56 protein-coding genes and 7 tRNA genes (2 of these 63 cut by a window edge) are annotated in these 56277 nt (G+C 55.0%); 17 read left to right on the top strand and 46 right to left on the bottom strand.

Translation table 11 applies throughout. The features are described from left to right. Nucleotides 1–828 carry the 5' portion of an S-methyl-5-thioribose kinase gene (mtnK, locus tag IM294_RS08940; protein ID WP_126818639.1) on the bottom strand. Its footprint begins 372 nt before the window's first position, so only the first 828 of its 1200 coding nucleotides appear in the window; its start codon is at nt 826–828; the stop codon falls past the left edge of the window. A gap of 104 nt (nt 829–932) precedes the next feature. Between mtnK and mtnA the strand changes: the two genes are divergently transcribed. Both mtnA and IM294_RS08950 read left to right on the top strand, forming a co-directional pair. Further along, nucleotides 933–1949, top strand: a complete 1017-nt coding sequence (gene mtnA, locus IM294_RS08945; RefSeq protein ID WP_126818638.1) for an S-methyl-5-thioribose-1-phosphate isomerase — start codon at nt 933–935, stop codon at nt 1947–1949. Between the two features lie 42 nt (nt 1950–1991). Beyond that, entirely contained in the window at nt 1992–2462 is a 471-nt protein-coding gene (locus tag IM294_RS08950; protein ID WP_059357933.1) for an SRPBCC family protein, read from the top strand. A gap of 53 nt (nt 2463–2515) precedes the next feature. On the opposite strand, the gene IM294_RS08955 is transcribed toward IM294_RS08950, so the two are convergent. The 3 genes from IM294_RS08955 to IM294_RS08965 are packed head-to-tail and all read right to left on the bottom strand — an operon-like array spanning nt 2516 to nt 4355. Further along, nucleotides 2516–3058, bottom strand: a complete 543-nt coding sequence (locus IM294_RS08955; protein WP_010428475.1) for an acireductone dioxygenase — start codon at nt 3056–3058, stop codon at nt 2516–2518. Next, entirely contained in the window at nt 3055–3744 is a 690-nt protein-coding gene (gene mtnC / locus IM294_RS08960) for an acireductone synthase (RefSeq protein ID WP_126818637.1), read from the bottom strand. Before mtnC ends, IM294_RS08955 begins: the two co-directional genes overlap by 4 nt. Beyond that, nucleotides 3741–4355: a methylthioribulose 1-phosphate dehydratase gene (locus IM294_RS08965; RefSeq protein WP_048961266.1), complete on the bottom strand. Its 615-nt coding sequence runs from the start codon at nt 4353–4355 to the stop codon at nt 3741–3743. Before IM294_RS08965 ends, mtnC begins: the two co-directional genes overlap by 4 nt. Before the next feature lie 121 nt (nt 4356–4476). Between IM294_RS08965 and IM294_RS08970 the strand changes: the two genes are divergently transcribed. Further along, nucleotides 4477–5637: a pyridoxal phosphate-dependent aminotransferase gene (locus IM294_RS08970; protein ID WP_126818636.1), complete on the top strand. Its 1161-nt coding sequence runs from the start codon at nt 4477–4479 to the stop codon at nt 5635–5637. On the opposite strand, the gene IM294_RS08975 is transcribed toward IM294_RS08970, so the two are convergent. The 3 genes from IM294_RS08975 to IM294_RS08985 form a co-directional block, all read right to left on the bottom strand. After that, nucleotides 5638–6264, bottom strand: a complete 627-nt coding sequence (locus tag IM294_RS08975; RefSeq protein ID WP_028012316.1) for a ParB/RepB/Spo0J family partition protein — start codon at nt 6262–6264, stop codon at nt 5638–5640. Further along, on the bottom strand, nt 6249–7472 hold the full coding sequence (locus IM294_RS08980; RefSeq protein ID WP_069733591.1) for a phosphoadenosine phosphosulfate reductase: 1224 nt from the start codon (nt 7470–7472) through the stop codon (nt 6249–6251). Before IM294_RS08980 ends, IM294_RS08975 begins: the two co-directional genes overlap by 16 nt. A 140-nt stretch (nt 7473–7612) precedes the next feature. After that, complete coding sequence (locus tag IM294_RS08985) at nt 7613–8518, bottom strand: LysR substrate-binding domain-containing protein (RefSeq protein WP_048961264.1); 906 nt, start codon at nt 8516–8518, stop codon at nt 7613–7615. A gap of 619 nt (nt 8519–9137) precedes the next feature. Here IM294_RS08985 and ahpC point away from each other — a divergent pair. The 6 genes from ahpC (at nt 9138) to IM294_RS09015 (ending at nt 15753) form a co-directional block, all read left to right on the top strand. After that, nucleotides 9138–9701 (top strand): alkyl hydroperoxide reductase subunit C, encoded by a 564-nt coding sequence (gene ahpC, locus IM294_RS08990; RefSeq protein WP_008501015.1) that lies wholly within the window; start codon nt 9138–9140, stop codon nt 9699–9701. 127 nt (nt 9702–9828) lie between these two features. Continuing rightward, complete coding sequence (gene ahpF / locus IM294_RS08995; RefSeq protein WP_028012318.1) at nt 9829–11394, top strand: alkyl hydroperoxide reductase subunit F; 1566 nt, start codon at nt 9829–9831, stop codon at nt 11392–11394. Nucleotides 11395–11652: 258 nt separating this feature from the next. After that, on the top strand, nt 11653–12159 hold the full coding sequence (locus IM294_RS09000; protein WP_126818635.1) for a molecular chaperone: 507 nt from the start codon (nt 11653–11655) through the stop codon (nt 12157–12159). Continuing rightward, nucleotides 12156–14432 carry a molybdopterin-dependent oxidoreductase gene (locus tag IM294_RS09005; RefSeq protein WP_126818634.1) on the top strand — a complete coding sequence of 759 codons (2277 nt, stop codon included), beginning with the start codon at nt 12156–12158 and terminating at the stop codon, nt 14430–14432. The genes IM294_RS09000 and IM294_RS09005 overlap by 4 nt, the downstream gene beginning before the upstream one ends. Next, entirely contained in the window at nt 14429–14986 is a 558-nt protein-coding gene (locus IM294_RS09010; protein WP_049138704.1) for a 4Fe-4S dicluster domain-containing protein, read from the top strand. Before IM294_RS09005 ends, IM294_RS09010 begins: the two co-directional genes overlap by 4 nt. Then, nucleotides 14986–15753 (top strand): DmsC/YnfH family molybdoenzyme membrane anchor subunit, encoded by a 768-nt coding sequence (locus IM294_RS09015; RefSeq protein ID WP_126818633.1) that lies wholly within the window; start codon nt 14986–14988, stop codon nt 15751–15753. Before IM294_RS09010 ends, IM294_RS09015 begins: the two co-directional genes overlap by 1 nt. Nucleotides 15754–15792: 39 nt before the next feature. Here IM294_RS09015 and uspG read toward each other — a convergent pair whose 3' ends face one another. Further along, a complete protein-coding gene (gene uspG / locus IM294_RS09020) occupies nt 15793–16221 on the bottom strand; it encodes a universal stress protein UspG (RefSeq protein ID WP_028012323.1) in 429 nt (142 codons plus the stop codon). A 181-nt stretch (nt 16222–16402) separates the two neighbouring features. Between uspG and IM294_RS09025 the strand changes: the two genes are divergently transcribed. After that, the gene (locus IM294_RS09025; RefSeq protein ID WP_028012324.1) at nt 16403–17641 is read left to right on the top strand and encodes a zinc-dependent alcohol dehydrogenase; all 1239 of its coding nucleotides are present in this window, start codon (nt 16403–16405) and stop codon (nt 17639–17641) included. Nucleotides 17642–17763: 122 nt separating this feature from the next. Here the strand turns inward: IM294_RS09025 and rnk are convergent, their stop codons facing one another. Next, nucleotides 17764–18174 (bottom strand): nucleoside diphosphate kinase regulator, encoded by a 411-nt coding sequence (gene rnk, locus IM294_RS09030; RefSeq protein ID WP_028012325.1) that lies wholly within the window; start codon nt 18172–18174, stop codon nt 17764–17766. 270 nt (nt 18175–18444) lie between these two features. On the opposite strand from rnk, the gene IM294_RS09035 reads away from it, so the two are divergent. After that, nucleotides 18445–19065, top strand: coding sequence for a flavin reductase family protein (locus tag IM294_RS09035; protein ID WP_028012326.1), 621 nt, complete (start codon nt 18445–18447; stop codon nt 19063–19065). Here the strand turns inward: IM294_RS09035 and rna are convergent. Together rna and dcuC are read right to left on the bottom strand one after the other, a co-directional pair. Continuing rightward, nucleotides 19059–19868, bottom strand: a complete 810-nt coding sequence (gene rna / locus IM294_RS09040; protein WP_028012327.1) for a ribonuclease I — start codon at nt 19866–19868, stop codon at nt 19059–19061. The genes IM294_RS09035 and rna overlap by 7 nt on opposite strands. A gap of 94 nt (nt 19869–19962) precedes the next feature. Further along, complete coding sequence (gene dcuC / locus IM294_RS09045; RefSeq protein ID WP_028012328.1) at nt 19963–21330, bottom strand: anaerobic C4-dicarboxylate transporter DcuC; 1368 nt, start codon at nt 21328–21330, stop codon at nt 19963–19965. 393 nt (nt 21331–21723) lie between these two features. Between dcuC and pagP the strand changes: the two genes are divergently transcribed. Next, entirely contained in the window at nt 21724–22341 is a 618-nt protein-coding gene (gene pagP, locus IM294_RS09050; RefSeq protein WP_185860370.1) for a lipid IV(A) palmitoyltransferase PagP, read from the top strand. Between the two features lie 190 nt (nt 22342–22531). Continuing rightward, nucleotides 22532–22741 carry a transcription antiterminator/RNA stability regulator CspE gene (gene cspE / locus IM294_RS09055; RefSeq protein ID WP_002439184.1) on the top strand — a complete coding sequence of 70 codons (210 nt, stop codon included), beginning with the start codon at nt 22532–22534 and terminating at the stop codon, nt 22739–22741. A 218-nt stretch (nt 22742–22959) separates the two neighbouring features. Here the strand turns inward: cspE and crcB are convergent, their stop codons facing one another. Beyond that, nucleotides 22960–23343, bottom strand: coding sequence for a fluoride efflux transporter CrcB (gene crcB, locus IM294_RS09060; RefSeq protein ID WP_041910922.1), 384 nt, complete (start codon nt 23341–23343; stop codon nt 22960–22962). 67 nt (nt 23344–23410) lie between these two features. Between crcB and IM294_RS09065 the strand changes: the two genes are divergently transcribed. Then, complete coding sequence (locus IM294_RS09065) at nt 23411–24199, top strand: deaminated glutathione amidase (RefSeq protein WP_100170604.1); 789 nt, start codon at nt 23411–23413, stop codon at nt 24197–24199. Between the two features lie 125 nt (nt 24200–24324). Continuing rightward, nucleotides 24325–24525 (top strand): twin-arginine translocase subunit TatE, encoded by a 201-nt coding sequence (gene tatE / locus IM294_RS09070; protein ID WP_028012332.1) that lies wholly within the window; start codon nt 24325–24327, stop codon nt 24523–24525. 81 nt (nt 24526–24606) lie between these two features. Here tatE and lipA read toward each other — a convergent pair whose 3' ends face one another. From lipA to leuS, 14 genes are all read right to left on the bottom strand, one after another. Next, nucleotides 24607–25572: a lipoyl synthase gene (lipA, locus tag IM294_RS09075; RefSeq protein WP_028012333.1), complete on the bottom strand. Its 966-nt coding sequence runs from the start codon at nt 25570–25572 to the stop codon at nt 24607–24609. A 207-nt stretch (nt 25573–25779) separates the two neighbouring features. Further along, entirely contained in the window at nt 25780–26733 is a 954-nt protein-coding gene (locus IM294_RS09080; RefSeq protein ID WP_047367726.1) for a YbeF family transcriptional regulator, read from the bottom strand. A gap of 291 nt (nt 26734–27024) precedes the next feature. Next, the gene (lipB, locus tag IM294_RS09085; RefSeq protein ID WP_028012335.1) at nt 27025–27666 is read right to left on the bottom strand and encodes a lipoyl(octanoyl) transferase LipB; all 642 of its coding nucleotides are present in this window, start codon (nt 27664–27666) and stop codon (nt 27025–27027) included. Between the two features lie 94 nt (nt 27667–27760). Next, a complete protein-coding gene (ybeD, locus tag IM294_RS09090; RefSeq protein ID WP_003858718.1) occupies nt 27761–28024 on the bottom strand; it encodes a DUF493 family protein YbeD in 264 nt (87 codons plus the stop codon). Between the two features lie 105 nt (nt 28025–28129). Beyond that, nucleotides 28130–29341: a D-alanyl-D-alanine carboxypeptidase DacA gene (gene dacA, locus IM294_RS09095; protein WP_028012336.1), complete on the bottom strand. Its 1212-nt coding sequence runs from the start codon at nt 29339–29341 to the stop codon at nt 28130–28132. Between the two features lie 139 nt (nt 29342–29480). Next, entirely contained in the window at nt 29481–30590 is a 1110-nt protein-coding gene (gene rlpA, locus IM294_RS09100) for an endolytic peptidoglycan transglycosylase RlpA (protein ID WP_028012337.1), read from the bottom strand. 16 nt (nt 30591–30606) lie between these two features. After that, nucleotides 30607–31719 carry a peptidoglycan glycosyltransferase MrdB gene (gene mrdB / locus IM294_RS09105; protein WP_013097590.1) on the bottom strand — a complete coding sequence of 371 codons (1113 nt, stop codon included), beginning with the start codon at nt 31717–31719 and terminating at the stop codon, nt 30607–30609. Nucleotides 31720–31721: 2 nt separating this feature from the next. Beyond that, entirely contained in the window at nt 31722–33623 is a 1902-nt protein-coding gene (gene mrdA / locus IM294_RS09110) for a peptidoglycan DD-transpeptidase MrdA (RefSeq protein ID WP_028012338.1), read from the bottom strand. A gap of 28 nt (nt 33624–33651) precedes the next feature. Continuing rightward, complete coding sequence (rlmH, locus tag IM294_RS09115) at nt 33652–34119, bottom strand: 23S rRNA (pseudouridine(1915)-N(3))-methyltransferase RlmH (RefSeq protein WP_003858701.1); 468 nt, start codon at nt 34117–34119, stop codon at nt 33652–33654. Nucleotides 34120–34122: 3 nt separating this feature from the next. After that, nucleotides 34123–34440, bottom strand: a complete 318-nt coding sequence (rsfS, locus tag IM294_RS09120; protein ID WP_003858696.1) for a ribosome silencing factor — start codon at nt 34438–34440, stop codon at nt 34123–34125. Nucleotides 34441–34708: 268 nt separating this feature from the next. After that, nucleotides 34709–35374: a nicotinate-nucleotide adenylyltransferase gene (gene nadD, locus IM294_RS09125; protein WP_028012339.1), complete on the bottom strand. Its 666-nt coding sequence runs from the start codon at nt 35372–35374 to the stop codon at nt 34709–34711. Further along, nucleotides 35367–36398 carry a DNA polymerase III subunit delta gene (gene holA / locus IM294_RS09130; RefSeq protein WP_028012340.1) on the bottom strand — a complete coding sequence of 344 codons (1032 nt, stop codon included), beginning with the start codon at nt 36396–36398 and terminating at the stop codon, nt 35367–35369. The genes nadD and holA overlap by 8 nt, the downstream gene beginning before the upstream one ends. Next, entirely contained in the window at nt 36398–36967 is a 570-nt protein-coding gene (gene lptE, locus IM294_RS09135; protein WP_045630867.1) for an LPS assembly lipoprotein LptE, read from the bottom strand. Before lptE ends, holA begins: the two co-directional genes overlap by 1 nt. 14 nt (nt 36968–36981) lie before the next feature. Then, complete coding sequence (gene leuS, locus IM294_RS09140) at nt 36982–39564, bottom strand: leucine--tRNA ligase (RefSeq protein ID WP_126818631.1); 2583 nt, start codon at nt 39562–39564, stop codon at nt 36982–36984. 216 nt (nt 39565–39780) lie between these two features. Between leuS and IM294_RS09145 the strand changes: the two genes are divergently transcribed. Continuing rightward, nucleotides 39781–40263, top strand: a complete 483-nt coding sequence (locus IM294_RS09145; RefSeq protein ID WP_028012343.1) for a zinc ribbon-containing protein — start codon at nt 39781–39783, stop codon at nt 40261–40263. A gap of 54 nt (nt 40264–40317) precedes the next feature. Here the strand turns inward: IM294_RS09145 and rihA are convergent, their stop codons facing one another. The 10 genes from rihA to miaB all read right to left on the bottom strand — a co-directional run bounded on the left by rihA (nt 40318) and on the right by miaB (nt 50542). Next, nucleotides 40318–41259 carry a pyrimidine-specific ribonucleoside hydrolase RihA gene (rihA, locus tag IM294_RS09150; RefSeq protein ID WP_048999839.1) on the bottom strand — a complete coding sequence of 314 codons (942 nt, stop codon included), beginning with the start codon at nt 41257–41259 and terminating at the stop codon, nt 40318–40320. A 120-nt stretch (nt 41260–41379) separates the two neighbouring features. Then, entirely contained in the window at nt 41380–42105 is a 726-nt protein-coding gene (locus IM294_RS09155; RefSeq protein ID WP_126818630.1) for an amino acid ABC transporter ATP-binding protein, read from the bottom strand. Then, complete coding sequence (gene gltK, locus IM294_RS09160) at nt 42105–42779, bottom strand: glutamate/aspartate ABC transporter permease GltK (protein WP_028012346.1); 675 nt, start codon at nt 42777–42779, stop codon at nt 42105–42107. Before gltK ends, IM294_RS09155 begins: the two co-directional genes overlap by 1 nt. After that, the gene (locus tag IM294_RS09165) at nt 42779–43519 is read right to left on the bottom strand and encodes an amino acid ABC transporter permease (RefSeq protein WP_028012347.1); all 741 of its coding nucleotides are present in this window, start codon (nt 43517–43519) and stop codon (nt 42779–42781) included. Before IM294_RS09165 ends, gltK begins: the two co-directional genes overlap by 1 nt. 156 nt (nt 43520–43675) lie before the next feature. Next, complete coding sequence (locus tag IM294_RS09170) at nt 43676–44581, bottom strand: amino acid ABC transporter substrate-binding protein (protein WP_014831086.1); 906 nt, start codon at nt 44579–44581, stop codon at nt 43676–43678. A 355-nt stretch (nt 44582–44936) separates the two neighbouring features. Further along, nucleotides 44937–46475: an apolipoprotein N-acyltransferase gene (gene lnt / locus IM294_RS09175; RefSeq protein WP_126818629.1), complete on the bottom strand. Its 1539-nt coding sequence runs from the start codon at nt 46473–46475 to the stop codon at nt 44937–44939. 5 nt (nt 46476–46480) lie between these two features. After that, entirely contained in the window at nt 46481–47359 is an 879-nt protein-coding gene (corC, locus tag IM294_RS09180) for a CNNM family magnesium/cobalt transport protein CorC (RefSeq protein WP_021242574.1), read from the bottom strand. Between the two features lie 84 nt (nt 47360–47443). Then, on the bottom strand, nt 47444–47911 hold the full coding sequence (gene ybeY / locus IM294_RS09185) for an rRNA maturation RNase YbeY (protein ID WP_003858677.1): 468 nt from the start codon (nt 47909–47911) through the stop codon (nt 47444–47446). Next, nucleotides 47908–48954: a PhoH family protein gene (locus IM294_RS09190; RefSeq protein WP_028012349.1), complete on the bottom strand. Its 1047-nt coding sequence runs from the start codon at nt 48952–48954 to the stop codon at nt 47908–47910. The genes ybeY and IM294_RS09190 overlap by 4 nt, the downstream gene beginning before the upstream one ends. A 163-nt stretch (nt 48955–49117) precedes the next feature. Then, nucleotides 49118–50542 (bottom strand): tRNA (N6-isopentenyl adenosine(37)-C2)-methylthiotransferase MiaB, encoded by a 1425-nt coding sequence (gene miaB / locus IM294_RS09195; protein ID WP_028012350.1) that lies wholly within the window; start codon nt 50540–50542, stop codon nt 49118–49120. 135 nt (nt 50543–50677) lie between these two features. Between miaB and ubiF the strand changes: the two genes are divergently transcribed. Further along, nucleotides 50678–51853: a 3-demethoxyubiquinol 3-hydroxylase gene (gene ubiF, locus IM294_RS09200; RefSeq protein ID WP_126818628.1), complete on the top strand. Its 1176-nt coding sequence runs from the start codon at nt 50678–50680 to the stop codon at nt 51851–51853. A 108-nt stretch (nt 51854–51961) separates the two neighbouring features. On the opposite strand, the gene IM294_RS09205 is transcribed toward ubiF, so the two are convergent. The 10 genes from IM294_RS09205 to IM294_RS09250 all read right to left on the bottom strand — a co-directional run. Then, nucleotides 51962–52036, bottom strand: a tRNA-Gln gene (locus tag IM294_RS09205). Nucleotides 52037–52071: 35 nt separating this feature from the next. Beyond that, nucleotides 52072–52146: transfer RNA gene (locus IM294_RS09210), tRNA-Gln, on the bottom strand. A gap of 39 nt (nt 52147–52185) precedes the next feature. Further along, a tRNA-Met gene (locus tag IM294_RS09215) sits at nt 52186–52262 on the bottom strand. Nucleotides 52263–52279: 17 nt separating this feature from the next. Beyond that, nucleotides 52280–52354, bottom strand: a tRNA-Gln gene (locus IM294_RS09220). Nucleotides 52355–52377: 23 nt separating this feature from the next. Next, nucleotides 52378–52462 (bottom strand) — tRNA-Leu (locus tag IM294_RS09225). Nucleotides 52463–52469: 7 nt separating this feature from the next. Further along, nucleotides 52470–52546: transfer RNA gene (locus tag IM294_RS09230), tRNA-Met, on the bottom strand. Between the two features lie 11 nt (nt 52547–52557). Further along, nucleotides 52558–52631, bottom strand: a tRNA-Met gene (locus IM294_RS09235). A gap of 227 nt (nt 52632–52858) precedes the next feature. Next, complete coding sequence (asnB, locus tag IM294_RS09240) at nt 52859–54523, bottom strand: asparagine synthase B (protein WP_028012352.1); 1665 nt, start codon at nt 54521–54523, stop codon at nt 52859–52861. Nucleotides 54524–54773: 250 nt separating this feature from the next. Continuing rightward, a complete protein-coding gene (gene nagD / locus IM294_RS09245; RefSeq protein WP_028012353.1) occupies nt 54774–55526 on the bottom strand; it encodes a ribonucleotide monophosphatase NagD in 753 nt (250 codons plus the stop codon). Between the two features lie 45 nt (nt 55527–55571). Next, nucleotides 55572–56277: the 3' portion of an N-acetylglucosamine repressor gene (locus IM294_RS09250; RefSeq protein WP_028012354.1), read on the bottom strand. 515 nt of this gene lie beyond the right edge of the window; 706 of the gene's 1221 nt are visible here — the last part of the coding sequence; its start codon lies beyond the right edge, outside the window — the gene reads right to left on this strand; its stop codon occupies nt 55572–55574.

Here is a 56277-nt window from a genome sequence, read left to right on the forward strand (position 1 = left end):
ATGCCCCGGCAGGCCGCAGAAGTTGAGCAGCAGGTTGCCGATGGCGGTGCCGACGTCAAATCCAATCGGCCCGAAATAGCCGAACTCGGCGTCGATGGCCTTCAGGCTGCCGTCGGCCACAAAAATCGAGCCGCTGTGGATATCCCCGTGCAGCAGCGCTTCGGCATGCGAGAAGAAGCGGTGCTTCAGGGCGGCCACGGCAATTTTTAGCGGGGCGTCGTCGCGCAGGGCGGCGACGTCATTTTCCAGCTCGGCAGGGTAGTTATTGCGCTCATGAACCTGGTACGGATCGTTGAAGAACAGATCTTCGGTGATCTCACACATCTCCGGGTTGATGAATTTCGCCACCTGCGCTTTTTTCGCGTGCGGGTGCAGATAGAAATCGCTGGTATGGAACAGCGCGTGCGCGAGGTATTCGCCCAGCTGGCGCGCCGCCTGCGGGTAGTAAATGTTGTTGATCAGCTCGCCGCGCCAGATGCGATGGCTGGAGAGATCTTCCATCACCATCACCGCCAGTTCCGGGTCAAAGTGGTGGATTTTCACGGTGTGCTGCGGGCTGTGCTGGTAATGCTCGATCAGGGTTTGCGCCTCGAGGCGGGCGCGATCCAGCGTCAGCGGCCAGGACTCGCCGACGCAGCGCACGTAGGGCAGCGCCTGTTTGACGATAATGCGGCTGACGCCCGCGCTGTCGTAAATTTTAAAAACCAGATTGAGGTTGCCGTCGCCCACTTCCTGCGCCTCTACCAGCGATGACGGATCGTCAAGCCCACCAAACTGCCTGGCATACTCCACGGCGTCCTGAGCGGTAAAGGTACGGTATTGCGACATGGCCTGTTCCTCACGAGTTAACTAATTAAGACATGTAGACGTCTATACATCTGGATTTCATCCTGACACAATGTGCTACAACAACGCAACAGGGAATTAACGACATGCAGACATTACAGACGACCAGCCTGCGGGTGGCGGATAATCAGCTCTTTATTCTCGACCAGCAGGCGCTTCCACAGGAGAAACGCTGGCTGGATGCCTCAACGGTGGAGGCGCTGGTTGGGCATATCCACGCTCTGCGCGTGCGTGGCGCACCGTTGATTGGTCTCTCTGCAAGCCTGCTGCTGGCGCTGCTGGCGGAAAACGGCAAAAGCCGCGATGAGCTGGCGGTGGCGCTGGAAACGCTTCGCGCCGCACGCCCGACGGCGGTAAACCTGATGAACAACCTCGACCGCATGAAGCTTGCGCTGTGGGAAGAGGATTTCGTTCCGGCGCTGGTGGCGGAGGCGCTGCGCCTGATTGACGAAGACAAACGGCTTTGCGACGCGATTGCAAAAGCGGGCAGCGCGCTGGTGAAGCCCGGCAGCCATCTGCTGACCCACTGCAACACCGGCGGGCTGGCAACCGCGGGCGTCGGTACGGCGCTGGGCGTGATTGCCCGCGCGCATCAGGAAGGCAACGTCAGCAACGTCTGGGTGGATGAAACCCGTCCGCTGTTGCAGGGCGGCAGGCTGACCGCGTGGGAACTGGGCGAGCTGGGGGTGCCGTATCAACTGATTACCGACTCCATGGCCGCCAGCCTGATGGCGAAAGGGCAGGTGGACGCCGTGTGGGTGGGGGCCGATCGCATTGCCGCTAACGGTGACGTGGCGAACAAGATCGGCACTTATTCACTGGCAGTGCTGGCGAAATTCCACGGCATTCCGTTCTACGTCGCCGCCCCACAAACGACGCTCGACCCGGCCTGCCCGAACGGGGATGCGATCCCCATTGAGCAGCGCGCCGCCAGCGAGGTGACGGGCGTTGCCGGAAGCTTTGGCGCGGTGCAGTGGGCGCCGGAAAACGCGGTGGTCTATAACCCGGCGTTTGACGTCACGCCTGCCTCGCTGATTAGCGGTTGGGTGCTGGATACGGGCGTGGTCACGCCGGATGAGGTGGCGGCAGGGAAATTTGCCTGAGTCCGGCTATCCTTTAAGGGGGTTCCCTGAGAGGACAACATTGTGACGCTCGATCCTGAAACAGACTTAAAACTGGAGCGCGTGGTGGACGCACCGCGCGACCTGCTCTGGCTCTGCTGGACCACGCCGGACCACATCAAAAACTTCTTCATTCCTGCTCCGCACAAGGTGACCGAATGTGACCTCGACCTGCGCGTGGGCGGGCGGTTCAACACCGTGTTTGAGGTGGACGGGCAGCGGATGGATAACCGGGGGGTCTTCCTGGAAATCGACCCGGGGAAAAAGCTGGTGTTTACCGACGGCTATACCGAAGGCTGGAAACCGGCCGAGAAGCCGTTTATGACGGCAATTTTGTTGCTGGAAGACGTCGGGGAGGGGAAAACCCGCTATACGGCGATTGCGCGCCATCCGACGAAGGAAATCCGCGAGCAGCATGAACAGATGGGCTTCCACGAAGGGTGGGGGATAGTGCTGGATCAGCTGGTGAAGTATGTGAAAGGGCTTAACGCTTAGTGCGCGCTGGTGCCCTCACCCCGACCCTCTCCCACAGGGAGAGGGAGAAAAGATCAGGCCAGGCGTGGATACGCATCCGCGATTGCATCGCCCGTAAACTGGGCAACCCAGCCTTCCGGATTGTCGAAAATACGAATGGCCGTAAAGTTCGGCTCTGAGCCCATATCAAACCAGTGCGGCGTGCCCGCCGGCACGGAAATCAGGTCGTTTTTCTCGCACAGTACCTGGTACACCTCATCGCCAATGTGCAGGCAAAACAGCCCGGCACCTTCCACGAAAAAGCGTACTTCGTCCTCGCCGTGGGTGTGTTCGTTCAGGAACTTCGCGCGCAGCGCCTCTTTCTGCGGATTGTCGGCGCGCAGGCTGATGACATCCCAGCTCTGATAGCCTTTCTCTGCCACCAGCTTGTCGATCGCGTGTTGATACGCTTCGATCACGGCTTCGGGCGCAGGATCCTGCCCTAAATCACGGTCTGCCGCCCAGCGCTCAAAGCGCACGCCCTTAGCGTTCAGCTGTTGAGCGATTTCGGCGGCGTCGGTGCTGTGCCACTGGTGCTGGCTGGCGTCTTTATCGGAATAAATGGTCAATGCGCTCATGAAGGGATCTGCTCCGGATTAATCTCGTCAAACTGGTGGATTTGATGGTGATGGCTCGCGCCGTCATCTTCACCGCGAATCAGTTGCAGGGTGCGAAAACCCGCCTGTTCAGCCGCGTCCAGCTCCTGATGAATATCCGACAGGAACAGGATCTGCGACGGGGCGATGCCCGTTTGCGCCGCTATGTTCTTGTAAGACTGCACCTCGCGCTTGGCGCCGATGTGGGTATCAAAATAGCCGCTGAACAGATGAGTAATATCACCTTCGTCGCTGTAGCCAAATAACAGTTTCTGCGCAGCAACGGAGCCAGAGGAATAAACATAGAGATCAATCCCTTGCGCCTTCCATTTTTCCAGCGCGGGCAGAACGTCAGGGTAGAGATGGCCGGTAAAGTCACCGTTGATGTAGCCCTCCTGCCAGATGATGCCTTGCAGGGCTTTGAGCGCCGTCGATTTGCGGTCTTCATCCATAAAGCTAACCAGCACGTTGATGAGATCGCCGACGCCGGCATGCGGATCGCTGATTTCATCGCGCAGGTTGTCCAGAATCGATTTGACCGGCTCGGCGTACTGCTGGGCGGTCACGAAGGCCGCCAGCCGCTCACGCGCGTAGGGGAACAAAACGTCATGGACAAAACGAATATCGCTGGTGGTTCCTTCAATATCCGTCACAATCGCGCGAATCATACTCTCTCCAGTTGTCGTAAACGCATTTCGCATTCAAATAAGAATTCTAAACCTTCCAGATGACGGCGGGCTTCGGCCACGTCGCGTCCCCAGCAGGTTAAGCCATGGCCGCGCAGAAGAAAACCATAATTAAGCGGACGCTCCTGGGCGTAATGGGCGATGCGCGAGGCGAGGGCGTCGATGTCCTGGTCGTTATCAAACACCGGGATGGCGACGGTATCCAGATGGGTAGTCTGCCCGGTAAGCGATTTCTGCATCTCGAAACCGCTGATATTCAGTTCGGCTTCTTTGACCAGACGCGACAGCACCGTGGCGTTAACGGTATGAACGTGCAGGACAGCGTTAGCCTCCGGGAACAGGCGATAGATAAGGGTGTGTAGCCCGGTCTCCGCCGACGGTTTTCGACCGGACGGCGCCCGGTTGGTGGCGATCTCAACCTGTAGAAAATCGTCGGTGGTCAGGCTGCCTTTGTCCTTGCCGGATTCGCTGAGCCAGCAGAGGTGCTCGTCCTGACGCACCGACATATTACCGCCGGTGGCGGGTGCCCAGCCTTTGGCGCCTATCCAGCGGCAGGCGTCGACCAGGTGTGTGAGCAGCAGGTTGTCTGTCATTTCCTTTTACCCCTCGGCCAGGAATATTGATATGGTTTAGACGTCTAAGCGTCTTGATTGCCAAAGACTAACATCGTGTTATAGTGGCAGCAACATAAGTATTACAAGCAGGCACGACAACATGAGCAATAACGCATTGATCCCGCAGAGTAAACTTCCTAATCTCGGTACCACCATCTTTACGCAGATGAGCGCCCTGGCGCAGCAGCACAATGCCATTAACCTCTCGCAGGGGTTCCCCGATTTCGATGGTCCGAAATATTTGCAGGAACGTCTGGCGCACCACGTGGCGCAGGGGGCGAATCAGTATGCGCCGATGACCGGCGTGCAGGCGCTGCGGGAAGCCATTGCCGACAAAACGGCGGCGCTGTATGGCTATCACCCCGATGCGAACAGCGATATCACGGTGACGGCAGGGGCGACCGAAGCGCTGTATGCGGCCATCACCGCGCTGGTGCGCGCGGGGGATGAAGTCATCTGCTTTGACCCAAGCTACGACAGTTATGCGCCTGCGGTTGAGCTCTCCGGTGGCGTGGTGAAGCGCGTGGCGCTCCAGCCGCCGCATTTCCGCCCGGACTGGCAGGCGTTCGCCGCGCTGCTGAGTGATAAAACGCGCCTGGTGATCCTGAATACCCCGCACAACCCGTCGGCGACGGTATGGCAAAAGGCCGATTTTGCCGCGCTGTGGCAGGCTATCGCCGAGCGGGAAATTTACGTCCTGAGCGATGAAGTCTACGAGCACATCTGCTTTGCGGAGGAAGGGCACGCCAGCGTGCTGGCCTATCCGCAGCTTCGCGAGCGCGCGGTAGCGGTGTCGTCATTTGGCAAGACCTACCATATGACCGGCTGGAAGGTAGGGTACTGCGTGGCCCCGGCGGCCATCAGCGCGGAGCTGCGTAAGGTGCACCAGTACCTGACCTTTGCGGTCAATACGCCCGCCCAGCTGGCGCTGGCGGACATGCTGCGCAGCGAACCGCAGCACTATCGCGAGCTGCCGGATTTTTACCGCGCGCGTCGGGATCTGTTTGTAAATGCGCTGAGCAAAAGCCGTCTGGAAATTCTGCCGTGTGAAGGGACATACTTCCTGCTGGCGGACTACAGCGCGATTTCCGATCTGGACGACGTCAGCTTTTGCCGGTGGCTGACGGAGGAGGTGGGCGTGGCGGCTATTCCGCTGTCGGTGTTCTGCGCCGATCCCTTCCCGCATAAGCTGATCCGCCTGTGCTTTGCGAAACAGGAATCGACGCTGCTGGCGGCGGCGGAGCGTCTGGCGACGCTCTGACTATTTCACCGTCCAGGCTTCGGAATAGCGACGGTCTGCAAACAGTTCCAGCAGGCCGTTGATCTGCTTCAGGCGCAGCACCTCGTCGCTGTCCATCCCCAGTTCCTTACCGATTTTCTCATCATTCCAGCCAAGCTGGGCCAGCTCCCGGACGATGTCGGACATGGCGTTGATCTGGTGGCGTCCCCGCGCACGGTTGTGGCGGATGGTGGCGGCCATCCGGTCAAGCTTTTGCTGGCGATCTTTGCGCAGGCAGGTGACGGGCAAATAGCCCCGAAGCTGGCGCTTCAGCGCGGCCCTGCTTTTACCGATTTCGTGACGATGGAAGCCGTCGACAATTTCGTAATGCGCCGGCTCGCTTTCCGTCACCACGATGGGCTGCGTAAACCCGTCGAGCTCGAGCGATTGACTCAGCAGACGCTTTTCCGGCGGCGCCACGTTATTTGGGTTGTAGTCGTTGGCAACGATAGCGTCCTGCTTTATCCACAGCACGCAGTCGACGGGCTGGTCGCTGAACGGGCTGAGATGATGCATGGCCTGGCGAAAAGCATTGATGGCATCTATACGTTGCTCGTCGGTGAGCGTCTGCAAATAGGTTTCCAGTTCGGTAATCAGTCGTTGCTGCATAAGATCCCCCACTCATTGCGTTTTGATTTCATCCGTTCGCTATAGCGCTGATAGTGCTTTGGTTTGTTCGGGCTAAAGGAGAGGGCCCGACACCAGTAATCGTTGTTGAGCAGAACCTTGCATATTCGCCGCCAGGACGGGATATCCTTTGAGCCGATATCACCCTCCTGCGTATCGGGAAGATCGGACATCCCGCGCTTCTGATACCAGTGCAGGTACACCGCGACTTTATTGCGATAATGTTCAGCCGTCTGTTGCGGCATGCTGTCGAGGAGCAGCATGGCGTACTCTTGCCAGCTGAGGTGGTCGGGCTTGAGGATCTTTCTGTGACCGTAGAAGTGGTTGTCGTGCCCCGCGTAAATTCCGCCGCTGCGCACACCGCTGACGCGTGCGCACATGGCGGCCCAGCGTTCAGGTTCAACGACATGATAGAGCCATAAGCCCTGTCGCTGCTCCGGGCCAAAAGGTTCACAGATGCGCATGTAGCGCGGTGGCACGCCGGCCTGGTACATCAGATTGTAGAGGGGGTTATAGGCGCAGCCCGTTTTGGCAAACCAGGTCCAGATGTCGGCGGTTTTCCAGTCGTAGAGAGGATAGATATACCAGGCATGACCGCCGGGCGCGACGGTCGTCCAGGGTTTGTCGTCGGAAAAGCGCTGCTTGCGTGCGCAGGCGATTGCCAGGAAGCGGTTATAGGATTCGTCGGCGCGGATGCCCACCATCACTGCGGCGGGGCGCCTTCGCGCATACCATTCGGCAAAGTCCCTGACGAAGGCCTCGAAGGTCATCCCCTGCTGATAAAAATCAAAATAAAACGTACTGGTGATGGCATCAGGCGGAGGCTGTCTGACCCAGCTTATGCCGGGTTCCCAGCACTGCCATTCCGGCTGGTACTGAGAGAGGGCATTTTGCGTGGTGATCGGCAGCGCCACCCACCAGAACTGATTGATGACGTCACGATATTGGGTCCTCATGTTCTCAATATGCTCAATGGTGCAGGAGAACTGTGCTTCCCAGTCCAGAAAAAGGACATCTATTTTTCTGTTCAGCTGCCGCGCCCGTTGCGCAGCAAGATGAAGCATCACCGTTGAATCTTTTCCGCCAGAAAATGAGACGCACACGCGGGTAAAATTTTGCAGCGTCCAGTTTATGCGTTCTGAAGCAGCCTCCAGAACGTTTTCCTGAAGAGGGTATTTATAGATAGACATGATGAGTCGCATCCTGCGTATGGAATACCGTTAATGCTATTAAACTGCCATCATGTTATTATATGTTTTCATTCTCAACTAATTATTTTACGCCTTCACTCTATTCTTGCTGGAAATACCTTCGCGATGACGCGTCCATTCTATTGAGCCAACTTATGCAATTTTTCAATAAAGCTGGCGAATACACTGCTGTTTAACGACGCGCGGTTGTAGACCATATAGATTTGCGCTTCGGGCAATTTGAAGGGCGCAGCTACGGACTTTAATTTTAAAGCGTGTTTATAGGTTTCAAAAATGGAAAGAGGAATATAGCCGACTAAATCAGACATGCTGATCATAGAGAGGAGCGAACTGAGAGAGTCCGAACGGAACGCGATGTTTCTCTCCGGGAACGCTTCGTTGGCTCGAACCTGATACTCCTTCACGCCCGTATTCGTGCTTTGATACATCGTGAATTTCTCATTGTATAACTGCTCGACGGAGACTTCTGTACCTATTCTCGGATGGTCTTCGCGGCAGATCATCACGGTGGGAATGGTGGTGAAATGCGAGCAGACAACGGACCGGTTATTCACGGGCGCAACGGTAAAAATGAGATCGGCTTTACGGTAGGCCAGTAAATCCTCTGCTGACTCCGCAGAGACAAGCATATCGCGTTGTTCTACCTCACAATTCTCCTGAGACATTAACAGTTGAATGGGGTCGAGAAGATAGCCTGGCGTCACCATCTGAGAACAATAAATGACAAAATTTTTCTTGATGTCGGTGTGGTGCATCAGGTTGATGGTCTGCTCAATCTGATTGAGGTTTTGCTCAAGATGCAGGTGCAGGTTAGTTCCGACGGTCGTGGGGGTGATCCCCTTGCCGGAACGGATAAACAGCGGATCGTTAAGCTGGCCACGCAGGCGTTGCAAAGACTGACTGACGGCTGAAGGGGTAATGTAAAGCGTTTCAGCGGCCTTGCTGATGCTAAGATGTTGATAGATACACTCAAAAATGACCAGTAAATTAAGGTCGAATTTTTTAAGGTCATAAAGATTTGCCATGTGTCATCCTGTTTGCCGTGAGTCTGTTGTTAACATATTGATGATAACTATAGATTAAAGCTAACCATTTACAATCCTTGTGGTTAACTAACTTAAAGTGTTATTTAAGTTATCTTAATATATCACGCCATCGGATTATTGAAATAGAATTACATGTGAGATTAAGATAATTTTATCTTTGAATGGGCTGGGTTCAATTTAATAAATGTTGACATTTATATATTGCCGTAAATTGATTACGTAAAGTTAATTTACGAGCGTAATGTATTTCTCTCAGTCAAAACCTATCACAGCCATAGGCAGGAACGCGCTTTTGATGGATTGCTCTCGATGGGTGCTGGTGGTGTAATCAACCTGCTGTTACGACCTTGATACAAGGTATGTAGAGCGCAACGCAACGCCAGCCTCGGCTGGCACTGAATGTACCTGCGGGGAATTCAGGTATCAGGGCCGCCCGTTGAGGCGGCCTTTATACTTTCTGGGGTACCGCAGCAGGTTCACCTTGCTGTCTTGTTGAAGTTGTAAGGTTTGGCTGATTGATTTGATAAAGCATACGCATTAGCCCCGATGAGCAAAGTTGGTTACCTTAGCTCTCAACGAAAACACGGAGGAAGTACAGATGTCTTTGATTAACACTAAAATTAAACCTTTCAAAAACCAGGCGTTCAAAAACGGTGAGTTCATTGAAGTAACCGAGAAAGATACCGAAGGTCGCTGGAGCGTCTTCTTCTTCTATCCGGCTGACTTCACCTTCGTTTGCCCGACCGAACTGGGTGACGTAGCTGACCATTACGACGAACTGCAGAAGCTGGGCGTAGACGTTTACTCTGTTTCTACCGATACCCACTTCACCCACAAAGCGTGGCACAGCAGCTCTGAAACTATCGCGAAAATCAAATACGCGATGATCGGCGACCCGACTGGCGCCCTGACCCGTAACTTCGACAACATGCGTGAAGATGAAGGCCTGGCCGACCGTGCAACCTTCGTGGTTGACCCGCAGGGCATTATCCAGGCTATCGAAGTTACCGCTGAAGGTATCGGCCGTGATGCTTCTGACCTGCTGCGTAAAGTGAAAGCGGCTCAGTACGTGGCTTCTCACCCAGGTGAAGTGTGCCCGGCTAAATGGAAAGAAGGCGAAGCGACCCTGGCTCCATCCCTGGACCTGGTCGGTAAAATCTAAGTTTTCACCATCCGGCAATCAATGGGCGCCCCCCGCGCCCATTTCATTCCAGCACCATGATGCAAGTTGCATTCAGGCCGCCCGCAAAGGCAGCTTGCATGATGACGTCTTAAGAGAGGGAAGAACTATGCTCGACACCAATATGAAAACCCAACTCAAGGCCTACCTTGAGAAACTGACAAAACCCGTTGAGCTGATTGCCACGCTGGACGACAGCGCGAAATCGGCAGAAATCAAAGAGCTGCTGGCAGAGATCGCTGAACTGTCTCCGAAAGTGACCTTCAAAGAAGACAATTCGCTTGCGGTTCGTAAACCCTCTTTCCTGATTACTAACCCGGGCTCGGACAAGGGACCGCGTTTTGCCGGCTCTCCGCTGGGGCATGAATTTACCTCACTGGTGCTGGCGCTGCTGTGGACCGGCGGCCATCCGTCAAAAGAAGCGCAGGCGCTGCTGGAGCAGATCCGCGATATCGACGGTGATTTTGAATTTGAAACCTATTATTCGCTCTCCTGCCACAACTGTCCGGACGTGGTGCAGGCGCTGAACCTGATGTCGGTTCTGAACCCGCGCATCAAGCATACGGCGATTGACGGCGGTACTTTCCAGAATGAGATCACCGATCGCAACGTGATGGGTGTTCCGGCGGTGTATCTGAATGGTCAGGAGTTCGGCCAGGGCCGCATGACGCTGACGGAAATCGTCGCCAAAGTGGATACCGGCGCGGAAAAACGCGCGGCGGAAGAACTGAACAAACGTGATGCGTACGATGTGCTGATTGTCGGTTCCGGCCCTGCGGGCGCGGCGGCAGCGGTTTACTCTGCACGTAAAGGTATTCGTACCGGTCTTATGGGCGAACGCTTTGGCGGACAGGTGCTGGATACCGTGGATATTGAAAACTACATTTCCGTACCAAAAACCGAAGGTCAGAAGCTGGCCGGTGCGCTGAAGGCTCATGTCAGCGATTACGAGGTAGATGTAATCGACAGCCAGAGCGCCAGCAAGCTGATTCCGGCGGCGGTGGAAGGGGGCTTACACCAGATTGAAACCGCCTCTGGCGCGGTGCTGAAAGCTCGCAGCGTGATCGTTGCCACCGGGGCAAAATGGCGCAACATGAACGTGCCGGGCGAAGATCAATACCGTACCAAAGGCGTGACCTATTGCCCGCACTGTGACGGCCCGCTGTTTAAAGGCAAACGGGTGGCGGTGATCGGCGGCGGTAACTCCGGCGTGGAAGCGGCTATCGACCTGGCGGGGATTGTTGAACACGTGACGCTGCTGGAGTTCGCGCCTGAGATGAAGGCCGACCAGGTGCTGCAGGATAAAGTTCGCAGCCTGAAAAACGTCGACATCGTGCTGAACGCGCAGACCACGGAAGTGAAGGGCGACGGCAGCAAAGTGACCGGTCTGGAGTACCGTGACCGCGTAAGCGGCGACGTTCACAGCGTGCAGCTTTCGGGGATCTTCGTACAAATTGGCCTGCTACCGAACACCACCTGGCTGGAAGGCGCGATTGAGCGCAACCGCATGGGCGAGATTATCATCGATGCGAAATGTGAAACCAGCGTGAAGGGCGTGTTTGCCGCGGGCGACTGCACCACCGTGCCGTACAAGCAGATCATCATCGCGACTGGCGAAGGTGCAAAAGCGTCCCTGAGCGCGTTTGACTACCTGATCCGCACCAAAACCGCATAATAAAAGAAAGTAAGACATACCTGCAGTAGCCACCTCTTTATGAGGTGGTTTTTTTTTAGATTTTTTTACCCTCAATTATCCTCGTTATTAACCCCTTCATGCGTTAATTACCTGCTTCGATCAAAGAAAATAATAAGCCTGCTGATAATATCTTGTCGTTTTTTATAGCGATAAATATTTATATTTAATATGAATGACAAAGATACATCCACTTCTTCAATATATGAGGCGTTAACCCCATTTGAAATAAAGGGATTGATGTTTCGTGATTTCTTTAACGCGGCGGACATGGCATCGCGATGCGCTTCGTTACATCCTTTATTCCCGGAAAGTGAAACCTGGCAGCAGGATGAGGCGTTAGAGGTTGAGTATGATTTCAACGCCCTGTTTGTCGGCCCTGCAACGCTATTGGCGCCGCCTTATGCCTCGGTGTATCTGGACGAAGAGCCTCTGCTGATGGGCGCTACAACGCTGAGCGTACGCGAATTCCTGCGCAGCATCGGGCTTTTTGTGACCGGGGAAAATAGCGTTCCCGACGATCACGTCAGCTATGAAATGGAGCTGGTGGTGATGCTCTCCGCGCATGCGAGACATTCGCCGCAATATCATGACGCACTCGCCCGCTTTGTGAAGGGGCATCTTGAATTATGGCTCCCCGCATTTATCGCAAAAATAAAGGATTGCGCGAAAACAACCGCAATTAAATGTCTCGCGTTGCAGATGACTAATTGGTTTGATGAATTAAAGACGAGAGTAATATTATGAGTATTGATAAAGGGCAGCTAAACCGGCGCTCCTTTTTAAAAGGACTGATTGCGCTGGGTACCGTTGCCGCATTACCCGGCGGACTATTATCATCCCGATGTGCCATGGCACAGCCCCCCATTCCGTTTAACCCAAAAACCTACAAAATTTTCCGTAACGCTTGCCCGCGTAACTGCTACGACACCTGCAGCTTAAAAACCTGGGTCAAAGATGACGTCATCACTTTCGTTGACGGGGCAAGCGAGTCCACGTTTACACACGGTGCCCCGTGTGTGAAAGGGCTGACTTACCCGCGCCGGGTCTACTCCCCGGACCGTATTAAATACCCGATGATCCAGGATGGGCGCGGCAGCGGTAAATGGCGTCGCATCTCCTGGGATGAGGCCATGCAGCGCATTTCCAGCAAGATGCTGGAGATTAAAAAGAAAGACGGGTCTATGCTCGGCCTGGCGCTGTCGAAATACTCCGGCAACCTGGGCGTGATGAGTTATGCCGTGGAGGGGATGATGTCTTCTCTCGGTTACACCACGCGGTTCGCTGGTACGCCATGCTGGCCAGCAGGGATCGATGCCCAGCACTACGACATGGGCGACATGTGGTGTAACGACCCGGAAGATTTGGTGAAAGCCAAATACATCATTATCTGGGGCGCAAACCCGGCCTGGTGCTCCATGCATACCATGAAGTACATCTATCAGGCGCGTGAGAAAGGGGCGAAAGTGGTGGTCATTGATCCGCTGTTCTCGCAAACCGCCGCGAAAGCCGATTTGTATCTGCGCGTGCGCCCGGGATCGGACGGCGCATTGGCGCTGGGAATGGCGCGGCACCTGCTGGATATTGGCCGCGTCGACCAGGAGTTTGTGAACAACTTCGCGCACGGCTTCCCGGAATTTGAACAGTATCTGCGCAGCAATATCACCGTGGAGTGGGCATCTGAAATCTGTGGCCTGTCGGCAGAGGTGATTCGCCAGCTGGCGGAAGAGTTCACCGCGGTAAAACCTGCCACCGTCTGGATCGGCTACGGGATGCAGCGCCACGTCAACGGTGGGGCGAACGTGCGCGCCATTGACGCTTTTGTTGCCATGACTGGCAACATCGGTGTGGAAGGCGGCGGTGCCCGCTACGGCCATCTGCAGACCTGGGGCTACAACTATCATGCGATGACGCAGAAGCCACCGGTCGGATCTGTTGGTATGGTGGGAGAAAGCGGCCCGGTAGGGGAGTTCGTCAGTGACAGCGGCGAAAAGAGCCACTATTCCGACCGCGCGCTGAACCTGAACCAGACCGCGCAGAGCATTCTTGATGCCAACGATCCGCCCATTCGTATGCTGTGGGTGGCGTGCAAGAACCCGTTCGCGCAGGACTTTGACCGTAACAAAATGGAAAAAGCCTTCAGCAAGCTGGAGATGGTGGTCTGCGTCGATCAGTTCTTCAACGAGACGGTGCAGCATGCCGATATTGTGCTGCCGGTGACGACCACCTTTGAGCACTGGAACCTGTCGTCGTCTTACTGGCATTACTGGCTTTCGGTGAATGAACCGGCCATTAAACCGATGTACGAGTGCAAGAGCGATTTGGATATTGCCGTGCTGCTCTCGCGTACCATCAACAAAATGGAGCCGGGCTCCTGTACCTTCCCGCAGGACATTGACCAGAAAAAATGGCTCGACCTTGAGTTCAATGAGGGCATGGCGAAGCAGTTCGGTATCCGCTCCTGGGACGATCTGCTGGATGGGCCGGTGAAAGCCAAAATGGTCAGCTCGGCGGCCTGGCACAACCGCAAGTTTAAAACGCCATCGGGCAAGTATGAGTTCCTCTCCGAGCTGTGTGAAAAGAACGGCCATAAAGCGCTGCCGGAGTATCTGCCTGCCGCGGAGGGCAAGCTGCCGTTCCATCTGTTTACCCCGCATTTGCAGTACGGCCTCCACTCTCAGTTCGTCAACCTCGACTGGATGCAGGTCTTCTGGCCGGAGCCGTTTGTCTATATCCACCCAGCCGCCGCGCACAAGAAGGGGATTCGCGAGCTGGCGAAAGTCCGCGTGTTTAACGACGTGGGCGAAGTGGAGCTGCGGGCGAAGATCACCACCAACGTGCCGGAAGATTTCCTGGTGATGTATGAGTCCTGGTTTAACAAGCTTAAATACAACGTGCAGAACGTCGTGAAAGATACGCCAGCCGATATGGGCAAGATGGCAACCGGCGCGCCTGGCGCGGCGATCCACAGCCAGTTTGTCGACATTGCCCTTATCGCGAATGAAGGAGCAGACGCATGAGACGCGCATTTTTAGTGAACAGTGATAAATGTATTGGCTGCCGCGGATGCGCCATGGCCTGCAAGAGCTTTAACCAGCTTGAGCCGGATCGCTACTGGCGCTATGTCTATCCGCTGGATAAAGAAATTTATCCGCATGAGGAGCGTGCGTTTTTCTCGCTGGCCTGTAACCACTGTGAAAACCCGGCCTGTCTGGCGGCATGCCCGGTGGAAGCCTACACCAAACGTGATGACGGCGTGGTGGTCCATAACCCTGAACGCTGTATCGGCTGTAAAAACTGCATCCGTAACTGCCCGTACGGCGCGCCGCGCTTCAATGAAGAGACGCAAAAGGCGGAGAAGTGCAGCATGTGCTATGAACGTCTGGATATCGGTATGGCTCCGGCCTGCGTGAACGCGTGTCCGGTCGGTGCCCTGTCGATTATCGATCTGGATGCCGATCCGCTGCCGAACAATGCCGTGCAGTATCCGCCGGGCTTCCCGAAGATGCCTCAGCTTAATCCGGGTACGCGCTTCATTCTGGCCCGTCAGCCAAAACAACCGGGGGATAAATAATGGAAAAGTACGAACTGCCGTTGGTGATTTTTACCGTGCTGAGCCAGATGTCCGTCGGGATGACGCTGCTCCTGACCTGGCGCACGCTGCGTGGTGAAGTGCATGGCACCCGCCTTCACTGGCTGATTACCGGGCTGATTCTGGGCGTTGCCTCCATTGCCGCGGTGCTGCATCTGGCACACCCGGAACACGCATACAACGCGTTGATTAACCTGAAACATGCCTGGCTGAGCCGCGAAATTCTGGGCGCGACCCTGTACGGCGCCATGATTGGGCTGGCCTTCCTGAGTAAGGGAAACAAAGGCGCAGCGCTGCTGGCGTCCCTGTTCGGGATCCTGCTGGTGGTGGTGCAGGGAATGACCTACGCGGCACCGGCGATGCAGGCCATTGCCAACGGCATCACCATGATGCTGTTCTTTGCGACGGTCTGGGTGATGGGCTGTGCCGCAACGCCGCTGCTCGGGCTGAAAGGATCAAACGCCGCGCTGCGCCAGGGGATTATCGCCCTGATGGCGCTGCTGATTGCCGCGCCGGTGATGTGGCTCAGCGGCGGTACCATCATGAAAATGACCGCTCAGGCCTGGTTAAGCTCGCCGCTCTATCTGGGCAGCCTGCTGTGCTGCGTTGTGGGTGGCGCGTTATCGCTGAAGCGCCAGCCGATGCAGAAAGCGGTGTTTGCGCTCCTGCTGGTGGGCGTGGTGCTCAGCCGCCTGACCTTCTTCGGCGATACCGTCAGCACCATCGTCAATATTGGTCACCTGTACTGATAAACAAAACCCCGCGAAAGCGGGGTTTTTTGTTGGTATTTACCGGACCACCATCACCGGAATATGGGTGTGGCGGATCACGCTGGAGGCGTTCGACCCCAGCAGGTGAGTGGTAATGGAAGGATTACGTGAACCGATCACCACCACGTCTGCATTCAGCTCCGCGGCCAGTTCATTGACGGCATCGCGCACGCTACCGAACCGGACGTGGGTTTTGATGCGGGAAGGGTCGATGCTGAAATGCCCGACCATGGTCTGCAGCCGCGTTTCGGCTTCGTGCTGTAAGTGCTCCTCAAAGCGACGCACGTCGGCGGCAAAGCGGTGCAGGCTCAGGCTGGCAGAGCCCGGTAAGACGTGTAAAAGATGAATAATTCCGTCCTGCTGCGCGAGGAATTCCGCGTGGCGAACAGCTTTGTCGCTCAGTTCCATTTCGAAAACATCAACCGGCATAATGATTGTCTTATACATAACCGTTTCTCCTTGTTTATAAACGCTGGATACATTCAACCACAAAATATGAATGGTTTCTGTAAGCGCTTCGGCACTTTTCCTCTCTCGCCAGGATAAATCTCAAAAGGCGCGTATTTCCCGGCAGACTTTCAGGGGTAGCTACCCTTTATAAACTTACCTGAAACCTTTCGGAGGTCGCATGAAAGCACTCACGTACCACGGCCCGCACCATGTTCGCGTTGAGAATGTCCCCGATCCCATCATTGAACAGCCCGACGATATCATCCTGCGCGTCACGGCCACGGCGATTTGCGGCTCCGACCTGCATCTCTATCGTGGAAAGATCCCAAAGGTGCAGCACGGCGACATTTTTGGACATGAATTTATGGGCGAGATCGTCGAGTGCGGACGAGAGGTAAAGGACCTGCAAAAAGGCGATCGCGTGGTGATCCCCTTTGTCATCGCCTGCGGTGACTGCTTCTTTTGCCGTCTGCAGCAGTACGCTGCCTGTGAGAATACCAATGCCGGGCAGGGCGCTGCGCTGAACAAAAAGCAAATTCCCGCGCCGGCAGCGCTGTTTGGCTATAGCCATCTCTACGGCGGCGTGCCGGGAGGACAGGCGGAATATGTGCGCGTGCCGAAAGGCAACGTCGGACCGTTTAAGGTGCCGCAGCTGCTCTCTGATGATAAGGCTCTGTTTCTGTCTGATATTTTACCCACCGCCTGGCAGGCGGCAAAAAATGCGCAGATTGAAAAAGGCTCCAGCGTCGCCGTTTTCGGTGCCGGTCCGGTGGGGTTGTTGACGATTGCCTGCGCACGGCTGTTAGGGGCTGAGCAGATTTTTGTTATCGACCATCACCCCTATCGGCTGCGGTTTGCCGAGGCGCGCTACGGTGCTATCCCCATCAATTTTGATGATGATAACGACGCGGCGGAAAAGATAATCGAGCAAACCGCCGGGCAGCGGGGTGTCGATGCCGTCATTGATGCCGTCGGGTTCGAAGCCAAGGGCAGCACCACGGAGACGATCCTCAGCAACCTTAAAATTGAGGGCAGCAGCGGCAAAGCGCTGCGTCAGTGTATCGCTGCCGTCCGGCGCGGCGGGGTGGTCAGCGTACCCGGCGTGTATGCCGGGTTTATTCATGGCTTCCTGTTTGGGGATGCCTTCGATAAAGGGCTGACGTTTAAGATGGGCCAGACGCACGTCCACGCCTGGCTGGGCGAACTGTTACCGCTGATCGAAAAAGGGCTGCTGACGCCGGAAGAGATTGTGACGCATTATCTCCCGCTGGCGGATGCGGAACGTGCCTATAAGATTTTCGAAAAACGGGAGGAGGAGTGTCGGAAGGTGATTCTGGTGCCCGGCGCGGAAACGCCTGAGGCCGCTGAGCAAAAAGTGAAGGGGCTGGTAAATGCGTTCCCGGGCGGCGTGGTGTGAGGTCACTCGTCGGTGGCGCTCAAGGTAATGTCCTGCGATGTAACGCAATCGGGTAAGATGTTCGGAAAGAGGATGCAGGCGCATCCTCTGTGCAACGCGGGTCGCGTTTATTCAGAATGATATTAACGCAGGTAATCGCCCGCGGCTTCTGGCTGGTAGAGCAGCTCCAGCACTTCCAGATGGGTGGAGGCACCGCCCGGCAAGTCCCAGTGGATGGTATCTCCCGTGCGCAGCCCCAGCAGTGCGGCCCCCACCGGCGCAAGAACCGAAAGTTGCGCGCTGCTGTCCGTCATCTGGGCTGGGTAAACCAGCGTGCGGGTCAGCTCTTCACCGGTGGTCAGGTTGCGGAATTTCACCTGGCTGTTCATGGTGACCACGTTATGCGGCATCGTCTCAGGCGTGCACATCTGCGCCCGGTCGAGTTCCTCATTCAGGGCATCGGCCACCGGAAGTGAGGCGAATTCTGCTTTTTCCAGCAGCCTGTCGATACGTTCTGCGTCGAGCTCGTTGATGATGATTGTAGGTCTGGACATTTTTTACTCCATGTCGTTAATGCTGCGTCTAACGCAGAAACCAATCCAAAAGAAAACCCTCGCCGTCTGGCAGCGAGGGTTTAACTCTCCCGATGATACTGGCTGAACGCGCAAGTTTGAAGTGATGAAGGTCACATTCATGTGCCATATGAATTTTCACTGAAATTTATTCAGTCTTCATTCCTGGCGGATTGCGTTACGCTGTATGTTCTGAACCCGGGCGCTGCGCGAAACATCATTCGCCGCAGCCCTTACCAACGAGAGAGCGCTATGTACTTCTACCAACCGTCTCAGGGGCATGGCCTGCCGCATGACCCGCTGAACGCCATTGTCGGCCCCCGTCCGATTGGCTGGATCTCCTCTTGCGACCAGGCCGGTCAGCTCAACCTTGCGCCGTATAGCTTCTTCAACTGCTTTAACTATCGCCCGCCGATCATTGGCTTTTCAAGCAACGGCTGGAAGGACAGCGTGCGTAATATTGTTGAAACAAAGGAGTTTGTCTGGAATCTGGCAACGCGCGATCTTGCAGAAGCGATGAATCAGACCTCTGCCATGCTGCCTCACGACCAGGACGAATTTACCTTTTCCGGATTAACGCCTGCGGCAAGCAAGCTGGTGAGCGCCCCCCGCGTGGCGGAAAGCCCGGTCAACTTTGAGTGCCGCCTGTCTCAGTGCATTCAGCTTACCGGCGCCGACGGTACGCCGGTGGATACCTGGCTGGTGCTGGGAGAAGTGGTCGGGATCCATATTGCCGAAACGCTGCTGGAAGAGGGGATATACCAGACGGCGAAAGCGCAGCCCATCCTGCGTGCGGGTGGGCCGACGGCTTACTATGGCATCAGTGATGAACACCGGTTTGACATGGTGCGACCGGTGGTGGGCGATCAGTAACCGGCCTTATCAATGACAAATTGTTTTCCGCAGTTGCCTGGATGCGGCTGCGGAGCAAAGGATGTCGCAGAAAGCGGGGCGTTAATGGTGTCTGCTTTGAGTGAAATTTGCATCTCGGTCAGATACGCCGGATTACCGTTGCAGGTCAGCTTGAAGGCTTTGATATTTTCCTTGCCCCAGGTTTTGGCAACGGCGTTGTCAAAATCACTCCGGCTGACGGTTTTACCGTAATTTTCCGCAAGGAAATGACCGACGGCGCTGTTTTTCATTTCCTGATTCATTCTCACCATGGTGCCGAAATAGGCATCGGGATCAAAACCAAAGCAGACGCCATGTTTGGCATATTCGTAACGTTCCAGACAGGAGTTTCCACCCGCGCCCGGCATGACCTCGTTCAGCTTAGCCGCGCCGGAAAGCGACAGCCCGGTTTCGGCTGCTGCGCATTTGCGGCTGGCCTTCACTTCCGGCATGTTCGGGATAGGGCGCGTGGCGCAGCCAAACCGCATCCATCGACGTTCATCCACGCCGCGTGCGGCAATGGATTTCGGCAGGCCGGGCCATAGCCCGTGAACGGTCAGAAAATCGGTTTTATTGTCGCGCTCTTTTTGCAGACGACATTCATCCGGTTCATTGCGGTTACGCTCGACCATGCTTTGACAAAATCCCGTTTGCCAGGATAAAGCCAGCACATAGCGATCGAAATCGCCGTACTGCGTGGCCTTGAGGGGTTCGGCCTGTGCTGAGAAGAGACTGAGTGCAAGCGCTACTGCGCCAGACGGGATAACGATATCCTTCCTGAACATGTGATTTCCTGATTGGTTGTGCGCAATTCATTTTTGTGGGTTATTAAAGCACAAAAAGCGCCCGCAGGCGCTTTTAGGTAATCAGGAATTTCACTTAGGCGGCGCCGGGAACCAGCACTTCGGTAGCAATAATGACGATGATTAGCCCAACCAGCACCGGCACTGACGTGCGTTTCACCACTTCAAACGGCGAGATTTTGGCCATCCCGGCAACCGCCACCACCACGCCTGAGACAGGCGAGATGGTACGACCCAGGTTTGAGGCCTGGAGCATGGGAATGGAAAGATAAGCCGGGTTGATACCGGACGAGTGAGCCAGCTTAGGGATCATCTCAACGAAGGCGTAAAATGGCGCATTCCCGGAACCGGTGGTCATTGCCGCCAGCATGGTCAGTACCACCAGGACCAGCATCAGGATAATACTGGCCGAGCCAAACGAGGTGGCGATGGAGATCAGGCTCTGGATAAAGCCGATCGTGCTCAGACCCTGGGCAAAGACACCTGCTGCAACCAACAGCATCACCACGCCAGCAAACGCATCTGCCATACCGCGATACGCGACCTCAAGGCCGGAGAAGACTTTTTGGGTGTTGAAACCGCGCACGAACTCCAGCACAGCGGCTAACAGCATACAGATAACCAGAATAGTAATAATGTGCAGCTGCGGGCCCCATTTCCCGTCAAAAATGAGCACGCCGATAATCGGCGTGAACGGCAAAATGGCATAGAACGCCGGCGCGGTGGTGGTGATTTCGCTTACATCCATCATTTCATGGCTGATGTTCTCTTTCTTATCGAGATAGCGCTGCCAGAAGAAATGCGCGATACCCATTCCCACAATGGCGACAATCGAGATCGGCAGCGTGGTTTTAAAGGCGAAGTCGATAAGCGACATTTCGGCTGCTTTCGCCGCCAGCACAACGTCTCCTGACGTCGGGGAGAGAATAATGGCCGCCGGGGAGGCGCAAATTGCCGCCGCTGCCCCACGGCTGATCCCCACGTTTACCATCACCGGGAACAGCGTGGCCATTAACAGTACGCCAAGCCCGGTTGCCGATGAAACGGCCAGCGACATCAGGCAGGCGAGGAAATAGGCGGCAACCATCAACAGATACGGCGAGTTAATGTACTGCAGGGGTTTCGAGGCAAGCTTCACAACCATGTCGTTCGCGCCGATATGGGTCATATAGGCTGCAAAACCGCACAGCATCATGATCATCATACCCAGATCGCCACCGCGGCTCATGAGCAGGATTTTAATATATTCAACAATATCCGTGGCGGTGTAGCCCGTGCTGGCTGCGCTGGCAGGTAAAACCTGATGACCCATTACTGCGCTGATTATCAGCAGCGTTAAACCACCGACAAATAAAACGCCCGTGGCTGAGTATCCTTTAATGATGTAGCGAGCTACACCCACTATGACGACGACCCCAATTAGGAGTTCGATAAACGTAAGCATGATTTCCCCTGTGTCTTTCTGCCCTGAGATATAAAAAATTAATATAAAAAAGAAGGATGAAAATGTGCCGAATTAATGGCCCGCCCTTGCTGATTAAAATCAATAAACAGACGACTAACGAACAGCATAACAGCGTTTTTGCCATGGCTAAGGCATTTATGTCATAAGGATCTTGACCGGCAATGACAGCGTAACATGTCTATGTAATGATAACAAAATGTTAAGCTTTTGTGTGGTCTGGCCTGTTAGTACTGGAGACCGTTAACAGACATTAGGCGTACATGATGTGGGTTTATTCGGGATAAGCAGAACGCCGCTTTAAGAATATTCCCGAAAAGCGTCCTGATATTTAAGAGTAGGGGTGATGCCGTTAAGGCTTGGTTCAATTATTCTATGTTAAACTTTGCCTCGAATATCAAGAATGGTAATTGCATTGTGATTGTACGTAATACTTTTTTCTCTATTTTATTGTTTATTATTGGCCAGTTAACGTTTTGTTCTGTTGCACAGGCAGAGAACAACGCGACGGATAAAGGTTGGTTCTCCACTTTTACGGATAATGTTTCGCAGACCTGGTCAGCGCCTGAACATTATGATCTCTATGTCCCGGCAATAACGTGGCATGCGCGCTTTGCTTACGACAAAGAGAAAACGGATAAATACAACGAGCGTCCCTGGGGAGCGGGTTTTGGTCAGTCGCGCTGGGATGAAAAAGGAAACTGGCATGGCATCTATCTGATGGCCTTCAAAGACTCCTTTAACAAGTGGGAACCGATTGGCGGCTACGGCTGGGAAAAAACCTGGCGCCCGCTGGCGGATGAGAACTTCCACGTTGGTCTGGGCTATACCGCCGGGTTGACCGCGCGCGACAACTGGAAGTACATTCCGATCCCCGTATTGCTGCCTCTGGCCTCTGTTGGTTACGGCCCTGCAACGTTCCAGATGACCTACATTCCGGGAACGTATAACAACGGTAACGTTTACTTCGCCTGGATGCGTTTTCAGTTTTAACTGACAAAACATTACCTGGTGGTGAAAAAACGTGCAGCCGTTGATTCGTAAGCGATAAAAATCTGTCAGTGAAAATTAACGCGACTTTAGTCACTTTTTGTCAAAGATCCGCTGGACAAAAGGTCCCACAATTGATGTACTGGTAACCGACACAGCATTTGTGTCGTTTTTTAATGTAAAGGTAATTTTGATGTCTAAGATTAAAGGTAACGTTAAGTGGTTTAATGAGTCCAAAGGATTCGGTTTCATTACTCCTGAAGATGGCAGCAAAGACGTGTTCGTACACTTCTCTGCAATCCAGTCTAATGGTTTCAAAACTCTGGCTGAAGGTCAGCGTGTAGAGTTCGAAATCACTAACGGTGCCAAAGGCCCTTCTGCTGCTAACGTAATCGCTCTGTAATTCAGACGCGTCAGCAAGAATTTCAAAACCCGCTCATTGAGCGGGTTTTTTTCGTTATGAATCAGCCAAGCAGGTAAATTTTCAGGAAGCTGGCCACGATCAGTACGCTCAACAACACCATGCCTGCGCTCATCAGACTCTGTTTCATTTGTCACCCTCGTTCAGTATTGCCTTCAGAGTGACAGAGAAAAATTAAGCCAACATTAACGCTCCGGCAGTTAATGCGTGCTTACAGAGGAAAAAAGCCAAAATGCGATCCCCGTCATCGCGAAAGATCCGATCATGTTGATCGCGATATTCACCAGCGCCCAGCCGATACGTCCTTCCTGAAAGAGAAAAACTGTTTCCGCGGAAAAGGTTGAAAAGGTGGTCAAACCGCCGCAGAAGCCGGTGGTAATCAAGACTTTCCACATGGGATCGATGTGCGTCATCCGGTTAAACCAGGCCAGCCCCATACCAATAATAAAAGCACCAATCAGGTTGGCGGCCAGCGTTCCTAATGGAATCGCCTGGTGCAGGGGATTAAACCGCATACTCAGTAACCACCTCGCAACGCTCCCCGTGCCTCCACCAATAAAAACAGCTAAAAGGAGTTGTAACACGCTAAATACCTGCTATTTGATGTGTAAGAGTAGCGAGTTTAACGCTGTTTATAATGAGGGGACAAATATGTATGTTGCGGTAGGGCAGTTTGCGGTCACGCCTGACTGGCGGGTTAACGCAGTGCAGTGCGTTAACCTGATGATACAGGCCCGACAGAAAGGCGCGTCGCTGCTGGTGCTTCCTGAGGCGTTGCTGGCAAGGGATGATAACGACCCGGATTTGTCCGTGAAGTCCGCACAGGCCCTTGACGGCGAATTTTTACAACAGCTGCTCGCTCAGAGCGTAGGCAGTACGATGACCACCGTCTTAACCGTGCATGTTCCCTCAACGCCGGGTCGCGCAGTGAATACGCTGGTGGCTATCCGTGACGGTGCCATTGTTGCGCGCTACGCCAAGCTTCATCTCTATGATGCGTTCAGCATCCAGGAGTCGAGACGCGTTGATCCGGGAGATGTCGTCCCACCGCTCATTGATATCGACGGGTTTAAGGTGGGGTTGATGACCTGCTATGACCTGCGATTCCCTGAACTGGCGGTGCATCTGGCGCTGCAGGGGGCGGAGGTGCTGGTATTGCCTGCCGCATGGGTTAAGGGACCGCTAAAAGAGCAACACTGGGCTACGCTGCTTGCGGCACGCGCGCTGGACACGACCTGTTATGTTGTTGCCGCCGGGGAGTGCGGCAATAAAAACATCGGGCAGAGCAGGGTGGTTGATCCCCTGGGAGTGACGATTGCCGCCGCAGCGGAAGCGCCGGTTATGCTGATGGCGGAGATAATTTTAGAAAGAGTTGCGCTTGCGCGTCAGCAATTACCTGTTCTTCGCAACCGTCGCTTTGCGCCACCGCAATTATTGTGATGTTTTTTTCAACAATGCTTGATTCACCTTGTTACAGATTGCTATTGTGTGCACGCGCCAAATGACCGTTAATACGATCGGGTTTTGGCGCTGAATGCAGCCTGTTTTAAGTAAAGAAGGTATCTATGGGTGAGATTAGTATTACCAAACTGCTGGTGGTTGCCGCACTGGTCGTCCTGCTGTTTGGTACCAAGAAGTTACGCACGCTGGGTGGTGACCTGGGGGCTGCCATCAAAGGCTTTAAGAAAGCGATGAACGACGATGACGCAGCTGCGAAGAAAAGCGCTGACGACATCCCGGCAGAGAAGCTTTCCCACAAAGAGTAACGGCAATGCCTGAGGGCTTGCGAAAAAAAACCGGCTCATGAGGCCGGTTTTTTTGCATTACTGTAAATGAATATTACGGCGTTATTTGACTTCTTCGCCTTTCGCCTGCATATCCGCATGGTAAGAAGAACGAACAAATGGACCACAAGCCGCGTGGGTAAAGCCCATCGCCAGCGCTTCGGCTTTCATCTCGTCAAATTCATCCGGGCTCACGTAGCGCTGTACCGGCAGGTGGTGACGGCTTGGCTGCAGATACTGGCCGAGCGTCAACATGGTCACACCGTGGCGGCGCAGATCGCGCATGACGTCGATGATTTCGTCATTAGTTTCACCCAGACCAACCATCAGACCTGACTTGGTCGGGATATGCGGATGTGCTTCTTTAAAGCGCTCCAGCAGCTTCAGAGACCAGTTATAGTCGGCTCCCGGACGCACCTGACGGTAAAGACGCGGAACGTTCTCCAGGTTGTGGTTAAACACATCCGGCGGCGTCGCGGTCAGGATATCCAGCGCGCGGTCCATACGGCCGCGGAAGTCAGGAACCAGCGTCTCGATTTTGATGTTCGGGCTTTTTTCGCGAATGGCAGTAATGCAGTCAGCGAAGTGCTGAGCACCGCCATCACGCAGATCGTCGCGGTCAACGGAGGTGATAACCACATAACGCAGCGCCATGTCGGCGATGGTTTGCGCCAGTTTTTGCGGCTCGTTGGCATCGGGGGCCACCGGGCGGCCATGCGCCACGTCGCAGAATGGGCAGCGGCGGGTACAGATGGCACCCAGAATCATAAACGTCGCGGTGCCGTGATTGAAACATTCAGCAAGGTTCGGGCAAGAGGCTTCTTCACAAACAGAGTGAAGGCCATTCTTACGCATCGCCGCTTTGATCCCCTGGATACGCGAAGAGTCTGCCGGAAGTTTGATTTTCATCCATTCCGGTTTTCTTAACAGCGCCTCGCGCTCTGTAGCCACGTTTTTAACCGGGATAAGGGCCATTTTATCGGCATCGCGGTATTTAACACCGCGTTCCATCACAATGGGTTTACTCATAGCGTGCGTGTTCCAGTTGCGAATATCGAAGGAAAGCGTTTCATTTCAAGGGAATGTTGTATTTATCAACTATTTTTGAACGAACGACAGGCAGTATATCATTTATAGGGGCGTTAAAGCAGCCTGCCAGGTCGCCAATTTGTAAAATAGTTGTTGTTTTGTGCCTTTTGCCCTGCGAGCGGCAGGGACGTGTACGGGTACGCTCTGTCAGAAGGCCTGACGGATAATGCGGATGACGTTTTCCAGTACCGGATCGCGCAAGCTGAGCTTGTTGTAATGCAGTGAAATCTCGATAGATTCTGCATTGAGCTGGCTAAGCGGAATACTCTCCAGCGGCCAGCATTTCCGCAGCAGGTTATACAGGCGTGAAGGCATGATGCACAGCATATCGCTGCTGCCAATCAGGGATGCGGTGGTGAACATATTGTAACTGCTGAAACTGATCTGACGTTCCGGGAAAATTTCGTCAATACGCTGACGCAGAGCGTGGTTAGACTGTCCTTCGGTCATGAAAGACGAGTGGTCGTAGTTGCGCAGGTTTTCAATGGATAACGGCTCGCTGAGGACGGGGTGCTGCCTGCGGCAAACCAGCACCAGGTTATCGGCGTAAAGCACATTTTGCCCCAGCGCTCGGGCGCTAAAGCTGCCGCTTTCGATGACCAGGTCCGTCTGGAACTGAGCAAGCTGAACGTCAGGTTCGTTAAGAGGCACATTGCGAAGCAGAAGCTGAGGCGCATGCTCTTTCACTGCCTGGAAGATCGCGGGCATCACCAGCACGCCGACAGAAGGGGAGCAGCCGATGGTGATGGTTCTCTGTTTGTCATAGCTTCCGGTTAAATCCAGCGCACCCAGAATCGACTCCAGCCCCTGGCTGATGTATTCGTGGAGATGTGTCGCATAGGCCGTTGGCGTGACGCCCTGGCCCTTACGGATAAATAAGGGGTCGGGAAATATAGCCCGTAGCTTTTGAATTGACTGACTTATTGCCGATGGCGTGAGATTAAGAATTTTCGCAGCATTAACGATACCCTTATGGACATATACTGCCTCAAAAATAGTCAGTAAATTGAGATCAATATTACGTAAAGTCCGAAAAATTTGCGGCTTATCTTCGCCACCAGGGTCATTCAGGCGTTTGGCTGGTAAATTATTATACTCCACGCTTTCACTCCGTATACATTCACAACATGAATGATAGTTCAATTTATTTATTATGCTTGTAGAGATTCGTAAAGTGTTGCTTTTGTTCCACTTGTTTATCAAAAACAAACAGTTGTGTGATTATCACTCAAGTTACTTAGCCTGTGTATGCCGTGCTGTCCGGAGGCTAAATAATATGTAAGGGCAATATTCGGGCGCTTCGAAAATATAGAATCTGCGGATTATTGTAAAGCGTAAAAGCGTTAAATAAACAGTGGCCCGTCAAATTATCGAGCCATTCTGGATGATATATTAAGCAGGGATATATTCGTGCGGGGGATTGTTAAGTAGCGCTAACACATTCTTCAGAAGCACGGGACGTATATTTTCTGGCGTAGCGGTATCGACCCACTGGCGCATTTGCGTCATTTCCATGCCGGCGTAGCCGCAGGGGTTTATGCGCTGGAAAGGCGTAAGATCCATATTAATATTCAATGCCAGACCGTGGAAGGAACAACCTTTACGAATACGTAGCCCCAGAGAGCAGATCTTCATTTCGCCAACGTAGACGCCCGGCGCATCTGCACGCGGATGCGCGTCAATCCCATACTCCGCCAGCGTGTTGACGACGGTCTGTTCCAGTAACGTCACCAGCTCACGTACGCCAAGCTTTCTGCGCTTCAGATTAAGCAGGACGTACATGACCTGCTGACCCGGACCGTGGTAAGTCACCTGTCCGCCACGATCGCTCTGGATCACCGGGATATCGCCCGTCATTAATAAGTGTTCCGCTTTTCCCGCCTGGCCCTGCGTAAATACCGGCAGATGTTCGACCAGCCAAATCTCATCAGGGGTTGTGTCATCGCGTGAATCGGTGAACTCGTGCATAGCCTGAGAGACAGGCTCATAAGGTTGCAGCCCGAGATGACGGACCAGAATTTTATCCTGATACAAAACGCGTCTCCGAAGACGAGAAACAAAAGATGAGGGGGAGTATATCACAGCGGGGAAGAGGGGTTACCCGGTAAACCGGGTAACCGCAAAGGGACTACAGCACCATACGAACGATTTCGATATTGCCGAGCTCTTCGTACAGCGTCTCAACCTGCTCGATATGTGTGGCAGTGATGGTAATAGAAACCGAGTGGTAGTTGCCCTTGCTGCTTGGTTTTACTGACGGAGAGTAGTCACCCGGCGCATGGCGCTGTACCACTTCAACCACCTGATCAACCAGCTCAGGTTTCGCCAGACCCATTACTTTGTAGGTAAACGGGGTAGGGAATTCAAGCAGTTCGTTAAGTTTGGTTTTCATGTCAGCTCCGGCGTAACGTCAAAAAGAATAACTCCCACGTCAGGTGGGAGTTATCAGGATACTTAGTATATGGGGATCAAAATCACACTTTCAAGTGTTCGATTTTTAGCCAAACCAGTGATGGAACATCAGTTTAATGTAATCAATGATTTTGCCGAAGAAATTGCCTTCAGGAATTTCTTCCAATACCACGAGTGGACGCTGGTCGATCGTTTTACCGTCCAGCTGGAAGTTGATGGTACCCACCACCTGGTTTTTATGCAGCGGGGCATGCAGTTCGGTGGTGTTGAGCACATAGCTTGCTTTCAGATCCTTCATACGACCGCGTGGAATGGTCAGGTAGAGGTCTTTATCCACGCCCAGAGAAGCACGATCGTTATCGCCGAACCAGACGGGTTCAGAAGCAAATTCTTTGCCTGCTTTCAGCGGGTTCACGGTTTCGAAGAAACGGAAGCCCCAGGTCAGCAGCTTCTTACTTTCGGTTTCGCGACCTTTAAAGGTGCGACCGCCCATCACGGCAGAGATCAGGCGCATCTGGCCTTCAGTGGCAGAGGCCACCAGGTTGTAACCGGCTTTGTCGGTGTGGCCGGTTTTGATGCCGTCAACGTTCAGGCTGTTATCCCACAGCAGGCCGTTACGGTTGGTCTGACGAATGCCGTTGAAGGTGAACTCTTTCTCTTTGTAGATAGAGTACTCGTTAGGTACGTCGCGGATCAGCGCCTGACCAATCAGCGCCATATCACGCGCGGAGCTGTACTGACCGTCTGCATCGAGACCGTGTACGGTCTGGAAGTGGCTGTTCTTCAGACCCAGGGCATTTACGTAGCTGTTCATCAGGCCCACGAACGCATCCTGACTACCGGCGGCGAAATCGGCCATCGCTACGCAGGCATCGTTACCGGACTGCAGGTTAATGCCACGAATTAACTGAGAAACCGGAACCTGCATTCCTGGCTTCAGGAACATCAGCGAGGAACCTTTGAAAACCGGGTTCCCGGTAGCCCACGCATCGTTGCCGATGGTCACCAGATCCGTCTCTTTGAACTTACCGGCTTTCATTGCCTGGCCGATGACGTAGCTGGTCATCATTTTGGTCAGGCTGGCCGGGTCACGGCGGGCATCGGCATTCTGTTCTGCCAGCACTTTGCCAGAGTTGTAATCGATCAGGATGTAGGATTCCGCGTCGATTTGCGGAACGCCAGGGATCATGGTCTTGATATTCAGGTCATCAGCATGAGCTGCAGAGAGTGCAGCCGCGCAAAGGGCCGTGGTCAGCGCCATGCGCTGCACAAAACGAGCAGAAAAAGTGGTCTTCATGGTCAGAACTACGACATCCGTGATGGAATTAAAAAAAGTGCCTTACTATAGCAAATGCTATTCAGGCAGGCATCCGACTTTAAGCATGAGTTTGTGAATGTGTTTTACACAAACTGACATTTCGGATACCGCCGATTAATTACTTCGTAACAGCGATAAAGGACTGCAGCTGTGCCTCGCTCTGCAAACGCTGCTGCAGGGATGCCGCCTGCGACTTGCTGGCAAACGGCCCCATCTGAATACGCCAGACCGCGCCGTTTTGCTCAACGCGTCCTGGCACGCCAAACTGCTGGCTTAGACGCTGCTGATACTGCTGGGCACGGGCCCGATCGCTCACTGCGCCCACCTGGACGACAAAGCCGCCGCTGGCTGCTGCGGGAGCGGCAACGGCTGCGCTCTGGGTCGTGACCGGAGCCGTTACCGGGGCAGGCTGCTGCACGACGGGGGCGGCAACAGGGGCTGGCGTCGGCTCACTGCTCTCCAGCACGCCCGAGGCTAAGTTCGTTGGTGCGCCAAGGAAGCCGCTGCTTTTTACCGGTGCGCCAGTGGCATCATCGCTTTGCAGGGTGTCATTGCTGATTGGGCGTATTTCTCCCGCCGGCTGAGAAGGCTCTGCCGGCGAGGAGACGCTTCCCATGCCGCCGTCCAGATTTGGGCGGTCGGGGAGAGCATAGGTCTGTTTCGCCACCGTGGTACACGCGGTTCCCGGCCCGGAGAGCGAACCATCCTGCGCCACGATAATTGGGTCAATGCGAACTTTGGTGTTGTTTGAGGTATTCAGGCGATCGGCAGACGCGCGGGACAGGGAAATCACCCGGTCATTACCGTACGGGCCGCGGTCGTTAATACGCACGACGATCATACGGCCGTTCGCCAGGTTGGTGATACGGGCGTAGCTAGGGATAGGTAGCGTCGGGTGCGCCGCAGTCAACTGCATTGGGTCAAATGTTTCACCCGATGCCGTCAGGTTACTGCCCGGCTCAGCATCATAAATGGCGGCAAAGCCAGCCTGGCTAAAGCGGGACGGATCCTGCACAATTTTGTAGCTTTTGCCGTCGCGCTCGTAATCCTGATTCGCGCTGGCATTCAGCGGTTCATAAACGGGATCGGCACCGCTAATTTCAACGATTGGGCCATTACACACCGCAGGCTGCGGCGGCGCGACGGTTGCTTGTTGCTGACCATCATCACTTGTACAGGCCGCAAGTAAACTTGCCGCAATGCAGATACCCAGCCACTGCTTACGCATTCCGATCCCCTTATTTTTATACGCTTTTTGACAACATTTTTCTGTGGGTGTGGATCGACATCACGATACCAAACCCGGCCATCAACACGATCAGTGCCGAGCCTCCGTAACTCACCAGCGGCAGCGGTACGCCTACCACCGGCAGAATACCACTCACCATACCAATATTTACGAAGACATAAACGAATAAAATCAACATCAGTCCGCCTGCCATGACGCGGCCGAAGGTGGTCTGCGCGCGGGCCGCAATCCACAAACCTCGCATGATGAGCAGCACGTAGAGCGCCAGCAGGATCAGGATGCCAACCAGTCCCAGCTCTTCCGCCAGTACCGCAAAGATAAAGTCGGTGTGGCGCTCCGGTAAAAACTCCAGCTGCGACTGGGTACCGTGCAGCCAGCCTTTACCGCGCAGGCCGCCGGAGCCAATCGCAATCTTGGACTGAATAATATGATAGCCCGCACCGAGCGGATCGGTTTCCGGATCGAGAAGCATCATGACGCGCTGGCGCTGGTAGTCATGCATCAGGAAGAACCACAGGATAGGGATAAACGCTGCAACCAGCACCACCGCGATACCAATCAGACGCCAGCTTAAGCCCGACAGGAACAGGACAAACAGGCCGGAGAGGGCGATAAGGATCGAGGTGCCGAGGTCAGGCTGCGCCGCAACCAGCAGTGTCGGCAGGAATATTAGCACCAGGGCGATAGCGGTATTTTTCAGCGACGGCGGACAGACGTCGCGGTTGATAAAGCGCGCCACCATCAGCGGAACTGCGATTTTGGCAATCTCCGAGGGCTGGAAACGAACAACGCCCAGATCCAGCCAGCGCTGTGCCCCTTTTGAGATGGCACCGAACGCATCTACCGCCACCAGCAAAATAATACAGAAGATGTAGAGATAGGGCGCCCAGCCTTCATAGACGCGCGGCGGGATCTGCGCCATTACCACCATAATGACCAGACCCATCGCGATCTGGCCGATCTTGCGTTCCATCATGCCGATGTCCTGGCCGCTGGCGCTCCAGATAACCAGGGCGCTGTAAACCAGCAGGGCCAGCAGGATCAGCAGCATGGCTGGGTCGATGTGAATTTTATCCCACAGCGATTTTTTATTTGGATTATCCGTCATGATTATTGGTCCTCCGCCGCAGCGGCGGCCGGATTTTCAGCCGGCAGTTCGGTGTTGTTATCACCCAGCATAATGTGGTCCAGGATCTGGCGCATGATGGTCCCTACTGCCGGGCCAGCGCCGCCGTTCTCCAGAATCATTGCCACCGCCACCTGCGGGTTATCATAAGGGGCAAACGCCGTCATCAGCTTATGGTCACGCAGACGTTCGGCAATGCGGTGTGCGTTATAGGTTTCATTGGCTTTCAGGCCAAAGACCTGCGCCGTACCGGATTTCGCGGCCACTTTATATGGCGTACCGGCGAAATACTTGTGCGCGGTTCCGTTTGGACGGTTTGCCACACCGTACATACCGTCTTTCGCTATTTCCCAGAAGCCGGAATGGATGTCGCCTACCGGCGCTTCATGGGGCTGCACCCACGGCACTTTTTTGCCATCTTCAACGGTGCTTTGCAGCAGATGCGGAACTTTCACCACGCCGTCGTTAATGAGGATCATCATCGCTTTGTTCATCTGAAGCGGGGTGGCCGTCCAGTAACCCTGGCCGATACCCACCGGTATGGTATCACCCTGATACCACGGCTTCTTAAAGCGCTTCAGCTTCCACTCACGGGTTGGCATGTTGCCGGAGCGCTCTTCAGCCAGATCCACGCCGGTGTAATGTCCGTAGCCGAATTTGCTCATCCACTCAGACAGGCGGTCAATGCCCATGTCATACGCCACCTGATAGAAGAAGGTATCCGCAGATTCTTCCAGAGATTTCGTAACGTTCAGATGGCCGTGGCCCCATTTCTTCCAGTCGCGATAGCGTTTTTCAGAGCCCGGTAGCTGCCACCAGCCCGGGTCAAACAGGCTGGTATTGCGGTTGATGACGCCCGCGCTCAGCGCTGAGACCGCCACGTACGGTTTAACCGTTGATGCCGGCGGGTAAACGCCTTGCGTGGCGCGGTTCACCAGCGGGGTGTTAGGGTCATTCAACAGGCCGGAGTAGTCTTTGCTGGAGATACCGTCAACAAAGAGGTTCGGGTCATAGCTTGGCATAGAAACCATGGCCAGAATGCCGCCGGTGCGCGGGTCGGTGACCACCACGGCGGCGCGGCTGCCCGCCAGCAGGGTTTCAATATACTGCTGCAGTTTGAGATCGAGCGTCAGATAGACGTCGTGCCCCGCCTGAGGCGGCACTTCCTTAAGCTGGCGAATGACGCGACCACGGTTGTTGACCTCAACTTCTTCATAGCCGGTCTGCCCGTGCAGGACATCTTCGTAGTAGCGTTCAATCCCCAGCTTGCCGATATCATGCGTCGCGGCGTAGTTCGCCAGCTTGCCGTCTTTATCGAGGCGCTCGACGTCTTTATCGTTAATCTTGGAAACGTAGCCAATCACATGCGTCAGCGCGGATCCGTAAGGATAGTAGCGACGCTTGTAACCCTTCACTTCCACACCGGGGAAGCGGTACTGGTTCACCGCAAAACGGGCGACCTGGACTTCCGTCAGATTGGTTTTAACCGGAATGGAGGTGAAACGGTGAGAGCGGGCGCGCTCTTTTTTGAAGGCCGCGATATCATCATCGTTAAGATCGACAACGCTCCTTAGCGCTTCCAGCGTATTCTGCACGTTATCGACCTTCTCCGGCATCATCTCGACTTGATAGATGGTGCGGTTTAACGCCAGAGGGGTGCCGTTACGGTCGTAGATAATGCCGCGGCTGGGTGCGATAGGCACCAGCTTAATGCGGTTTTCGTTAGAACGCGTCTGGTAATCGGTAAAGCGGACAATTTGCAGATTATAAAGGTTGGCGATCAGCACGCCGGTAAGCAGCAAAATCCCCGTAAAGGCGACCAGCGCCCGGCGCACAAACAGCGCGGACTCAGCCGTATAGTCGCGAAAAGAATTCTGTAGTTTCATCCGCTGCTTAATCTACCCTGGTCAGTCATTACTCGCGGTGATAGGGGTGGTTGGTAGTAATGCTCCACGCGCGATACAAGCTTTCCGCCACCAGGACCCGCACGAGCGGGTGGGGCAGCGTCAGCGCAGAGAGAGACCAACTTTGTTCTGCTGCCGCTTTGCAGGCGGGGGATAACCCTTCAGGTCCGCCAATCAACAGACTGACGTCGCGGCCATCCTGCTTCCAGCGCTCCAGTTCATGCGCCAGCTGCGGCGTATCCCAGGGTTTACCTGGAATATCAAGGGTGACGATGCGGTTCTTGCCTGCGGCAGCAAGCATCAGTTCACCCTCTTTGTCGAGAATACGTTTGATATCCGCGTTCTTACCGCGCTTCCCGGCGGGGATCTCCACCAGTTCGAACGGCATGTCTTTGGGAAAACGACGCAGATATTCAGTAAAACCGGTTTGTACCCAGTCCGGCATTTTGGTGCCGACGGCGACCAGCTGCAACTTCACGCATTAACCCCAGAGTTTTTCCAGCTCATACAGGCGACGGCTCTCTTCCTGCATGACGTGGACAATCACATCGCCGAGGTCAACAACCACCCAGTCAGCGGTCGCTTCACCTTCAACGCCAAGCGGTAAGAGTCCTGCTGCGCGCGATTCCTGAACCACATGGTCGGCAATCGAAACAACATGACGCGTAGAGGTACCGGTGCAGATAATCATGCAGTCGGTAATACTGGATTTACCCTTAACGTCGATAGCGATGATGTCCTGACCTTTCAGGTCATCAATTTTGTCGATAACAAAATCCTGGAGTGCTTTACCCTGCAAGTTTTCCCCCTGGGTGAATGAGATTGTACAACTATGAATTCGTGGCCAGACAGTATACCTGAACTGACGCCCCTGTCGGGACAAATGTCACCGTCCGGGCTTTTGAAGGCGGGTATCATCCCACCCTCCGCCTGAGATTGCATCGCCATTTTTGTAAAACAATTTCTGTAAAGCAACGATCGGCGGGAAAGTCTGGCAGCGGAGGATAACAGTATGGCTTAACCTGTCAAGGCAGGATAATCAATATGCTGCTTTTTATGCCCTCCGGCTATTTATCTGCGGTTTTCTGATACAACCCGTGCGTATGAATATACGCCAGCACCGGGGCAGGCAGCAGATCGTCACAGGCTAAACCCTGCTGTAAACGTTCGCGAATAACGGTCGCAGAGATGTCGAACCACGGCGTCTCCGCCAGATAAATCTTCCCGGCGGGCTGGTTGTGAAGATCTTCAACGTTATCGGTGAGATGGTCTTCAAGCCACTGCTGATATTGCGCTTCGCGCATGGTCAGCGGGTAGCCCGGACGGCGGCAGACGAGCAGGTGGCTGTTCCCCAGAATGGTTTCATACTTGTGCCACGTGGGGAAATTGAGCAGGGAGTCCTGACCGATGATAAAGGCGAGCGGCTGGTCAGGCCCTTGCTCGGCCCGCCACTCCTGCAGCGTTTGCGACGTCCACGAGGGGGTGTCGCGACGCAATTCCCGTTCATCCAGCCTGAAGAGCGGCTTATCCGCGATAGCCAGAGCGAGCATCTCTTTGCGCTGCTCGCTGGTTGCTTCAGGCTGGGGGCGGTGCGGCGGAACATTATTGGGCATGATGGTAACGCGCTGCAGGCCGATCAGATTTGCCAGAATTTCTACCGGCTTCAGATGCCCGTAGTGTACCGGGTCAAAGGTGCCGCCATACAGGGCCTGTAAAGAGTGCATACTATCCATCAATAAATACGTCAGCCAGCGCCTTGTGGCAAAGCAGCAGGGAAAGGCTTTCCAGCTCCGCCCACACCGACTGGCCGTAATCTTGTTTTAGGGTAAGCTCGGCGCGCATCAGAAGCTGAACCGCCTGGCGCAGCTGTTCATGGCTCAGGCGGTTGATGGCCTCGGTGGTCATTGCCCGCCGGTTTTGCCACACCCGGTGTTTATCAAACAGGGAGCGTAACGGCGTATGGGCCGACTGGCGCTTGAGCGTTATCAGCAGCAACAGCTCGCGCTGCAGCGTGCGCAGCAGAATGACGGGTTCACTGCCCTCCAGGCGCAGCTGCTGGAGAATATGCAGGGCGCGTTTGCTTTTCGCCGAGAGTAGCGCATCCACCCAGTGGAACGGCGTGAAGTGTGCGGCATCGTTAACGGCCTGCTCAACGCGCGGTAAGGTCAGCTTGCCGTCCGGCCAGAGCAGGGAGAGCCTGTCCAGCGCCTGTGCCAGTGCCAGCAGGTTGCCTTCATAGCAGTAGCAGAGCAGTTGGTTCGCCGCATCGTCCAGTTGAAGGTTGTGCTGCTTCGCTCTCGCGGCGACCCATTTAGGCAGGTGCGCCTGCTCAGGCGTCTGGCAGGTGACCAGCACCGCGTGGGTCGCGAGCTGGGTGAACCATGCCGCGTTTTCCTGCGCTTTGGTGAGCTTGCTGCCGCGCACAATCAACAGCAGATCGCTGTGTAACAGGCTGACCAGCGTGGCGAGTTGCTCATTGATGGCAGCGTTAGGGCCGTTCTCCGGCAGCAGGATCTGGATTGTCTGGCGCGACGCAAAAAGGCTCATCGCCTGACAGAGTGAGAAGAGGGCGTTCCAGTCGGTGGCGTTATCCACCTGAACGGTATGGTGTTCATCAAAGCCCTGAGCCGCGGCCGCATGCCGCACGGCATCCAGGCTTTCCTGAAGTAGTAACGGGTCGTTTCCGAGCAGCAGATACGCCGCGCGCAGCCCTTCATTGAGCTGCGCGCGGAGTTGTTCAGGATACAGCCTGATCATCATTTACCCAGAGAGGTAGAAACAGGAGGCGTACTGGCATCCGGTTTTTCAATAATGTCAGAGCCTTCTCGGTTAGACGCTGCAATACCCGGCAGTTTGCGGATCAGCTGTTCCGCCGCCTTGTCGTACATTTCGTTGATGATAATCTGCTGTTCGGCATCTTTTGCCAGCGCGGTTTGCGGGTTATCAAAGAACGAACGATACACTTTTGCGCTGATCGGATAGATGTCTTTACCCGGGATCAGTACAGCCGCGTTGACCGACAGCACCATCTGATATTCAGCCGTGCGGCCGTCCTGGAAGATGGACGCCGTATCCTGGCCCAGCGTCATTCCCAGTACGCGCAGAGACGGTACATCCTGGCGCAGCGTACCTTTCTCAATAAGCTCAACGCCGTTCAGGCGCAGCTGATTACGAATGGCCCGGCTGAGCGGTCCGTTTGGATCCCCGGAATCAAAGATCATTGTTTTCATCTCAGCAGGCACCGCCGTGGTATTGCGCAGGTGCCAGCCACAGCCAGCGGTGACAAGCACCGCCAGAGATAAGAGTATTGTTGCCAGTTGTCGCACGTTTCCTCCCGCGCTTAGCCAACGACCAGATTGAGCAGTTTACCCGGTACGTAGATCGCTTTACGTAAGGTAACGCCCTCAAGATATTTCGCAACCAGAGGTTCCTGGCCCGCGCGCTCGCGAACCTGATCTTCAGTTGCATCGACCGCCACGGTAATTTTACCACGGACTTTGCCGTTGACCTGGACCACCACCAGCGTGGTGTTTTCCACCATCGCTGCTTCGTCAGCCACCGGCCACGGCGCGTTGTCGATATCGCCTTCGCCTTTCAGCTCCTGCCACAGGGTGAAGCTGACGTGTGGCGTGAACGGGTTAAGCATGCGAACCACGGCCAGCAGCGCTTCACGCATGATGGCACGATCCTGCTCGCCGTCCTGCGGGGCTTTCGCCAGCTTGTTCATCAGTTCCATAATAGCCGCAATTGCGGTATTGAAGGTCTGACGACGACCAATATCATCGGTCACTTTCGCGATCGTTTTATGAACATCACGACGCAGTGCCTGCTGATCTTCGCTCAGCGCAGCGGCGTTCAGTGCCGGAGCATCACCCTGTGCGGTATGTTCGTACACCAGCTTCCAGACGCGTTTCAGGAAGCGGTTCGCGCCTTCTACGCCGGATTCCTGCCACTCAAGGGTCATATCAGCCGGAGAAGCAAACATCATGAACAGACGTACGGTGTCCGCGCCGTAACGCTCAACCATCACCTGCGGGTCGATGCCGTTGTTTTTAGACTTGGACATCTTGCTCATGCCGGTATAAACCAGTTCATGGCCTTCAGCGTCTGTCGCCTTCACGATACGGCCTTTCTCGTCGCGCTCAACGATCGCATCAACCGGAGAAACCCAGTTACGCTCTCCGTTCGCGCCAACGTAGTAGAAGGCGTCTGCCAGCACCATACCCTGGCACAGCAGCTGTTTAGCGGGCTCGTCAGAGTTCACCATGCCGGCATCGCGCATCAGCTTATGGAAAAAGCGGAAGTAGAGCAGGTGCATGATGGCGTGTTCGATACCACCAATATAGATATCTACCGGCAGCCAGTAGTTGGCGGCGTCAGAATCCAGCATGCCTTCTTTGTACTGCGGGCAGGTGTAGCGCGCGTAGTACCAGGAGGACTCCATAAAGGTATCGAAGGTGTCGGTTTCACGCAGCGCAGGCTGGCCGTTGACGGTGGTTTTGGCCCACTCAGGATCGGCTTTGATCGGGCTGGTGATGCCGTCCATGACCACGTCTTCCGGCAGGATCACGGGCAGCTGATCTTCAGGCGTTGGCATGACGGTGCCGTCTTCCAGGGTCACCATTGGAATTGGCGCACCCCAGTAACGCTGACGGGACACGCCCCAGTCGCGCAGACGGAAGTTCACTTTACGCTCGCCCACGCCCAGTGAGGCCAGCTTATCGGCGATGGCGTTGAAGCCCTCTTCGAAGCTGAGGCCGCTGAACTCACCGGAGTTGAACAGGGTGCCTTTTTCGGTCAACGCCTGCTCGGACAGGTCAGGTTCAGAACCATCGGCGGCCAGAATAACGGCTTTAATCGGCAGGTTGTATTTGGTGGCAAACTCGTAGTCACGCTGATCGTGACCCGGAACGGCCATGACTGCACCTGTACCGTACTCCATCAGAACGAAGTTTGCTGCCCAGACCGGGATCGCTTCGCCCGTCAGCGGGTGCTTAGCATAGAAGCCCGTCGCAACGCCTTTTTTCTCCATCGTCGCCATGTCGGCTTCGGCCACTTTCGTGTTGCGGCATTCGTCGATGAAGGTCGCCAGTTCCGGGTTGTTCTCTGCCGCTTTCTGCGCCAGCGGGTGACCTGCGGCCACGGCCAGATAGGTCGCACCCATGAAGGTGTCCGGACGGGTGGTGTAGACGGTCAGGGTCTGGTCGTAGTTCTCAACGCTGAAGGTAATTTCCACGCCTTCAGAACGGCCGATCCAGTTGCGCTGCATGGTCTTAACGGTGTCAGGCCAGTGATCCAGCGTATCCAGATCGTTCAGCAGTTCGTCAGCGTAAGCGGTGATTTTGATAAACCACTGTGGGATCTCTTTACGCTCAACTTTGGTGTCGCAGCGCCAGCAGCAGCCGTCGATAACCTGCTCGTTCGCCAGAACGGTCTGGTCATTCGGGCACCAGTTAACGGCAGAGGTCTTCTTGTACACCAGGCCTTTTTTGTACAGCTCGGTGAAGAACTTCTGCTCCCAGCGGTAGTATTCCGGGGTACAGGTCGCCAGCTCGCGGCTCCAGTCATAGCCGAAGCCCAGCATTTTGAGCTGGTTTTTCATGTACGCGATGTTGTCGTACGTCCACGGTGCCGGAGCGGTATTGTTTTTTACCGCTGCGCCTTCTGCAGGCAGGCCGAACGCATCCCAGCCGATTGGCTGCAGAACGTTTTTGCCGAGCATGCGCTGGTAACGGGCGATCACATCACCGATGGTGTAGTTACGCACGTGGCCCATGTGTAGTCGACCAGAAGGATAGGGAAGCATCGACAGGCAGTAATACTTCTCTTTGCTCTCGTCTTCGGTTACTTCAAAGGTGCGCTTCTCGTCCCAGTGTTGCTGGACTTTTGATTCTATCTCTTCCGGGCGGTATTGCTCTTGCATGGCAGCCAGTGGTCCTGTGTTCAATACAGCTACAAAAATGTAGCCAATGGATGTGGTAATTCAGATCCGCATAGCATAGCCCAAACGCCCGCGTCAAAACAGCCTTTCGCGCAATTGCACTTTGCAGGAATTTACCGGGTCTGTGCTTCACCTGACAAAGCGGCGGCGAAATAAGGTCTATTATTAGAAATAGTTACTTACCCGGGAGGCAAAATGATGAACAAGGTTGCTCAATTTTACCGCGAACTGGTGGCGACACTGACGGAACGGCTGCGTAACGGCGAGCGCGATATTGACGCGCTGGTCGAACAGGCGCGTGAACGGGTGACGCAAACGGGTGAGTTAACGCGAACCGAAGTGGAAGAGGTGACGCGCGCCGTACGCCGCGATCTGGAAGAGTTCGCGCGCAGCTACGAAGAGAGCCAGGATGAGATCGCCGACAGCGTCTTTATGCGGGTGATCAAAGAGAGCCTGTGGCAGGAGCTGGCGGATATTACCGATAAAACCCAGCTGGAGTGGCGCGAGGTGTTCCAGGATTTAAATCATCACGGCGTGTACCAGAGCGGTGAAGTGGTGGGGCTGGGGAATCTGGTGTGCGAGAAGTGCCATCACCATATTGCGGTATATACGCCGGATGTGTTGCCGCTGTGCCCGAAGTGCGGGCACGATCAGTTCCAGCGTCGCCCGTTTGAGCCATAAGTAAAAGCGCAGTTTAGTTCCCTCTCCCCGTGGGAGAGGGCCAGGGTGAGGGCGTCAGGCCGCACAATAGTAAGCAAGTCTTTCCGCCAGCAAATCCACAAACGCCTCCCGGTCGATATCCACCATCAGCGTCGTATTCGGTTTATTTCCCGTCAGCGAATAGTAATCCACCACCGTCATCCCCTGGGTATATTTCCCCTGCGTCTCCACGCCAACCCATCTGTCCACCGTGGTAAACATTTCAGGCTTCAGCAGCCAGGCGATGGTGCACGGGTCATGCAGCGGCGCGCCGTGAAAGCCCCATTTCTCGGCTTTGTGGTACTCCATAAAGAAGTCGAGCAGCTCGGCTACGGTTGTCGCAACCGGGTTGCCCACGGCGCGGAAGCGCTCAATATCGTCTGCCATAATCTGTGCCCGATGCGTCACGTCCAGCCCCGCCATCACAATCGGCAGGCCCGACTGGAAAACGATCTCCGCAGCTTCCGGATCAACAAAGATGTTGAATTCTGCCGCAGGCGTCCAGTTCCCTAGCCCCATAGCCCCACCCATAATCACAATACGGGCGATTTTACCGCGCAGTTCCGGATGGCTGTTCAGCAGAAGCGCAACGTTAGTCTGCGGGCCGGTAGCCACCAGCGTCACGGGCTCTGCGCTTTCACGCAGCACCTTCGCCATTAGCTCCACGGCGGTGCAGTTTTGCGGTGCAAAGCCCGGCTCCGGCAGCGCCGGGCCATCCAGCCCGCTTTCACCGTGAACGTTGTCGGCAATGATTAGCTCGCGCATCAGCGGCTTAACGGCGCCGCCTGCGACAGGAATATCGGTGCGTTTCAGCAGCGTCAGCATTCGTAAAACGTTGCGTAGGGTTTTGTCCGGCGTCTGATTTCCGGCGGACGAGGTGACCGCTTTCACGTCCAGTTCCGGGGAGGCAAGCGCGAGGACGAGCGCGATCGCGTCATCATGACCCGGATCGCAATCGAGAATTATAGGGTGTGCCATAGCGTTCTCCATTCTTAGCATTATTTTGTGACAAGGTTAACGCTGCGATGTGACGCCGAATAGAAAAAGAGATCTAAAGCGTGAAGCAGTGCGCAATCCGCAGATTGCGCACCGAGAAGATTAGTGCAGGATTTTCGCGAGGAAATCTTTGGCGCGTTCGGATTTCGGGTTGGCGAAGAACTCTTCTTTCGGTGAGTCTTCGACAATTTTCCCTTCGTCCATGAAGATCACGCGGTTGGCCACTTTACGGGCGAAGCCCATTTCGTGCGTCACCACCATCATGGTCATCCCTTCGTGCGCCAGCTCGACCATCACGTCCAGCACTTCGTTGATCATTTCAGGATCGAGTGCTGACGTGGGCTCATCGAACAGCATCGCCACCGGATCCATGCACAGCGCGCGCGCAATCGCCACACGCTGCTGCTGGCCGCCGGAAAGCTGTGCCGGGAACTTATCGGCATGTGCAGAAAGCCCCACGCGCTCCAGAAGCTTGAGCCCCTTTTCGCGCGACGCTTTTTTATCACGCTTGAGTACTTTGACCTGAGCCAGCGTCAGGTTCTCAATAATGGACAGATGAGGGAATAGCTCAAAATGCTGGAACACCATGCCGACGTGAGAGCGAAGCTGGGCCAGGTTGGTTTTCTTGTCGTTCACTTTCGTGCCGTTAACAACAATTTCGCCGTGCTGCACAGGCTCCAGACCATTAACCGTTTTGATCAGCGTAGACTTACCGGAACCGGACGGCCCGCACACCACCACCACATCGCCTTTTTTGACTTCGGTGGAGCAGTCGGTCAGCACCTGAAAGTGCCCATACCATTTAGAAACATTTTTCAGGGAAATCATTATACCGTCCTTTTCTTCAGCCAGCTGACCAACAGCGACGCGCTTAAACTAATCACAAAATAGACCGCACCCGCGAAGAGCACCATCTCGACCTGCGTACCATCACGTTCACCTATGGTCGACGCGGTACGGAAGAAGTCCGCCAGACTCAGAACGTAAACCAGAGAGGTATCCTGGAACAGCACGATACCCTGGGTCAGCAGGAGCGGAACCATGGCGCGAAACGCCTGAGGCAGAATGATGAGCTGCATGGACTGCCAGTGCGTCATTCCCAGCGCCAGCGCGGCGCTGGACTGCCCACGGGAGATACTCTGGATACCCGCACGGATAATCTCTGAATAGTAAGCGGCCTCAAACATCGAGAACGCCACCATCGCAGAGATCAGGCGGATGTCGGTTTTCGGCGACAGTCCCAGCACATTCTGTAAGAAGCCTGGAACAATCAGGTAAAACCACAGCAGCACCATCACCAGCGGGATGGAGCGGAAGACGTTAACGTAGGCAGTCGCAAACCAGGCGAGCGGCTTAAAGCTCGACAGGCGCATGACGGCCAGCAGGGTGCCCCAGACGATACCCACGACGATAGCGATCGCGGTAATCTTTAGGGTAATCACCAGGCCATCGAGCAGGTAAGGCATGGATGGAACAATAGAACTCCAGTCAAATTCGTACATTATTTGCCCCCCAGATTGCCCGGCAGGCGTACTTTGCGTTCAACCAGGTTCATCACCAGCATGATGAAAGCGTTAATCAGAACATACGCGAGCGTGATCGCGGTGAAGGATTCCCACGCGTGAGCGGAGTAATCCAGCAGCTTGCCCGCCTGTGCAGCCATATCCACCAGGCCGATGGTTGAGGCGATGGCCGAGTTTTTCACCAGGTTCATCATCTCAGAGGTCATCGGTGGAACGATAACGCGGTAGGCGTTAGGCAGCAGCACGTAGCGGTAGGTTTGTGGCAGGGTCAGGCCCATCGCCAGGCCCGCATTTTTTTGTCCGCGTGGCAATGACTGAATGGCGGCACGCACCTGCTCGCAAACGCGCGCAGCGGTAAACAGCCCCAGACACATCATGGAGGAGACAAAGAACTGCACGTTCGGATCCAGCTCCGACTTGAACCACATGCCAATATTTTCCGGCAGCAGTTCCGGGATGACCAGATACCAGGTAAAGAACTGCACGATGAGCGGAACGTTACGGAACAATTCCACATACAGTGTGCCAATTGTTGAAAGAAAACGGTTAGGGACGGTGCGCAGAATACCGAACAGCGAACCGACAAGAAACGCGATGATCCACGCCGTTATCGATAATGCCACGGTAACCTGAAAGCCGCTCCACAGCCAGCCAAGATAGGTGGTGTTGCCGAACGGGGCTTGTTGCAGGAAGATGCCCCAGTTCCAGTCTATTGACATAATAAACTCCAGAAAAAAGAGGGTAGCAGCGCTACCCTCGAAGATTGGTGAGAAGCTCTTTTTTCGCGCTGAGTGGGGAACGACCACTCAGCGTATATGTCTGTCCATGCTTCCCGACAATCGAGAGGGCAGGAGATCCCGCCCCTGTTGTTCTAATTAGTTAAGAGCCTTGTCATTTGGAGATTTGAACAGCGCTTTCATGTCGTCAGACAGTTCAAAGTTCATATTGAGATTTTTTGGTGGAATCGGGTTCTTAAACCACTTGTCGAACCATTTTTCCGCTTCGCCGGAGGTCTGCACCTGGGCGATAGTGTCATCGATCAGCTTTTTGAACTGCGGATCGTCTTTACGCAGCATGCAGCCGTAGGCTTCTTTGGACTGCGCGGTACCGACGATATCCCAGTTGTCTGGTTTCTTCGCCTTCGCACGTTCGCCCGCCAGCAGGGCGTCATCCATCATAAACGCGACGGCACGACCGCTTTCCAGCGTACGGAAGGAGTCGCCATGGTCTTTCGCGCTGATGATGCGCATATCCATTTTCTTCTCGTCGTTCAGCTTGTGCAGCAGGACTTCAGAAGTGGTACCGGAGGTCACAACGACCGCTTTGCCTTTCAGGTCCGCAAAATCTTTGATCGCGCCGCCCTTCTTGGTCAGCAGACGGGTGCCCACGACAAAGATGGTGTCAGAGAAGGCCGCCTGTTTTTGACGCTCGAGGTTGTTGGTGGTGGAACCACACTCGAAGTCAAAGGTGCCGTTTTGCAGCAGTGGAATACGGTTCTGTGAAGTGATTGGGATCAGCTTCACCTGCAGGTCAGGTTTGTTCAGCTTTTTCTTCACAGCTTCAACGATAGCGTTGGAGTAATCCTGTGAATAGCCCACGACTTTTTGCGTGTTGTCGTAGTAAGAGAACGGGACGGAAGATTCACGGTGGCCGACCACGATGACGCCGTTTTTGGCAATCTTGTCGAGAGTGCTGCCTGCTGCCGGAGCGTCTTCAGCGTGAACCACGCCTGCGGACATTCCCATAACCAGCATTGCTGTGGCCAGTTTACGTAATTGCATACCCAACTCCTTTCTTATCAGCGCCAGTGACGCATAGATACCTATTGTGATGTTGTTATATCTCGCGCAATGCGAGTGCAGTGTTATGCAAGCTTGTTAACATTTAGTCTGGCTTAATGTAAAGATTTTGCTGCGTTATTGTTTATTTTTGCGAAGCGCGCCGCACCATTCAGAGGCAATAATCTCCCGTTGCACCGTTTCGGTGCTAGCGACGATCTACACTGGTGCGACAAGGTTGCACGTTAAGCCAGACAGCGTTTACGTGAATAAATAAAGCAACAGGCGTGCCAGAATTGAAGATTGGGAGGAAATTGCCGGGTAAGGCGCAGCCGCCACCCGGCATCAGAAGGCAAGATTATTTATGACGCTGACGCAGGCTCATCAGCACGGCGCCAAAGCCGAACAGCGCGGTCAGGATCCACAGCGGCCAGTTGCCGGTGCGGGCGTAAGGCGTCAGGCCCGTGGTAGGCGTGACTTTGGTTGTCAGCACTTTACGGGTGAACTGCGGGATCATGGCCTGGATTTCGCCCTGCGGGCCAATCACGGCGGTGATGCCGTTATTGGTGCTACGCAGCAGCGGACGCGCCAGCTCCAGAGAACGCATGCGCGCCATCTGGAAGTGCTGCCACGGGCCAATCGATTTACCGAACCACGCATCATTGGAGATGGTCAGCAGATAGTCGGTGTCCGGGCGGAAGTTATCGCGCACCTGCTCGCCGAGGATGATTTCGTAGCAGATGGCGGCCGTCAGGGCCAGACCGTGCGCGTGAAGCTGGGGCTGAACGTACGGACCGCGGCTGAAGGAGGACATCGGCAGGTCAAAGAACGGTGCCAGCGGACGCAAAATAGACTCCAGCGGCACAAATTCACCGAACGGCACGAGGTGGTTCTTGTTGTACCGGTCGGTGGAGTGGTAGCTGTATTCGCTGTCTTTGCCGAGCGTAATAATGGTGTTGTAGGTGTCGTAGCGGTTCTGCTGATTCAGGCGCGCATCAACAATGCCGGTAATCAGGGTGCTGCCGCGCGCCACCAGCAGATCGTTCATCATGTTGAGGAACGGCTGCTGGTTAATTTCCAGATCGGGAATAGCGGATTCTGGCCAGATAATCAGCTGTGATTTGCCCATCACCTCTTCGGTGGCGTTGGCGTAGATCTTCAGCGTGTTCAGCAGCTCTTTTTCGTCCCACTTCATGGACTGCGGGATATTCCCTTGCACCATGGAAACCTGCATGGCGCGCTCGGGCTCGGGCGTGAACCACTGGATATAGCGCAGCGGGAAGGGCAGAGCGAACAGCACCAGCGCCACAGCCAGCGGCTTCCAGCCGCGCGTGACCAGCGCCAGTACCAGCAGGCCGCTTACCACCATCAGCAGAAAGTTAATGGCTTCAACGCCCATTACCGGTGCCAGACCTTTCAGCGGGCCGTCAATCTGGCTGTAGCCGAACTGCAGCCACGGGAAGCCGGTCAGCACCCAGCCGCGGAGGAACTCGGTAATCTGCCAGACCACCGGCGCGGCAATGGCGACACGCAGCCAGGTGGTTTTAGGCCACAGGCGAGAGAGAATCCCGGCGAACAGACCGGTATAGAGCGAGAGATAGGCGGCGAGCAGAACGACCAGGAAGACGTTAACCGGCCCCGGCATCCCGCCAAATTGTGCGATGCTGACGTAGACCCAGTTAATGCCGGAGCCAAATAGCCCCAGCCCCCAGAAGTAGCCGATCGCAGCGGCCTGTACCGGACGACGATTCAGGGTTAACCCCTGAAGCCCCATCAGGGAGAGAATGGCCGCGGGCCAGATATCGTAAGGAGAAAAAGCCAGCGTACCGCTGGCTCCGAGTATCAGCGCCAGCAGCAAACGGACGCGCTGGCGTTCAAGCAATGGGGCAAATGCCATTTACATTAATCTTCCAGTTTTGGCACCGGTGAATCGTCCGGCGTTCTGACGTGAACCTGTATAATACGTCGGCTGTCGGCCATTGCCACTTTGAACTGGTAACCGTCGATGTCAACGGTCTCACCGCGCGCCGGAAGATGGCCAAAGGCCTGCATCACCAGCCCGCCAATGGTATCGACCTCTTCATCGCTGAAGTGGGTACCGAAGGCGTCGTTGAAATCTTCAATCGAGGCCAGCGCGCGCACGGTCCAGGTGTGTCGGCTAAGCTGACGGAAGTCGATATCTTCTTCTTCGTCGTACTCGTCTTCGATTTCGCCCACGATCAGCTCAAGAATATCTTCGATCGTGACAAGACCTGAGACACCGCCGAATTCATCAATAACAATCGCCATGTGGTAACGCTGAGAGCGAAACTCTTTCAGCATTCGATCCACACGTTTACTTTCCGGCACGACCACGGCCTGGCGTAACACTTTTTCCATGCTGAAGGCTTCGGCATCGCTGCGCATAAACGGCAGCAGATCTTTGGCCATCAAAATCCCTTCGATGTGATCTTTATCTTCGCTGATGACCGGGAAACGCGAGTGGGCGGATTCGATGATCACATCGAGGCACTCGTCCAGCGTCTGGTTACGTTTCAGGGTGATCATCTGCGAGCGAGGGATCATGATGTCGCGGACGCGCTGGTCGGCAATGTCCATGACCCCTTCGAGCATTTCGCGCGTATCTTCGTCGATAAGGTCGTTCTGCCCGGAATCACGAATCAGCTCCAGCAGTTCATCACGGTTTTTCGGCTCGCCGTGGAAAAGCTGGTTCAGAATGAGGGAGAAAAATCCCTTTTTACTGGTTGTCGTGTCGCTACTGTGTGAATTGTCGTCGCTCATGGCGTTTGTTAAGGGTTCTCTTGTTAGTTCAACGTTAACCGCCGCGCTATGTCCCTGCGCGGCGGCATGGTAGTCAGTAACTGACTATTCTTTCTCGGCAATGTACGGATCCTCATAGCCCAGAGCAAGCATTATCTCTGTCTCAAGGGACTCCATCTCTTCCGCTTCGTCATCTTCAATGTGGTCGTAGCCCAGCAGGTGCAGGCTGCCGTGTACCACCATATGCGCCCAGTGGGCTTCCAGCGGTTTCTGCTGCTCTTTGGCTTCCTGCTCAACCACCTGACGGCAGATGATCAGATCGCCCAGCAGCGGCATCTCAATACCCGGCGGCGCTTCGAACGGGAAAGAGAGCACGTTGGTTGGCTTATCTTTCCCGCGGTAGGTCAGGTTAAGCTCATGGCTTTCCGCTTCATCCACCAGGCGAATCGTGACTTCTGATTCTTCCTGAAACTGGGGGATTACCGCATCCAGCCATTTCTGAAACTGTGCCTCTTCTGGCATGCCGGAATTGTCTTCACATGCCAGCTGTAAATCGAGGATCACCTGACTCATTTCTGTTCTTGCTCCTGCGCTTCGCGCTTACGTTCCGCGGCCTGTTCGGCCCTGCGTTTTTGATCCGCCTCTTCCCAGGCTTCATAGGCGTTAACGATGCGCGCGACCACCGGGTGGCGAACGACGTCTTCACTGTGGAAGAAGTTAAAGCTAATTTCGTCTACCTCTGACAGCACCTCAATGGCGTGGCGCAGGCCTGATTTAGTGCTGCGCGGCAGGTCGATCTGGGTGACGTCACCGGTGATCACCGCTTTCGAGTTGAAGCCGATACGCGTCAGGAACATTTTCATCTGTTCGATGGTGGTGTTCTGGCTTTCATCGAGAATGATGAACGCATCGTTGAGCGTGCGGCCGCGCATGTAGGCGAGCGGGGCCACTTCGATCACGTTACGTTCGATTAGCTTCTCCACTTTCTCGAAGCCGAGCATCTCGAACAGCGCGTCGTACAGCGGGCGCAGGTAAGGGTCGACCTTCTGGCTCAGATCGCCGGGCAGGAAGCCGAGTTTTTCACCCGCTTCAACGGCGGGGCGGGTCAGCAGGATACGACGGATCTCCTGACGCTCCAGCGCATCCACCGCAGCGGCAACCGCCAGATAGGTTTTACCTGTACCCGCGGGACCCACGCCGAAGGTGATGTCATGGTCAAGAATATTGGCGATGTACTGCGCCTGGTTCGGCGTACGCGGCTTGATGACGCCACGCTTGGTCTTGATATTGATCGCCTTGCCGTAGTCCGGCACGCTTTCCGCGCTCTGCTCAAGCACGCGCGCCTCTTTAATGGCGAGGTGGATCTGTTCCGGCTCGATATCCTGAATTTCGCCGCGCATCGGGGCGGTATCGACATACAGGCTGCGCAGAATATCTGCTGCCGCGTTGACGCAGATAGGGCGTCCGGTGAGTTTGAAATGGTTATCGCGACGATTGATTTCGATACCCAGACGTCGCTCCAGTTGTTTGATGTTGTCATCAAACGGCCCGCACAGGCTCAGCAGGCGAGCGTTGTCTGCGGGCTCAAGGCTAATTTCACGCGTATCTATGTTCAAACTGTTCCTCTTTAAATGGTTAACTGACCCGCTGCCACACGGCGCAATAGAACGGTCATTACCGAAATTATTCACGCCACAGAATAAAGGCGCAAGCGTTGCGGTAGATATTGGGGGTGATGAGAGGAAATACAAGGCCTGCCGAAGAGGCAGGCCTGAAGGATCAAGGCTGGTAAATCCCAACGCCAGAATCGTTTTCTTTGCGGGTACGAGAAATAACGGATTCCGGTGACTCGGCAATACGCAGGCCCATTTCGTCCTCGGTGCGTACCACCTTCGCGCGCAGCGAGTTGGTCAGCACTTCGACAATTTCGACGTCCACAAATTTACCGATCATGTCCGGGGTGCCTTCGAAGTTCACCACGCGGTTGTTCTCGGTACGACCGGACAGCTCCATGATGCTCTTGCGGGAAGTACCTTCCACCAGAATGCGCTGGACGGTGCCGAGCATACGGCGGCTCCAGGCGTTGGCCTGCTGGTTGATGCGTTCCTGAAGAATATACAGACGCTGCTTTTTCTCTTCTTCCGGCACGTCGTCAACCATGTCGGCCGCAGGCGTGCCAGGACGCGCTGAGAAGATGAAGCTGTAGCTGACGTCAAAGTTCACTTCACCGATGAGCTTCATGGTGCGCTCGAAGTCATCAGCGGTTTCGCCTGGGAAGCCGACGATAAAGTCAGAGCTAATCTGGATATCCGGGCGCGCTTCGCGCAGCTTGCGGATGGTGGATTTGTACTCCAGCACCGTATGCGGACGGCCCATCAGGTTCAGCACGCGGTCAGATCCGCACTGAATAGGCAGGTGCAGGAAGCTCACCAGCTCTGGCGTATCGCGATAGACGTCAATGATGTCGTCGGTAAACTCCATCGGATGGCTGGTGGTAAAACGAATACGGTCGATGCCGTCAATCGCGGCCACCAGGCGCAGCAGTTCGGCAAAGCTGCCGGTGGTGCCGTCGTAGTTCTCGCCACGCCAGGCGTTAACGTTCTGGCCCAGCAGGTTCACTTCGCGAACGCCCTGCGCGGCAAGCTGGGCAATTTCAAACAGAATGTCGTCCGCAGGGCGGCTGACCTCTTCACCGCGGGTGTAAGGCACCACGCAGTAGGTACAGTATTTGTTGCAGCCTTCCATGATCGAGACGAAGGCGGTCGGGCCATCGGCGCGCGGCTCTGGCAGACGGTCAAATTTCTCGATCTCCGGGAAGCTGACGTCAACGACCGGGCTACGGTTACCGCGAACCTGATTGATCATCTCCGGCAGGCGGTGCAGGGTCTGAGGACCAAAGACGATATCCACATACGGGGCTCTCTGACGGATCAGCTTACCTTCCTGCGACGCGACGCAGCCACCGACGCCAATGATCAGGTCCGGATTTTTCCGTTTGAGAAGCTTCCAGCGGCCTAACACATGAAAGACTTTTTCCTGTGCTTTTTCACGAATTGAACAGGTGTTCAGCAGCAGCACATCGGCTTCTTTCGCATTTTCAGTCAGCTGGTATCCGTGGGTGGTATCCAGCAGATCGGCCATCTTGGATGAATCGTATTCGTTCATCTGACAGCCCCAGGTTTTTATATGGAGTTTTTTAGTCATCGACTTGCTCAGCTCAGGATTGCAAGCCGCGTATTGTAATGCTTTGGTGGGGTTGTGACCAGTATGAAGGTTGTGTGTCTCAGGACCGCAAAAATCCGGTAAACTTAAGGGATTCTCCAATAAGGAAAATTGACCATGACACTCCAACACACTGAAGTTGCCGTTGTCGGCGGCGGTATGGTCGGCGGCGCGCTGGCGCTGGGGCTGGCGCAGCAGGGATTTGATGTAACCGTTATTGAACAGGCGGCTCCCCCGGCATTCGATCCCGCCAGCAAACCGGACGTGCGCATTTCCGCCATCAGCGCGGCGTCCGTCGATCTGCTGCGCGGCCTGGGCGTCTGGGAGGCGGTGCAGGCGATGCGCGCGCACCCTTACAGCCGCCTTGAAACCTGGGAGTGGGAAAATGCCCACGTGTCGTTTGACGCCGCCGAGCTGAAGCTGCCGCGCCTGGGCTATATGGTGGAAAACAACGTGCTCCAGCTGGCGCTCTGGCAGGCGCTGGAGGCACATCCGAAGGTGACGCTGCGTATGCCTGCGTCACTTAAGGCACTGCATCCTCATGAAAGCGGCTATTTGCTGACGCTCGACAGCGGCGATGAACTGGCCGTGAAGCTGGTCGTCGGGGCCGATGGCGCTAACTCGCAGGTCAGGGAGATGGCGGGTATTGGGGTTCATGCCTGGCAATATCAGCAATCCTGCATGTTAATCACCGTTCAGTGTGAGAATGCGCCGGGCGAAAGCACCTGGCAGCACTTTACGCCGAACGGCCCGCATGCATTCTTGCCGCTGTTTGATAACTGGGCTTCGCTGGTGTGGTACGACAAACCGGCGCGCATTCGCCAGCTGCAGGGGCTGTCGATGGAGCAGCTGCAGCGCGAGATCCTGCTTCACTTCCCGCGCCGCCTTGGCAACGTGACGCCAGTCACCGCAGGTGCATTCCCGCTCACGCGCCGTCATGCTTTACAGTATGCCCGAGAAGGGCTGGCGCTGGTGGGCGATGCGGCACACACCATCCACCCGCTGGCGGGGCAGGGAGTCAACCTTGGATACCGTGACGTCGATGCGTTACTGGACGTGCTGGGCAACGCACGCGCTCACGCGGAAGCCTGGGCCAGCCATCAGGTACTGAAGCGCTACCAGACGCGCCGTATGGCGGATAACTTCATCATGCAGTCAGGGATGGATCTGTTCTATGCCGGTTTCAGCAATGACCTGGCCCCGGTGCGCATTCTGCGTAACATTGGCTTAATGGCGGCAGAGCGTGCCGGTGGGCTGAAGCGTCAGGCGCTGAAATACGCCCTCGGACTCTAATCTTAATTCCCTCTCCCCGTGGGAGAGGGGTAGGGTGAGGGCATTAGGCCGCACTATTCTGAGCAACAAAAACAAAAAAGCCCGCAGAGCGGGCTTGTTTGTTTTAAGTGGCTGGGGTGCAGGGATTCGAACCCCGGAATGCTGGTATCAGAAACCAGAGCCTTACCGCTTGGCGACACCCCAATTGCGTTAAACAGACTGCTTAACGACTTTTAAATTGGCTGGGGTACGAGGATTCGAACCTCGGAATGCCGGAATCAGAATCCGGTGCCTTACCGCTTGGCGATACCCCAACAATTTTTTATTACCGAAACAAATCGATAATCTTAATTTGGTGGCTACGACGGGATTCGAACCTGTGACCCCATCATTATGAGTGATGTGCTCTAACCAACTGAGCTACGTAGCCAGTACTGCAGTCTTCGATGGCTGGGGTACCTGGATTCGAACCAGGGAATGCCGGTATCAAAAACCGGTGCCTTACCGCTTGGCGATACCCCATCCGTGCAACGCTAACCCGGGAATGGTGCGGGAGGCGAGACTTGAACTCGCACACCTTGCGGCGCCAGAACCTAAATCTGGTGCGTCTACCAATTTCGCCACTCCCGCAAAAAGATGGTGGCTACGACGGGATTCGAACCTGTGACCCCATCATTATGAGTGATGTGCTCTAACCAACTGAGCTACGTAGCCATCTTNNNNGGTGGCTACGACGGGATTCGAACCTGTGACCCCATCATTATGAGTGATGTGCTCTAACCAACTGAGCTACGTAGCCATCTTTTTTTCGCGTTACCTTATCGGCGTTGCGGGGCGCATTATGCGTATAGACCCTTGCAGCGTCAACACCTTTTTCAACGAAAATAGCCGGAATGTGACTGTTTGGTTAGGTTGCGAACAGCATGACCGAATATTCGGCAATTATTGGTTATTAATCGGTTTTTGGTGGTGAAATGTGAGGCAAAAAAAACAGGCCCCTGAGGGGCCTGTTTGAAATGGTTGTGATTATTTGTAGGCGGACTGGTGAACGCCTACCGCACGCCCCGATGGATCGTTCATCGCCTTGAAAGATTCATCCCATTCAATGGCTTTCGCGGATGAACAGGCCACTGACGGACCGCCAGGAACACACTCGGCAGCGCTCGGCACCGGGAACAGCTCTTCAAAGATCTCACGATAGAGGTACGCTTCTTTCGAGCCCGGCGTGTTGTACGGGAAGCGGAAGCTTGCGGTTTCCAGCTGCTGGTCAGAAACCTGCTTCGCTGCCACCTCTTTCAGGGTGTCGATCCAGCTGTAGCCAACGCCATCAGAGAACTGCTCTTTCTGACGCCATGCCACGCTCGCCGGCAGGTAAGATTCAAAACATTCACGCAGGATATGTTTTTCCATTTTGCCGTTGCCGCACATTTTATCCTGCGGGTTGATGCGCATCGCCACGTCGAGGAATTTCTTATCCAGGAACGGCACGCGCGCTTCCACGCCCCAGGCCGACATCGCTTTGTTGGCACGGGCACAGTCGAACATATGCAGCGCCTGCAGCTTACGCACGGTCTCTTCATGCAGCTCTTTGGCGTTTGGCGCTTTATGGAAGTACAGGTAGCCGCCAAACACTTCGTCAGAACCTTCGCCGGAGAGGACCATCTTGATGCCCATCGCCTTGATCTTACGCGACATCAGGTACATCGGCGTGGAGGCGCGAATGGTGGTCACGTCATAGGTTTCAATGTGATAGATCACATCGCGGATCGCATCCAGGCCTTCCTGCACGGTGAAGTGAATTTCATGGTGCACGGTGCCGAGGTGGTTTGCCACTTCCTGCGCGGCTTTCAGATCCGGTGCCCCTTCCAGGCCCACGGCAAAGGAGTGCAGCTGCGGCCACCAGGCCTCGGAGCGCTCCTGATCTTCCACGCGACGAGCCGCGAACTTCTTGGTGATCGCGGAGATCACGGAGGAGTCCAGACCGCCGGAGAGCAGTACGCCGTAAGGCACGTCTGACATCAGGTGGCTTTTCACGGAATCTTCCAGCGCCTGACGCAGCTCGGCTTTATCCGTCACGTTGTCTTTCACCGCGTCATAGTCAAACCAGTCGCGCTGGTAGTACGGACGAATTTCACCGTCTTTACTCCACAGATAGCTGCCCGCCGGGAACTCTTTGATGGTGCGGCAGACCGGTACCAGCGCTTTCATCTCTGAAGCAACGTAGAAGTTGCCGTGTTCATCGTGCCCCATGTACAGCGGGATAATACCGATATGGTCACGGCCAATCAGGTAAGCGTCTTTTTCGCTGTCGTACAGGGCGAAGGCAAACATGCCCTGCAGGTCGTCGAGAAACTCGGGACCTTTCTCCTGATACAGCGCCAGGATCACTTCACAGTCAGAGCCGGTCTGGAAGGCGTAGCGGTCGCCGTACTCGGCGCGCAGCGCCTGATGGTTATAAATTTCACCGTTGACAGCCAGCGCGTGCGTTTTTTTCTCGTTATACAGCGGCTGTGCACCGGCGTTGACGTCAACAATAGACAGACGTTCGTGAGCCAGAATCGCTTTGTCGCTGGCGTAAACGCCTGACCAGTCCGGGCCGCGATGGCGCATCAGGCGGGACAATTCGAGTGCTTTTTTACGCAGTTCGCCCGCGTCAGTTTTAATATCCAGTACGCCAAAAATTGAACACATAACCTTCTCCGTTAACTCTGTTGCATTGTGATGTTGCTTGCTTATGAAAATGCCGCAAAAGAGGGGAGGGGCGCAAGGGTTTTACGGGCCAAAACGGAAATAGTGCAATAGTGATTGCGGAATAGTGAAAAAAGAGTACGTCACGCATCCTTTTATTGATGATTATGCAATGAAAATGGTTTTTTGTTAGATAGTGTTTTGTTTATATAAGCTGAAAATGAACAACCACGCCCTGGGACGTGGTTCAGAATCAAATAACGTCGATTTCGTCGACAGAGGGGTAAATCCAGCTTGGTCGGAAGGGCATCGTATCGATGTCATCAAGCTGCGAGACGCCAGAAAGTACCAGGATGGTTTCAAGCCCTGCCTGGAAGCCAGCCAGAATATCGGTGCGCAGGTTGTCGCCAACAATGACGGTTTCTTCTGAGTGTGCCTGCATCGTATTCAGCGCGGCGCGGATGATCCACGGGCTCGGTTTGCCGACAACAAAAGGCTTACGGCCCGAGATTTTTTCAATACCGGCGCACAGCGCGCCGCAGGCCGGATAGAAACCACGGCCGTGCGTATCCGGGTTGGTGGCGATAAAGCGTGCACCGTTGGCGACAAAGTAGGCTGCTTTATGCATCATCTCCCAGTTAAAGGAGCGCGTTTCACCCACGATCACAAAGTCCGGGTTCACATCGGTAATGGTAAAGCCTGCTTTATACAGTTCGTGGATCAGCGCGCCTTCACCGACCACGTAGGCTTTTTTTCCTTCCTGACGCTTCAGGAAATCCGCCGTTGCCATTGCGGAGGTATAAAACACGCTGTCCGGCACGTCGACGCCTGCGGTGGCAAAGCGATTCGCCAGATCCTGACCGGTTTGGGAAGGGTAGTTCGTGAGTAGAACCAGTGGCATTCCTTTGTCGATGATGCGGTGAAGAAACTCCGCAGCACCCGGCACGGCAACGTTGTCGTGCATCAGCACGCCGTCGATATCACAAATTACATTCTTAATGGTCATGGACATTCCGACATCAAAAAAAGAAGGCGTTACTATAAGGTCCGATCAGGATTCCAGCAAATGCTGGAGCAGGATCCCGTTGAGCATGGCGCGCTTGACCAGCGCAAACGCGCCAATCGCCGAGCGATGGTCAAGCTTCGAACGAACCACCGGGAGGTTCTGTCGGAATGCTTTCAGCGCCTGGGTATTGATACAGCCTTCGATGGCGGGCAGCAGCACCTTTTCCGCTTCAACAATCTCTCCGGCGATCACCACTTTCTGCGGGTTAAACAGGTTAATGGCGATGGCGATGGTTTTCCCCAGATGGCGACCTACCTGCTCGATCACCTCACAGGCCAGCGCGTCGCCTTTATTGGCGGCTTTGCAGATGGTGCCTATCTTGCAATCGTCCAGCGTGACGCGGCTTTGATAACCCTGCTCAAGCAGGTGGCGAACGCGCTGCTCGATGGCCGTGTTGGCGGCGATGGTTTCAAGGCAGCCGAAGTTGCCGCAGTGGCAGCGTTCGCCGAGCGGTTCAACCTGGATGTGGCCGATCTCGCCAACGTTACCGTTACGACCAATAAAAATACGGCCATTGGAGATAATGCCTGCGCCCGTACCGCGGTGTACGCGCACCAGAATAGAGTCTTCACAGTCCTGACTCGCACCAAAGTAGTGCTCAGCCAGCGCTAAAGAACGAATATCATGGCCGACAAAGCAGGTCACCTTAAAGCGTTTTTCCAGTGCGTCGACCAGCGCCCAGTTCTCAACC

This window comes from Enterobacter cloacae complex sp. P43RS (assembly GCF_014930585.1).
In the GTDB taxonomy this organism is placed as follows: Bacteria; Pseudomonadota; Gammaproteobacteria; order Enterobacterales; family Enterobacteriaceae; genus Enterobacter; species Enterobacter bugandensis.

Coding starts and splice junctions, on each gene's coding strand:
- IM294_RS08970 (WP_126818636.1), top strand. CDS start 4,477: ATGAGCAATAACGCATTGATCCCGCAGAGTAAACTTCCTAATCTCGGT.
- mrdB (WP_013097590.1), bottom strand. CDS start 31,719: ATGACGGATAATCCAAATAAAAAATCGCTGTGGGATAAAATTCACATC.
- rnk (WP_028012325.1), bottom strand. CDS start 18,174: ATGTCCAGACCTACAATCATCATCAACGAGCTCGACGCAGAACGTATC.
- IM294_RS09010 (WP_049138704.1), top strand. CDS start 14,429: ATGAGACGCGCATTTTTAGTGAACAGTGATAAATGTATTGGCTGCCGC.
- mrdA (WP_028012338.1), bottom strand. CDS start 33,623: ATGAAACTACAGAATTCTTTTCGCGACTATACGGCTGAGTCCGCGCTG.
- holA (WP_028012340.1), bottom strand. CDS start 36,398: ATGATCAGGCTGTATCCTGAACAACTCCGCGCGCAGCTCAATGAAGGG.
- IM294_RS09005 (WP_126818634.1), top strand. CDS start 12,156: ATGAGTATTGATAAAGGGCAGCTAAACCGGCGCTCCTTTTTAAAAGGA.
- IM294_RS09165 (WP_028012347.1), bottom strand. CDS start 43,519: ATGTCAATAGACTGGAACTGGGGCATCTTCCTGCAACAAGCCCCGTTC.
- IM294_RS08965 (WP_048961266.1), bottom strand. CDS start 4,355: ATGACAGACAACCTGCTGCTCACACACCTGGTCGACGCCTGCCGCTGG.
- uspG (WP_028012323.1), bottom strand. CDS start 16,221: ATGTATAAGACAATCATTATGCCGGTTGATGTTTTCGAAATGGAACTG.
- IM294_RS09155 (WP_126818630.1), bottom strand. CDS start 42,105: ATGATTTCCCTGAAAAATGTTTCTAAATGGTATGGGCACTTTCAGGTG.
- IM294_RS09035 (WP_028012326.1), top strand. CDS start 18,445: ATGTACTTCTACCAACCGTCTCAGGGGCATGGCCTGCCGCATGACCCG.
- dcuC (WP_028012328.1), bottom strand. CDS start 21,330: ATGCTTACGTTTATCGAACTCCTAATTGGGGTCGTCGTCATAGTGGGT.
- corC (WP_021242574.1), bottom strand. CDS start 47,359: ATGAGCGACGACAATTCACACAGTAGCGACACGACAACCAGTAAAAAG.
- rihA (WP_048999839.1), bottom strand. CDS start 41,259: ATGGCACACCCTATAATTCTCGATTGCGATCCGGGTCATGATGACGCG.
- ahpC (WP_008501015.1), top strand. CDS start 9,138: ATGTCTTTGATTAACACTAAAATTAAACCTTTCAAAAACCAGGCGTTC.
- IM294_RS09000 (WP_126818635.1), top strand. CDS start 11,653: ATGTTTCGTGATTTCTTTAACGCGGCGGACATGGCATCGCGATGCGCT.
- IM294_RS09065 (WP_100170604.1), top strand. CDS start 23,411: ATGTATGTTGCGGTAGGGCAGTTTGCGGTCACGCCTGACTGGCGGGTT.
- IM294_RS09015 (WP_126818633.1), top strand. CDS start 14,986: ATGGAAAAGTACGAACTGCCGTTGGTGATTTTTACCGTGCTGAGCCAG.
- miaB (WP_028012350.1), bottom strand. CDS start 50,542: ATGACTAAAAAACTCCATATAAAAACCTGGGGCTGTCAGATGAACGAA.
- IM294_RS09145 (WP_028012343.1), top strand. CDS start 39,781: ATGAACAAGGTTGCTCAATTTTACCGCGAACTGGTGGCGACACTGACG.
- lipA (WP_028012333.1), bottom strand. CDS start 25,572: ATGAGTAAACCCATTGTGATGGAACGCGGTGTTAAATACCGCGATGCC.
- ubiF (WP_126818628.1), top strand. CDS start 50,678: ATGACACTCCAACACACTGAAGTTGCCGTTGTCGGCGGCGGTATGGTC.
- mtnC (WP_126818637.1), bottom strand. CDS start 3,744: ATGATTCGCGCGATTGTGACGGATATTGAAGGAACCACCAGCGATATT.
- nadD (WP_028012339.1), bottom strand. CDS start 35,374: ATGGATAGTATGCACTCTTTACAGGCCCTGTATGGCGGCACCTTTGAC.
- IM294_RS08985 (WP_048961264.1), bottom strand. CDS start 8,518: ATGGCAAATCTTTATGACCTTAAAAAATTCGACCTTAATTTACTGGTC.
- tatE (WP_028012332.1), top strand. CDS start 24,325: ATGGGTGAGATTAGTATTACCAAACTGCTGGTGGTTGCCGCACTGGTC.
- IM294_RS08980 (WP_069733591.1), bottom strand. CDS start 7,472: ATGTCTATCTATAAATACCCTCTTCAGGAAAACGTTCTGGAGGCTGCT.
- nagD (WP_028012353.1), bottom strand. CDS start 55,526: ATGACCATTAAGAATGTAATTTGTGATATCGACGGCGTGCTGATGCAC.
- ybeD (WP_003858718.1), bottom strand. CDS start 28,024: ATGAAAACCAAACTTAACGAACTGCTTGAATTCCCTACCCCGTTTACC.
- IM294_RS09170 (WP_014831086.1), bottom strand. CDS start 44,581: ATGCAATTACGTAAACTGGCCACAGCAATGCTGGTTATGGGAATGTCC.
- rna (WP_028012327.1), bottom strand. CDS start 19,868: ATGTTCAGGAAGGATATCGTTATCCCGTCTGGCGCAGTAGCGCTTGCA.
- cspE (WP_002439184.1), top strand. CDS start 22,532: ATGTCTAAGATTAAAGGTAACGTTAAGTGGTTTAATGAGTCCAAAGGA.
- rlpA (WP_028012337.1), bottom strand. CDS start 30,590: ATGCGTAAGCAGTGGCTGGGTATCTGCATTGCGGCAAGTTTACTTGCG.
- IM294_RS09025 (WP_028012324.1), top strand. CDS start 16,403: ATGAAAGCACTCACGTACCACGGCCCGCACCATGTTCGCGTTGAGAAT.
- IM294_RS08975 (WP_028012316.1), bottom strand. CDS start 6,264: ATGCAGCAACGACTGATTACCGAACTGGAAACCTATTTGCAGACGCTC.
- asnB (WP_028012352.1), bottom strand. CDS start 54,523: ATGTGTTCAATTTTTGGCGTACTGGATATTAAAACTGACGCGGGCGAA.
- ahpF (WP_028012318.1), top strand. CDS start 9,829: ATGCTCGACACCAATATGAAAACCCAACTCAAGGCCTACCTTGAGAAA.
- ybeY (WP_003858677.1), bottom strand. CDS start 47,911: ATGAGTCAGGTGATCCTCGATTTACAGCTGGCATGTGAAGACAATTCC.
- leuS (WP_126818631.1), bottom strand. CDS start 39,564: ATGCAAGAGCAATACCGCCCGGAAGAGATAGAATCAAAAGTCCAGCAA.
- lnt (WP_126818629.1), bottom strand. CDS start 46,475: ATGGCATTTGCCCCATTGCTTGAACGCCAGCGCGTCCGTTTGCTGCTG.
- mtnA (WP_126818638.1), top strand. CDS start 933: ATGCAGACATTACAGACGACCAGCCTGCGGGTGGCGGATAATCAGCTC.
- gltK (WP_028012346.1), bottom strand. CDS start 42,779: ATGTACGAATTTGACTGGAGTTCTATTGTTCCATCCATGCCTTACCTG.
- dacA (WP_028012336.1), bottom strand. CDS start 29,341: ATGAAGACCACTTTTTCTGCTCGTTTTGTGCAGCGCATGGCGCTGACC.
- IM294_RS08955 (WP_010428475.1), bottom strand. CDS start 3,058: ATGAGCGCATTGACCATTTATTCCGATAAAGACGCCAGCCAGCACCAG.
- pagP (WP_185860370.1), top strand. CDS start 21,724: ATGTTAAACTTTGCCTCGAATATCAAGAATGGTAATTGCATTGTGATT.